We start from the raw sequence: 56,387 nt of genomic DNA, 5'->3' as shown, positions 1-56,387 counted from the left end.
TGCGATGGAGATCGTTCGGGGAATGGACCATGGTGATCTGCCGGTGGGGCGCGTGACCGATTACGTCGTTCTCGAAACGCTGAACTGGATTCACAACCGCAGTCGCCACAAGAAGGCACGCGAAACGTACGCTCGGCTGAACGAATCTGCCGGGTTCGAGATACACCACACTGCACAGAAAGACTTCACGCGAGCGCTCGAACTGTTCGAGACGTACGACGGGCTCTCATTCGGCGACGCATCGATCGCCGCGTACATGGAACGCGAAGGGGTCGAGTACGTGTACTCGTTCGACGACGATTTCGATGCCGTCGAAGGGATCAGTCGGTTGGAAACGCCCGATAACCCGTTCAATTGAACGCCATCTGGCGGCAGTTAAATACGAATACTGAGCATCGGAGCGACTGTTTCTTCTATAGTAACAACTGCAACGAGGTACACACCGATCGCCGAGCTCACGGGTCACTGGGTTCCCCGTTCGCTTTTCCGCGGTTCTCGCTCGTTTCACTCGCTCCGAACCGCGCTCGCTCCGAACCGCGCACGCTCCGAACCGCGCTTTTCGTCTGGCGAGCAGGTGTGCAAGACCTGCAATGGCTACTATAGATCACAACGCCAATCGATCACTCGAGTGCGTCGTAGACGAGCACGCTCGCGGCGACGCCGGCCGAGCCGACGACGACGAACGCCGCGGCGGGGCCGACAGCTGGGACCTGTGAGAGAACGACCGCCGCCGCGCCCAGTCCCGCAACGATCAGGCCGATACCGACCTCGTGGCCGGCGGTCGCCCGCCAACTCTCGCGTATCGCGGCGCGAACCGACCGATCCTCGAGAACGAGAACGGGTAGTCCGACGAACAGCCTGATCGTGAGGACGACGCCCGGAACGACGAGCGCCAGCAGGCCGGCGCCGACCGCCCCCGCCGCGGCCAGGAGAAACGCGAACGCACGGAGGCTCGTCGCGCCCCCTCGAGAGAGGTCGGTGAGAAGCGACGCCGACCGGCCGTCGACGCCGGAAAGCCGATAGACGCTCGTCGCACAGGAGAACGCGACCGCCCATCCGAGGGCGAGGATGCCCGTGGACGCGGCCGCGGCGACGAGCGGCGTACGCGGCCGGAAGACGTACCGCCCGTCGAACAGCGAGGGTGTGAGTTGGGAGAAGACGGCGACGAACTGCGGGCGATACGCCTCGAACAGTTCGGCGAACCCGACGAACACGACGGCGAGACCGACGAAGAGTGCGATCACCGACGGGCGCGTTCGAAGGGCCGTGACAATCGAGCGCGGCGCGTCGAAGACGTAATCGGGTCGAAGATCCGTTTTGGAGGGCATGAGGGCGAGCTACTACGTCCCCGTTACTGCTCAAAGAATTGTTGTAAATCTGTTGTTCGGAACTGTCGCGGCCGTCGAAATGTCTCGAGAGCGACTCGAGGCGCTGATCGACGAGCTCTGGCAAGTACTCAGCCGGCTCGAGTCCATCCTCCGTTGCTCGAAATCGTCGTTTCGAGGGTTACTCGTCGCAACCACCAACCGCATCGCCGTCACTCGAGTTCGCGTTCCTCGAGTACATCCACCTCGAGGTCGTCGAACAACGCCTCGACGTGACTCTCGACTTCGTCGCGAATCTCCTCGACCCGCTCTTCGTCCTCGCCGTGGGGGTCGGTTAGGTCCCAGTCGCGGACGTCCGTCTCGGCGTCGAGTTCGAGCGTCGAACAGCCCATCGTGGCGACGACGTCACAGGTCTCGAGAGTCTCTTCGGAGACGGCCTGGGGGACGCGACTCGAGAGGTCGATTCCCGCGTCGGCCATAACCTCGACGACGACGTCGTGGACGGCGTCGGCGGGTCTCGTTCCGCCGGAAACGATCTCGACCTCGAGGTCTCGGTTCGTCCGCTCGCGCTCGGCGAACGCGGTCGCCATCTGACTTCGTCCGGCGTTCTGGACGCAAACGAAGGCGACCCGGGCGTCGGCATCGGATTCGGGGCTGGCATCGGATTCACTGTCTGAGTCCATACTCGAGTCGAGTCGTGATCGGGACCTAACTGCTCGTATGTTCGACCGTGTGTCAAACGTTCACATTGGTAGTCCGGAGTTTCCTCGAGACGTCACACCCGCCACTGCGGTCGACGCCGAGGGATGAACCACCGCCTACTTCAACCGTTCTCCGCAGTGAGGACAGTACTCGTACTCCGCCTCGTCGTCGGTCTGCTCCATAAACCCCGCCGCGAGGATCGACGCCGGCAGTGCGAACAGCCCGATGCCCAACAGGGCGATGAGTCCGGTCAGGAACTGTCCCAGGGGGGTGATTGGCGTGACGTCGCCGTAGCCGACGGTCGTCAACGTGATGAACCCCCAGTAAAACGAGGCGGGGATCGACGAGAAAACCTCCGGCTGGTGTGGGTGCTCGACGTAGTACATCACACTCGAGGCCAGCGTCAACAGCATCAGGTTCGCAAACAGCGCGAGAACGAGCTTCTCCTTTTTCTCGTAGAACACCAATCCGAACGATCGCATGGCCGTCGAGTACCGCGCGAGTTTTAACAGTCGGAACAGACGCACCAGTCGGAGCGCACGGAGGAATCGAAGATCGGCCTGGATACCCGCCGCTGACAGGTAAAACGGAAGAATCGCGATCAGATCCACGACGAGCAGGGGCTTACTCGCGAATCGGACCCGCCCGGAGATCGGTCCTTCGAACGACGGGTCGTCGACGGCGGCCCACACGCGCCCGAGGTACTCGACGGTGAAGACGGCGACCGAGAACAGTTCGAAGTAGTGGAAAACCGGGGCGTACGCGGCTGCGACGGCATCGACCGTCTCGAGGATGACGGCCGCGACGTTGGCGGTGATGAGCACCATGATGAACCAGTCGGTGTAGTAACCGACCGTCCCCCCTAACTCCGGTTCGAACAGCTTCCGTGTTCGGCGACGGGCATCTGTATACCGACCGGCACTCATAGGAACGGTATTTCAGCACAGAATTATTATTGTTCTGGTAAGTGTGCGCCGTTTTATCCATCGTCATTTGCCCCGATAACTGTGTCGGCGCTTCGAACGCATACTTCGGATTCGAGGGAAGCACCCACGGTTTCGCGACGTCTCGGGGTCTGTTCACTCGATAAGACGTGTGGGTGGCAAACACTGTCCGAATTTCTCACGAGAACGAACGAGATCGCCCACTCATTCGGCGGCTGAAACCGTTATCTGACGATCGTCACCGGAACCGGCGAGCGCCGGGCGACGTTCTCGGCGACGCTCCCGAGGAGGATTCGGCTCGCACCGGTTCGTCCGTGGCTCCCGATGACGACGTGGTCGACGTCGTGTTCCTCGACGTAGTCGACGATCGAACGCGAGACGCTACCGATCACCTGTTCGGTCCCGATATCGTGATCGAACGCCGCGGCCTGCTCGGTCGCCCGCTCCAAGATCCCCTCGGCACGGTTCTCGTGGTGTTTCTGGATCTCCTCGTAGTTCGCCATCGCGCCGCCCTCGATGCCGGTGGCCGCGTAGAAGTCGCTCGGGTCGATGACGTGGATCGCGGTGATCTCAGCGTCGGGGTACTCCCGACAGGCGAACTCGAGTGCGTCGGTCGATCGGTCGGAGTCGTCGACGGGAACGAGGACGTGATGTGTCATGATCTGCGCTACGACGACTCGAGTCATAAGTCCCCGCCACGATAGCGGCCGCTGGCAATTCTCGAAAGAGTGAAAATCGATCGGTGTGGCCCGCGGACGATTACTTCGCGCGGCCCTGGCCGCCGGTGTTCGACGGTCGGACCTTCTCTGCGCCCTTACCGCGGGTGTTCAGGCCACGGTTGGCCGTACCCGCGTTCGTCAGACCGCGGAACGCGCGGTTCTGGTGGGCGTCGTCGCAGATCCAGTTCAGGTCGTCGTCGTTTTCGATCGCCGGGTGATTCGGATCGACGAGGATCACTTCGAACCACTTCTGGGAGCCGTCTTCACCGACCCAGTAGCTGTTCAGCACGCGGAGGTTGGGGTACTTCCGGGAGACCCGTTCCTCACCGATGCGCTGGATGTTCTTGCGTCGACCGATGCGGTTGACACCCTGGCGCTTCGAGCGTCGACCTGCCTTGTGTCGCTGCTTGCGTGCCGTCCCCTTGCGGACGGAGACGCGAGCGACGACGATTCCTTGTTTGGCCTTGTAGCCGAGTTCGCGCGCCTTGTCGAGTCGCGTCGGGCGATCGATCCGTTCGATCGCGCCCTGTTTGCGCCACTCCTGTTTGCGTTGCCACTGTAGTTCCCCGAGTTTACCGTCGCCGGGGTCCTTCCATGCCTCCTTGATGTGGGAGTAGAAGCTCTTTGCCATGCGTATCACCGCGGGCGTTTCCTGGTTCAATCCCGACCGGGGCCGAGCCCCGCGGATCACATCCCGACCTGCGGCAAAGCCGTGCAGGCGCCCGCTGATGCCCGCGAACCAGCGAGTCGGTCGTTTCTACCCAGCGTTCGGGTATAAGGGCTTCGAACCTCGCGTTCCGCTCGAGCCGGGACCAACGTATTTGTCGTCGGGGGGTGTACACCGTGGCATGAAATTCGTTATCGTGGGGTACGGACGAGTCGGTTCGCGAACGGCGCGCATCCTCGTCGAAGAGGGCCACGACGCGGTCGTCCTCGACGACGACCCCGACCGGGTCGAACGCGCCGAGAGGGCCGGGTTCGACGCCCGCCACGGCGACGGATCGGACGAGGAGGTGCTCGTCGACGCGGGCATCGAGGATGCCGACGCGATCGGCGCGTTCACGCCCGATCTCAACGTCAACTTCGCGGCCTGCATGGTCGGAAAACACTACGGTTGTCGGACGGTGCTTCGGATCGACGAGGACTATCGCGAAGACATCTACGAGAAGTACGCCGAGGACGTCGACGAGATCATCTACCCCGAACGCCTGGGCGCCGCGGGCGCAAAAACCGCGATGCTCGGCGGCGACTTCGACGTCGTCACCGATCTCGCAGCGAACCTCCAGCTGACGGTTCTCGACGTTCGCGACGGCTCGCCCGCAGTTGGCAAGCGAGTGAGCGAACTCGATCTCCCCGATTCGGTCCGAATCTACGCCCACGGACGCGAACGCGAATCGCTGACGATCCCGCTTCCCGGCACCCAACTCGAGGCCGGCGACGAGGTCGCGATCATCGCCGAAACGGACTCACTCGAGGACGTTCGTTCGGCGCTGTTGCCGGCCAACGGCTGAGACGGATGCCGTCAAAAAGCGTCGACACGCCGAGAGACGAGTAGACGGACAACAGCCGATCAGAACAGCGGTCCGTCCGAACGCAGTTCTCCCGAGTCGCCGATCTTCCGAGTGACGAATCGACGGCCGACGGTTTCACCGAGCGGTCGAAGAATGGATACGGCGACGAGTTCGAGTTCGAAAGGGTCGGTCACGGGACGTCTCGAGTCGAGACCGCCAGTCGCGTGACCGGCCGTCAGACCGTTCCGTTCGACGGGACCCGTTCGCCAGCAATCCGGGCGGCAACCACGAACCGATCGCCGACGAACGCCGACGTCGGCGTCCGAGCGGCGTCGTCACTCGATCACCAGCGGGGGTGAACGGGAGTGATCGCAAACGGCGCGCGACGGGGGGATGGGGGTGATAACACGGTGCGCGCCGGCTGAACCGAGACACCGAGAGGTCATAAAACCGCGTCAGACTCTCGTCATTCGATCGTCTGACGGCGTCACTGCGGGTCGTCCGACGGCGTTACTCGTCCCCGTCCGGTCGGAAGACGAGGACGTTCTGGTGGACCATCGAGGGGACGAACGAGAACGGGTAGCCGTAGACGTGGAGATCCTTCGTGGGGTCATACCAGACGAGATTCGCCGCGAGCGTCACCGGCGCGGCGGACTCGATCGCCCGCGCCAGATCGGCCGAGAGGAACTCGTAGGACTGCTCGCGGTACATGTCGCCGATGAAGACGACCAGGTGGCCGTCCGGGGCGACCGCGTCGGTAAAGCGATCGAACTTCTCGGCCATCTCCGCGAGCCACTCGGCTTTCGTCTGCGTTTCCGCGGACGCACTCTCGAGGCCCCCACCCTCGCCCGTCAGGTCGGTATCCTCCCCGCTCGAGCCGTCGTCGAACGATCCCAACTTGCTCTCGCGGGTCGCCCGCTCGTTGCGGGTTTGCTCGAGTTCGTCCATGTGCCAGTAGGGGACGTCGGTCAACAGGAGCTCGACCGAGTCGTCGGGGACGTCCGCGATCAGGTCGGCGCAGTCGCCGTGGCGCAGCTCCTGGGGGGCGAGCACCGGCTCTCCGCGCTCGCGGCGCTCGTCGTTCTCGCGCTCGAGGACTTCCTCGTAGATCTCGATCCATCGTTCGGTGCGCTCGAAGCCAATCGCCTCGCGGAGGCCGGTCCCCTCGTGCTCGCAGAAACTCGCCCCAAGGAGAGTGCCGCCGACGCCCGCGAACGGGTCGAGGACGGTGTCGCCCGCTTTGCTGAATCGGCCGATCAACTCGGCGCAGAGGCGCGGGGGTTTCTGCCCGCCGTGTTCGCTCCGAAGGTCGTGCTGGACGGCCGGGGGGTAGCCCTGGGCGATCACTGACTTCGTCGCGTACTTCCACTCCCTGCCAGTAAGGTCGTTGACCCGGTTCCGCTCGTCGTAGATCCCCCGACCCTCGACGTAGCGCTGGTGGTCCGCGAGGTCGTCCGTGTCGATCACCTCGCCGTCCTCGACGGGAAGGGATTCTTCGCGTGCGCGGTCCGGATCGAACTCGCCGTCGTCGTCCGTGAACAGGCGACTCTGTCGATGACGCTCCCCGTCGTCTGCCATGTGCCTCGAGTGGTTACCGGGACCGCTTAACAGTTGTTGAAGATCGCCCCGGAGTCGAGTGAGTCGAGAGAGCCGATCTCTCGTCGTCACGGACTCGAGGATCTTCTGAACGACTCGAGTCTGTCATCGAACGCCTCTCGTAAATTCGATACAGTAACAACTGCAACGATTTACACACCGATCGCACAGCCATCGTGCGATCGGGTGTGCATTGACTTGCAGTGGCTACTATAGAAACTGCGTGCAACATCCAGAGCGTGTATGCAGCACACGCCAATTTGAACCTCTCCGATCGACTGTTAACATTCCCAAGGGCAAAATTATTAAAGGAGACATCATAAGATCATATGAAAATAAATGGCCTTTTCATTTGATACCACTTACAAAAATTTAGACTCGAACCTCTACTCGAGAGTAACGCGCAAAAGTATCGCTAATCCCGAAATTCTGGTTTGCAATGACGGGCTATGTGCTGATCTTGGATTGGATACAGCGAAGCTCGATGCTGAAATTCTCGCAGGCCAGGAGCTCCTGGAAGAACCAATCGCCCAAGCATATGCAGGCCACCAGTTTGGCAGTTTTACCGTCCTGGGCGATGGGAGAGCGATGATACTCGGCGAACATGTACACGATGGTAATAGATACGATATTCAACTGAAAGGGTCCGGTCGAACGCCGTACTCCGGAAGAGGCGACGGCAACGCAACTGTCAGCTCGATGCTCAGAGAGTATCTGTATTCGTATGCGATGCAGAATCTACAGATCAAAACATCGAGGAGTCTGGCAGTCGTCGAAACTGACGAAGCGATCCGACGACGACGGACGGAACCTGGAGCCATTCTCGTCCGGGTGATGAACAGCCACATTCGATACGGGACCTTCCAGTACGTTGCAGGCCGAGCAGCCGATGAGCTACAGCGATTCACTGACTACGTTATTGACAGACACTACCCACAGCTAACTGCAACGGATCGTCCATACATCGATTTCTTCGATGCTGTCATGCAGTCGTCGATCGAGATGGTTGTCGACTGGCTGCGTGTCGGATTCATCCACGGCGTGATGAATACGGACAACATGAGTGTCGATGGAGAAACATTTGATTACGGACCCTGTGCCTTCATGAATTACTATGATGAGGAGACTGTCTTCAGCTCAATCGACAAGCACGGGCGATATGCATTCGGAAACCAACGACCAATCTTGCGGTGGAATCTCGAACGGTTCGCAGAGGCACTCCAACCGCTGTGTACACAATCAGCGCTCACGTATGATGAACTCAAAGTCAAACTAGACGAATTTGAGGATCGATTTGATGCGCAATACGACACGATGATGCGGAAGAAACTGGGGATCAACTCAGATGGCGAAGAAGAACTCGTCGATGAATTCCTGGGGTGGCTTCGTAAATCGAACGCAGACTATACCAATACGTTCCTCGAATTAGAGACGCCTGGTACGTTTGATGACCCGGTGTTTACAACTGCAGAATTCGAACAGCTTCGGGATAAATTGGCTGCTGTCGGCCTAGATGAGGAGTTGATGCAAGAATCCAATCCGCGGTATATCCCCCGAAACTACCTGGTCGAAGAGGCATTGGATGAGTATCTCGAAACTGGAGATCTGTCCAAATTCGAGGAGTTATTGACCGTATTGGAAAACCCCTACACATCGACGGATATGGGTTCACAATTCCAGCAACCACCGCCACGAGAATTCGATGCAGAGTATACAACGTACTGTAATACGTGAGCTGTCGTAAGCGGTTCCATCACCTCGAGACCATCGCAAACTGTCAGTAAGGCTGGCCGATCCGTAGCTCCGCAAGGAGTATGAGTTTCCGCTTGGGTTGGAGTATTCACTATCGGTCAGGCTGGGACGCTATCATCGGGCGAACGGTGGTCGCTGTCGGCGAACTGCTGGGCATTGCCGATTGAGAGAACAGCGTTCGCAAATGCATGACACGCGCTCTGTATTCATCACGATCATTTGGAGGGATGCGCTGGTTGGTAGGACACCTATCGGCCGATAACTACGATTACTGAATGATCTGTACCTGAGAGAGTGAACTGAATCCTCGAGAGTCCGTCTATGACACGCTACGACTACGTTACGACGATCGACCGTCCGTCCCTGCCTCTAGAACAGTCGAACCAACCGGTCAGTATCCTAACGTTCTTTACGGATGATTGCGTACCCAACGAATGCGCACGAAAGTGCGCCGAGCCGGAGTTCAAGCGTCCAACAAGCACTCCGGCTCGTACACGAGCCCCCGCATAGCGGGAGCAATCCATCATTGACGTTGGCGAAATAAAGACCTGCCGACGTCCCGCCGGACCAGAAGCGATTGCGTTCGGTTTTCTCGCTGGGTTGTATTCCGCCGCGTCGGGGCCTACAGACGGAGAAAGTCATGGCCTCGAGAATAACCATCCACTGCGATTGCGGAACCGACCTCCGCGCGACGACGACCGACGGACCGATCACGTGTCCGGACTGCGAGTCGACGTTCGCCGCGAGAATTATCCAGCTTCCCGACGATCACGATGCATCCAGCACTCGCTACGGCACTCGATCGAATCGCGGCCCGTGAAGACCTCGACCGAGCGGCGTTGCCGCCGCTGTACGAGGTCGTCGATCCCGGCGCTCTTACAGCGGTCCTCGAGTCCAACGCGGACGTCACCGTCCGCTTTGCGTACGCCGGCTACCTGATCGTGATCGACACCGGGCCGCTCGAGGTGGCGGTGATCGACGGGGATCGGTGACGGCTCCTCGAATTCCACCGCCTCGCTCCTTCGAACACCACTCTGAACGGCGCCTGGATTGGGGGGATATACTAAAAGAACGCACCTTTGTGGGAAGCTGTTGATACAGTCTGGTTGTCGCTGTGGAATCGAAGAGACCACGCACGCCGCGTATAGTCGTGTTTTTTATCAGTGTATCTTTATATTTTCACCCCGTTGTGTTGGATATGCCTCCTGCTCAGGAGTGGGTAATTTTCGCGACACTCGGCGCCGTGACCCTTGGGTTGGTCGTCCTGCTGTTCGTTGCCGGCGGTCCGTTTGGATGGTTCACGGCGGTCTTTATGATCATCGGCTTTTTATTGCTCGCAAGTTGGAGTGGGTTCTTCCAGAGCGACGAGTTGGTCGAGAAAGTGAACTGTCCTGACTGTGGGGCCCGAAATCGGACAGATCGGATGCGATGTTCTCACTGTGGCGTCCTGTTGGATCATTCTGCGCGCGAGGATGACGAGTAGCTGACGAAGAAGCCTCGAGCGGACACCTTCGCGGATCGATGACGCCTCGAAGTCCATCCATGGGCGTTTTGATTTTTTGATCTCCAGCAGTCGCGGAACGCGGTAACACCGACGTTAGCGGGGTCATTTGTACCCTCGAGCACGTACGGGCGGTATGAACATGCTCGTCGACGGCGAGTGGCGAACCGACGCGGGCGAGTACACCGATGACGACGGCTCCTTCCAGCGCCAGGAGACGACGTTCCGGGGTCGGATTCGGGACGATCCCGACGCCGAGTTCCAGCCCGAGGCCGGCCGCTACCACCTCTACGTCTCGTATGCGTGTCCGTGGGCACATCGGACGCTCGTCGTTCGGGCGCTGAAGGGACTCGAGGACGCGATTTCGGTGTCGGTCGTCGACCCCTACCGCGCCGAGGACGGCTGGCAGTTCACCCCCGAAAAAGAGGGCTGTACGCGCGATCACGTTCACGACGCTGACTACCTGTATGAACTGTACGTGGAGGCCGACCCGAATACGACGGGGCGCGTGACGGTGCCGGTGCTGTGGGACACCCACGAGAACACCATCGTCAACAACGAGTCCAGAGAGATCATGCGGATGCTCGACACCGAGTTCGACGAGTACGCGACGCGGGACGTGGACCTCTACCCCGAGGGATATCGGGAGGAAGTCGACCGGATCATCGACAAAATCTACGAACCCGTAAACAACGGCGTCTACCGCGCCGGTTTCGCGACCGACCAGAAACCGTACGACGAGGCCGTCGACGATCTCTTTGCGGCGCTCGATCACTGGGATTCGGTGCTCGCAGACCAGCGCTACCTCGCCGGGGATCGACTCACCGAAGCCGACGTCGCGATGTTCACGACGCTCGTCCGGTTCGATAACGTCTATCACACCCACTTCATGTGTAACGTCCAGTACGTCCGCGAGTACGACAACCTCTGGCCGTACCTGCGGGATCTGTACCAGACCGGTGTTCCCGACCGAGGTGAGAAGACGTCCGGCGTCGCCGAGACGGTGAACATGAGCCACATCAAAGAACACTACTACACGACCCACCCGGACGTCACCCCCAACCGAATCGTCGCTCGAGGCCCCGACCTTGCGTTCGACGCCCCACACGGTCGGGACGAACTCCCGGGTGACCCGCCGTCGGAACTCGTCGCGGCCGGAACGGATCGTTGAGCCGGTCTACGTCGCCCGTAGGCCGGAACGACCACCGAACGACTCGCAGTAATACGACGGGTTCCCACCGGAGCGTACGTGATTCACGCCCGTTGAGCAAACCGAAGGTTTGCGATGCCCATCAGAACGCAAGCGTTCTGCGGACGTCCCCAGAAATCGAAGATTTCTGGTGTGCGAACGAGACGCGTGCGTCTCGTCAACGTCCCCGGAGCTCGACGAGTTCCGGTGTGCGCGCAAGACCTGTGGTCTTGCGAACGCCGTGAACGGCAGAGGACTCTCTCGCTGTTGAAAGGTTGTTGTCAAAATAGCGGACGGCGATCCGTTTCATACCGATTACTGTAACGGTTTACCGGTACACCCGCAGGATGGGGCGTGATTGCGCCGGAAACGACTGACAGTAAACCGTCTCAGTCCTCGTCCTCGTCGTCCGTTTCCGGTTCCGGCGGCGAGGGGCGCAGTCGGTTCGGATCGTTTCGCCACGTCTCGTATCTCGACTCGACCTCGTCGTCCGCGACAAACGCCCGCCAGAGAAGCCACGCGAGGACGATGATGGGGAGCACCGGCAACATGACGATCGCGATGATCGCCGCCATGATGTACCCGAACGTCGACATCTGGAGGTTCGAGACGTAGCCGGTCGACTCGGACACCTTGGTAGACATACCAGACGGTTCGAACGACCCGATATTCGGTCTTTCGATACAGGGAGCGCACGTACCGGGACGGACGACCGTACCGATAGACCGGTGGGACTGCTCTCCGGGCCACGGCCCCGCTGGAACTGAGACGGTCGATCGTACGACCGACGACAGACCGCATCAGCCGGTCTCGAGGCCAGATCGTCCGCTCGCCTCGTCCTCGAGCACTGCCCGTGAGTCGTCTCTCGGTCGGTAGCCGAGGGCGAGCATCGTCTCGGTGAGCGAGAGGAATCGGTCGGCGTTGTCCGAGATACCGTGTGCGGTAAGTGGCGTCTTCGGGAGCGAGTGCGTCGCGGCCGCCTCGATGACGCGCCGACAGTCCTCGGGGCTGAGCCACATCGCGCGAGCGTACCGCTCGCCGGCACCGTCGCGATCCGCACACTCCTCGCGGAGTTCGTCGCGGGTGAGCAACCAGCCGATCCGGAGGGAAACGACGTCGAGTCCGTGTCGCTTCGCGTAGTACGACCCCATCGCCTCGCCGACGACCTTCGTAACCCCGTAGTAGGTGTCCGGATCCGGCGGATCGTCCGGCCGAACGACGTCCGGATTGCCGACCGTCGACTCCGGGCGGATCGACGAGACGGCGTTGTCCATGTTGACCGCGTGATTCGAACTCGAGAAGACCACTCGCTCGAGGTCGTTCTCGACCGCGGCCGCGTACACGTTGTACAACCCTTCGACGTTCGGTCCCGAAACTGCGTCCCACTCGGCTCGCGGGTCGGGGTTTGCCGCCAGGTGGATCACCACGTCCTGGCCCTCGAGAGCGTCGAAGACGGCCCCACGATCGGTGATCTCGATCGGCGTCGTCTCGAGGTCCTCGGTCTCGCTGTGGGAGAACAGTGTAAGTTTCTCCTCGCGTCCGGAGAACGCCTCGATCGCTTCCCTGCCCACGGTTCCGGACGCGCCGGTGATCGCGACGTTCGTCATAGACGCTCGACACCGCTCGAGGGGAAATACGTCGGGCCGGCACGTTCTTGCCTCGCGCTCCACTGCGAGCTACGGCTGGACGACTAGCTTGCCGACGCTCTCTCGCTCCCGCATCGCGGCGAACGCGTCGGCCGTCTCCTCGAGCGCGTACGTTTCATCGATTTCGGGCTCGAGGTCGCCGGCGGCTACAAGGTCGACGAGTCGTCGCAACTCCTCTTGAGTCCCCATCGTCGAGCCGACGATTCGCTTGTGCTCGAGGAACAGATCGGGAACGTCGATCGCCGACGTGTCACCGGCGGTGCGTCCGCAGACGACCATCGTCCCGCCGCGGCGCATGACCCGCTGGCCGAGTTCGGTGTACTCGCCGCCGAGGTGGTTGATCACCGCGTCCGGGGTGCCAATTTCCGACACGCGCTCGCGGACGTCGTCGACGGCGGTCGACTGGATCCCGTGATCGAGTCCGAGCTCACGCACGCGTTCGAGTTTCGACTCCGAAGAGGAGGTGCCGACCGTCCGCGCGCCGAGGACGGCCGCGAGTTGGACGGTCGCGACGCCGACACCACCGGTCGCACCCGGAACGAAGACGAGGTCGCCGGGGCCGACGTCGGCCAGTCGGAGCATGTGGAACGCGGTCGTGTAGGCGGTGGGAATCGCGGCGGCGTCGGTCGTCGACACCCCGTCCGGAAGTGCAACGAGTCGGTCGGCCTCGACGCGGGCGGCCTCCGCGAGACCGCCGTGGTACAGCGAGAAGTTCGCACACAGGTTCTCGGGTCCCTCGCGGCAGAACCGACACTGCCCGCAGGTTTCGTTCGGACAGAGGACCACCCGGTCGCCCGGTTCGACGCTCGAGACTTCTTCACCGACGTCGCGGACGGTGCCGGCGACGTCGAGTCCAGTAATGAACGGCAGGTCGTTCGCGTCGACCATGGCCGAATCACCCTCGAGGATCCACAGATCGTGGCGGTTGATCGCACAGGCGTCGACGTCGACGACGGCCTCGCCGGTGTCCGGATTCGGAGCTTCGCGCTCGATCACGTCCACCCCGTCCGGGCCGATCAGGTCGGTGAATACTGCGCCACGCATCGGGGACACCACGACCGCCGGAGGGAAGTATCTGCCCACCGGACTGATCCGAGCTCTGGACCGCGGCCAACGCCCCGACGATCGCCAGGAAATCCGAACGATCGGGCGATACAGGCATACGATCTCGGCGCGTGAGCGACTAGCATGAACCAGGTCGAGGTGTTCGAGGAGATCGACGCGCCGCCGGAGGCCGTCTGGGAGGTCCTTCTCGAGTTCGACAGCTATCCCGAGTGGAACCCGTTCATCCGGTCGGTCGAAGGGGTACCCGCGGAGGGAGAACAGCTCCGAATTCGGATCGAACTTCCCGATTCACGGGGAATGACGTTCCGACCGGAGGTCGTCGCCGTCGAGGAAAACCGACGGCTCGCCTGGATGGGACGGCTGGTCGTTCCCTTCGCCTTCGACGGCTACCACGAGTTTCGCCTCGAGCCGATCGACGACGGCGAGCGAACGAGGCTCCTCCAGCGGGAGACGTTCAGAGGAGCACTCGTCCCGCTTCTGTTCGACGGCGCGCGGATCGAACGCGGATTCGCCGCGATGAACCAAGGGGTCAAAGAGCGGGCCGAACGTCGCGTCGGCGTGCCGAACTGACCGCCTCGGTTCAGACGGATTGCTGTCGCGATCTACCGGTGAGACCGTCGCCCGGATCGCGGTCTCACCGGAACTGATCGACAGCAAACCGGCACAGTCGGTCAGTCGTCCATCTCAGTCGATCAGTCACACCAGTTCTAGGAGCGTCTCGAGCGACTCGATCTCGTATCGCGGCTCGTGGCCGGCGAGGTCGTAGCCGATCCGGTGGTCCCGCCTGATGAACGCGGCGTCGATCCCGGCCGCGTCGGCCGCGACGACGTCGACCCGACTATCTCCGACGTACAGCGGGTTGTTCACGCCGAGCTCGTCGATCGCCAACTCGAGGTAGTACGGCGTCGGTTTCTTCCGGTCGATCCCCTCGATCGTCGGTTCGCGCCCGTACCAGACCTCGACTGGTTCGAGCGCGCAGTTGTCGAGAATGTTCCCGATCGTCTCGTGTTGGTTGTTGCTGACGATTCCGGTCGGAACGGAAAACGACTCGAGGGCGGTCACGTCCTCGTAGACGCGCTTTCGTCCGGCTTCGATCTCGGCGAGCTGGGCGTCGATCGCGGCCTGCTCCCGTGCGCTCCACAGTGTGGCGGGGTCGACTCCGTGGTGGTCCGCGATCCGTCGGAGCGAGGGACGGTCGGGGCTGAGAAGCGTTCGAACCTGTTCGTCCGACGGGCTCGAGACGTCGACGCGTTCGAAGGCGTCACGAATCGCCTCGATCAGGACGTCCCGGTCGGTCGGCGTCGTCAGTACCCCATCGTTGTCGAATACGACCGCGTCGTAGCTGGGATCCATTCGGCGTACCGCCCACGTTGGAAACGAACGGATATCGTCGTTGTGACCGCGGAATCCACTGCCACATCTCGCTCCACCGGGGTCGGACTCCGTTACCCGACGTGTCGGAGTCGCGTCCGGGGGTTCAAGTACGGGCAGGCGACCAGAGTCGGTGATGTCCGAGCAGGCAGGTGTTCGAGCGCGTTCGATCGTCGAGGACCGCAAATCACGAGCGTGAGTGCGATGGGACACAGAGCACTCGTCGCCTACCGGCGACCCGACCGTCTGTACGACGTTCGCTACAGCCACTGGGGCGGCGAGGACCTCTCGCTTGCCGATCGAATCACCGAAGAGACGCCGCTCGCGGAGGGGGTCGTCGACGCCACCGTTCTCGCGGGATCCGTCGCGCGCGATCGGATCCTCGCGGACCTCCTCGACCCCTGCGTACACGAGGCGCTCTACCTCGTCACGCCCGACGACGGCTACGCGGTCGACGTCTATCGCGTCTGCTGGCTCGAGTGGGGGGACGGCCGAGACGACGGCCGCGGGGCGATCGTCCGGGTGAACCCGGCTCGCGACGGCGAGATCAGGGTCTGGTTTCGCGCCGTCAAGACGACGCTCGGCGACGCGATCGAGATGGGAGCGCTCTCCCGGCGGGCGGCACAGGCCTACCTCGAGTCCCGAATCTGCGAGGACGAAAACGGGATCGTCTACACGTTCAGAAACGACGATCAGTACCGGAGAGAGTCCACGTACACACCCCGGCCGGACGTCTGGCTCGAGGACGACACCGCTCTCGAGGACGACGATCGGAGCGAGGACGGGGGCCGTAGCGAGGGCGGTGGACGTAGCGAGGACGCCGGCGATCGAAACGGCGAGAATCGAGACCGGGACCGCGGTCGAGAGCGGGGTGAGGATCGAAAGTGAGCGACGACAGGGGGACGAACCGGTTTCACTCGTTCCAGCGGGCGTCCGCGAGCGTCCGCTGGACGACCTCGTTTCCGACGGCCTCCGCGAGCGTCTCGAAGCCGACGCGTTCGCTCCGGTCGGTCGCGTTCGCGACCAGTCTCGAGACGATGAACTCGGGCGTCGACCGGCCGACGGTGTCGAACCGCGGCTGGTAGTCGACGAGCAACTCGAGATCGGGGTTCAGCCCCTCCGCGAAGATGCCGTCGACGCGGGCCGCGGGCGGGAGTGGCTCCAGATCGTCGGCGAGGTGGGTGACGAACACCCCGAGCGCGTCGCGGTCGACGGTCAGCGTCACGAGCCCGTGGAGCAGGTCGGCCGCGCTCCCGGGTTCGGTGATCGCCTCGAACTCGTCGACCAGCATCAGCGTCCGACCGTTCGAGGAAAGTGGCGGCACGACCGAACGAAGCGTCGACTCGAGGACGCCCGCGTTGAAACTCGCGTGACGGCGATGGAAGACCAGCGAATCGGGGGGCGTCACTTCGGCGCGTTCGGCCGGCACCGGCAGTCCCATCGTCGCCAGCAGGACGACCTGACACAGCGTCTCGAGTAACGTCGTCTTCCCGCCGCTGTTTGCCCCCGTCAGGACGGCGACGCGCTCGCGACCGGGGACGCCGGGATCGTCCTCCTCCCCGGAGCCGGATCCGAGACCGCCCGGAACGTCGACGACGTCGTGGTCGCCCAGTGCGTACGTGATCGGCTGGACGTCCGCCCCGTCGCGCGTCGCAAGCGAGAGGTTTCGTGCCCCGACTACCGAGACGGCGGCATCGTCTCCGTCGACGAACGTCGGGCGCGTACAGTCGTAGGCGAGAGCGAACCTGGCGAGCGAGAGGTGGAGTGCGATCTCGTCGACCGCTTCGACGGCCCGATCGACGGCCTCGCGTGACTCCTCGAGGGCCGTCTCGAGTTCGGCCGCGACGGCTTCCTCGCGTTCGTCGATCGCGGCGGTGAGATCGCTCCGAAGCGTTCGCAAGGTGGAGCCGACGAAGTCGGTCGCGTCGGCGGCGTCGGTCGCCATCGCATCACGAACCCGATCGATCGTCACGTTCGTCTCGCCGAGCAAGTGGTCCTCGAACGCCTCGCGGAACTGATCGACGTCCCGGACGCCTTCGGAGCGAAGGTCGTCGATCAGCTCCAACGCGTTGGCGTCCATATCCTCGACGGCACCGAGTGCGTCCCGGAGCCGGTCGAGTTCCTCGTCCGCCCCCTCGGCGATGCGCCCGCGGTTTCCGTCGAGCGCCGCCAGCGCCTCGGCCGCGGCCTCGAGACGGTCGCGCTCGAGGTCGGCGATCGCCGCGAACGGGCCGGAATCGACCCCCGCCTCGAGCAGTGTGATCGCCGCCTCGACGGCGGCCAGTTCGCTCCCGTCGCGTTCGTCGTAGCGGTCGTACGCCGACAGGACCGATTCCCGATCCTCCTCGGGGAGCTCGCGCCAGGCGTCCCGCGCGGCAAGGACGTCCTCGAGCCGTCGCTCCATCTCTACGTGGTCGACTAACGGCGTGAGAACGCGGATCCGATCGGCCGCACGGTGAGTCACCGCGTGGTCGACCGCCAGATCGAGCAGTTCCTTGTACGCCGAGCGCGCGTCGCTCGTCGCCAGCGTCTCCATGCCGTCGCCGCCGGTCGCCCGCCGCAGGATGCGGGTCGCCCGACCGCGTGCGAGACCGGCGTCCGCGAGTGCACGAACGTCGCCGCTCTCGATCGCCCGGATCGCCCGCTCCCGGCCGAGTTCTTCGACCAACGTCTCACGCGTCTTCGGGCCGACACCCCAGTACTCCTCGAGTCGCATACCCGAGGTGTTCGAGCCGATACTCTTGAACGCTGTGTCACGTCACGCGAGGACGAGGTGTGCGAATCGCAATCCAAAGTAAAAGTGTGCACAAACGTGGATATCATTTACGCTCGAGGACAGGATTCGAGGCACAAACACGGGGATTTTTATCGGTTCGGCGCCCTACGAACTTCCATGACTGATGGGCGGGGCGAAACTCCCCGGCGAACAGGGATGACCGAAAAGTGTGGCGTCGTCGGCGTCTCACTGGGCGGTCGCGACGCGGCACGACCGTTGTACTACGCACTCTACGCGCTCCAGCACCGCGGCCAGGAGTCCGCCGGGATCGTCACCCACGACGGTTTCCAGCAACACAGCCACGTGGAGATGGGGCTGGTCGGCGAAGCGTTCGACGAGGATGATCTGGACATCCTCAACGGATCGACGGGGATCGGTCACGTCCGCTACCCGACCGCGGGCTCGGTCGACACCTCCTGTGCACAGCCCTTCTCCGTCTCGTTCAAAAGCGGCTCGCTCGGCCTAAGCCACAACGGCAACCTCGTCAACGCCGACGAGATTCGCGACGAGCTCGCCGCCGTCGGCCACGCCTTTACCAGCGACGGCGACACCGAGGTCATCGCACACGACCTCGCGCGCAACCTCCTCGAAGAAGACCTCGTACGCGCGGTCAAGCGAACGATGAACCGCATCCACGGCTCCTATTCGCTGACGATCAGCCACGACGACACCGTTCTCGGCGTGCGCGATCCACAGGGGAACCGGCCGCTCTGTATCGGGAAACTCGAGGACGGCTACATCCTCGCCTCCGAGTCGGCGGCGATCGATACCCTGGACGGCGAACTCGTCCGGGACGTTCGGCCCGGTGAGCTCGTCGTTCTCCAGGAAGATGGCCAAGGGTTCGACTCCTACCAGCTCGTCGAGAGCGAACACACGGCTCACTGTTTCTTCGAGCACGTCTACTTCGCCCGCCCGGACAGCATCATCGACGACACGCTCGTCTACGAAGCGCGGCGAAATCTGGGTCGGAAGCTGTGGGAGGAAAACGGCGTCGAGACCGACGTCGTGATGCCGGTTCCGGACTCGGGACGGGCGTTCGCCTCGGGCTATGCGGACGCCGCGGGTGAGACGACCGCCGACGGAGCACCCCGCGACGAGAACGACGAGGGCGTCGAGTTCGCCGAGGGGCTGATGAAAAACCGCTACGTCGGCCGGACGTTCATTATGCCGACCCAGGACGAACGCGAGCGCGCGGTTCGACTGAAACTCAACCCTATCAAATCGACGGTCGAAGGCAAGACCGTCACGCTGATCGACGACTCGATCGTCCGCGGAACGACCTCGACCCAACTCGTCGGACTGCTCAAAGACTGTGGGGCCGAGGAGGTCCACATGCGCATCGGCGCACCGGAGATCGTCGCTCCCTGTTATATGGGTATCGACATGGCCACGCGAGAGGAGCTGATCGCCTCCGATAAGACCGTCGCCGAAATCAGAGAGACGATCGACGCCGACAGCCTCGCGTACCTCTCGACGGACGCCGTCGCCGAGGTCCTCGGGAAAGAGCGGATCGACCTCTGTCTGGGCTGTGTCACCGGGAGCTATCCCTACGACATCGACGGCGAGGAGACCGACCGCGACGTCAGTCGACCCGAACTCGGCGGACAGACGATGATCGCCGACGACTGATCGACGTTCCCCAGCACTGTTAGGGCCCCTGCGGTCTCGAGTCGCCAGTCGAACGAGCCAGAAACCCGTCAGTACTGATGACCTCGATGTTTTAACCCTGTGGCCGAAACGAGTTGCAATGACCGGATCGGGCGAGCATACGGACAAGCCGATCGACATACTGCTGGTCGAGCCGAATCCAGGGGACACTCGGCTCTTTACCGAATCGTTCGACGAAGCGAAACTCACGAACACCATCCACACCGTCTGTGACGGCGAGACGGCACTCGAGTTCCTCCACCGTCGCGGCGAGTACGCAGGCGAGCCACGCCCCGACCTCGTCTTGCTCGAGCCTCAGCTTCCCGGGAAAGACGGTTCCGATATCCTCTCCGAGATGGACGACGAGCCGGTACTCAGCGACGTCCCGGTCGTCGTCCTCACGAGTTCGGACACCGGTGAAGAGATCGTCAAATCTCGGGGACTCGAGGCGGACCACTACGTCCAGAAGCCGGTCGAGCCGGAAAACTTCCTCGAGTTCGTCCAGGAGATCGAGGACTTCTGGCTATCGATCGTTCAACAATCGTCTCCGGACGGCCGAGACGAACCGGGACAGTAGTCGGTGACACGATTTCCCCGCCGTCAGAATTCGATAATAAAACGGATCGGAATCGATCCCGTTTCGAATGCAGGAAGTTAAGTAACAGGCACACCCACGCATAATCATGAGTCTGGGACAGCGTGTCTCGAGCGACCATCAGCTCGCGCGGCTCCTCCAGATCGGAGTCGTCTTAGAGGAGGTCGTCGAGTCGCGCGCCGCCCACCACCTCGACTCTCTTCCGCCCGAAAAGCGCGAGGAAGTCGACGAAGAGGTGCGGGAGTTGCTCGTCGAGGCCGCCGACGAGTCGGCCGACCACCGAGAGCGACTCGAGGCGCTGATCGACGAGCTCGACGCCGAAACCGTCGCCTACGAAGAGATCAACGCGTTAGTCGACGCACAGTACGGCCCGCCAGAGGACACCGACGGCGTGCTCTACGACCAGCTGTGCAACGAGGAGACGGCGTACAAGTTCTACGACGACCTGATCGACGCGATCGAGGCGTCCGACACCGAATTCGCGCTCGAGCGCGACCGACTGCTCGAGACGCTGTACGACATTCGCGAGGAAGAAAAAGACGGCGTCGAGGAGGTAACCGAGATCATGGAGCACCGGGCATGATCGGGGCACAGGCCGGAACGAACACCGACACCGACGGAGGGATGCGATGAACACTGCAGACCAGTACCTCAAGGCAATCTACCTCGCACAACGCATGGAAGAGGGGCCCGCCTCGACCGGAACGCTCGCGGACATACTCGACGTCAGTCCGGCGAGCGTCAACGAGATGATCGGCAAACTCGAGGATCGCGGCCTCGTCGAGCACGAAAAGTACAAGGGGGCGAGCCTAACCGACGACGGACTCGAACGCGCACACCACGCCTTACAGACGTACTGTATCATCGAACGGTTTCTCGTGAACGTCCTCGAGGTCGAGGATTTTCGCGCGGAAGCTCGGACGCTCGAGAGCGTCATCGACGACACCGTCGCCGACCGTCTCGACACGATCATCGACCGACCCGAGGAGTGTCCGGACTGTTTCGACCCCGAACACGACTGCTGTGCCCACCTCGAAGCCTGCGGACCCGTAAACTAACGCGGACTGCGATACTGATTTTCGCTGCGACCACAGGACAAGGCAGGGATAGGTCGGTAGTGACGAACGGCGGTCCGTACGATACTGTCGACTATCGTCACTCCGCTCCGGATAGCCGTCGATCGCCGAACCGGACGTACCGCCAGCCGACGAGCGCCGCAGCGACGAGAACGGCGGCCGCGGAGAGGCTCAATCCGATCGGGAGCGTCCACACGTCTCCGTCCCAATCGCCCTCGAAGACCGCCGCGTAGTACTCCGCCGCCGACTCGCCGTGGAGGACGACCAACACCTCGCGATTGTTCTCGAAGGCGTTCTCGTTCCAGTTCGCACTTCCCACGACGGCCGCCTCGCGGTCGACGATCACCCCTTTCGCGTGGATCTTCTCGAATCGGTCGGTTCGGCCGACGACCTTCGCCTCGAGTGCGAGTCCCTCGTCGGCCGCGATCGATTCGAGGTCGTCCGCAAGCGCCGCGTTCTCGTCCTCGTGGTACCAGGTCGAATCGAGGAGGATTCGGACGTCGACGCCGCGCCGCGCGGCCTCGAGTGTCGCCTCGAGGACGGAGACGTCCGCGGCGATACTCGCCTGTTTGATCAGGATCTCCTCGTCCGCGTCGGCGATCAGGTCCTCGAGTCGATCCGCCGCGTTGTCGGGGGCGACCAGCAGTTCGACCGAGTCGACGGGAACGGTTTCGGCGTCGTGGTTCGTCTCGAACGCGGGTTCCGGATCGTCCCCGCGAACGCCGTCGTCCTCGACGAACGTGGCGGTCGACCGGAACTGCTCGCTCGAGCGGGTGTCCCACCCCTCGTGGTCGGCCCGGAACGTCGCCGCGAGCGCGTCCGCGAGGTCGACATCCTCGAGGCGAACGCCCCAGCCGCGACTCGACTCGCCTCCCGTTCCCGAGGGTTTCCAGTTCTCGCTGGTCACCAACACGTGATCGTCGGCGACCGCGTACTTCGGGTGGTGAAACCGGTAGCGAGCACCCTCGCCACCGATCGCGCGGACGTCGATACCGGCGTCCTCGAGTTGGACCAACACGGGTTTGCTCGCGGCGGGCGTCCCGCCGACTGGCCCCGACTCTACCAGTACTGCAACGTCGACGCCGCGGTCTGAGGCATCGACCAGCGCGTCCGTGACGTCAGTCGACGTGATGGTGTAGCCCGCGAGCAAGAGCCGATCGTCCGCCTCGCGGATCGTCTCGAGGGGAACCTCGGGTGAGTCGGGGAGGACGAAGGCCGTCGCGTCTGTGGGATCGGCGCGAACGACGGGGAAACAGGTGCCGTCTCGTGGGTGCCATCGGCCGTCGGCTGGACGAACGACGTTGCCGTCGCTCGCGTGATCGGCGTGGCCGCTCGCTCGAACGTCTCCCTCGTCATCGCTCGCGTGGCTGTTTCCGGTGTCTGCGTCGTCGCGATACCAGCGTTCGGCGATCGGCGCGTCCTCGTAGGCCACCGCGTCGACCGCCTCCGTGCCGTTTCGCAGTTCGAGTTCGTCGCCGTCGACCGCGAGCCTGACAGTGCCTTCGAGTTCGCGCACCGGATAGTCGGTCAACTCCGCGGTCGTTTCCGCGTCGGTACTGAAGGCGACGCGACCGTCGATCGTCTCGTTCGGAATCCTCGCCGTCGTGTGACCGTCCGTAACCGTCCAGTTCTCGAGGCGGGTTTCCGCGGACACCTCGAGGACGAGAAACTCACCGGCGTTGCCGTGGGTCGTCGGGTTCGGGTAGAGTTCGACGATACGCACCTCGTGGTCGCCACGTTCGACATCGACCGACGCCGCCGGTTCGTCCTCGGTATCGAACTGAGAGGGCGGAGCGCACTCGAGTCCGCTGGCGGTCTCGACCACGGGACTTGGCGCGTGAGCGGCCGCCGGCTGGGAAGCCGACGGCTGGGCGGTCGCCGCGAGTCCGGTTCCAGCGAGCGCACTCGTTGAACCGGCTAACAGGAGAAGCGACGCGGCGAGAGCAACCCAAAGGGCGATGCGTCGGACGGCCATTGCCCCGTCTGGCCGCCCGATCGTACGTAAAGGTCAGGTCGAAGGCGATTCGAGCCGCCGGTCAGGCCGCCGGCTCGAGGTCGGCGCGCTCGGCTTCGGACTGGACGAGGTACGCGCGGTCGTCGGCGTACTCCGCGACGACCTCGAGGGCGTCGCGAGTGCCGATCCGGTTGAGCGCCCACGCGGCGCTGGCCCGGACGCGGTCCTCCTCGTCCTCGGCCAGCACGTCGCCGAGCGGCTCGATCGCGCGGGTGTCACCGATCAGGCCGAGCGCACGGGCGGCCCAGCTTCGGACGTCCGGGTTGTCCTCCGCGAGCTGGTTCGCGATCGGCTGGACGGCCTCCTCGGCTCCGATCTCACCGAGTGCGCGAAACGCCGGCTTCTGGAGGTCCGGGTTGCTGTCGACGTAATCGAGTAGAGTATCGACGACGTCGTCGTCCGCGATGCCGATCTTGCCGAGAATGCGCATCGCCGCCTGGTTGCGCCGGTTGGCCTGGGCGAGCATCGGCTCCGTGGCTTCCGCCGGTCCCAGCCGTTCGAGGGCCTCGAGACAGTGTTCCTCCATGAAATCCGAGTCGAGGCTGTCGTAGGCCAGCAGGATGTAGTCGACGTTGCCGCGTTTCTCGTGGACTTTGAGCGCGTGCCACTCCGGCGGGAAGTCCTTGACGTGATCGAGCACCTGGTAAAATCCTTCGCGGCGAAGCTGTTCGCGAACCTCGAGGTCGGTCCACTCGGTCGCATCGTCGACGTCCGACTCGAGGTCGTCCGTCGCCTCGAGCAATCCGGCGATCGTCTCCGCGTCGTCGTCGGCGTCGAGGTCGGCGTCCCCGACGGCCGTCGTCGCGTCCTCGAGTGCGTCCGCGAGTCCCTCCGGAACGTTACTTTCCTCCTCGCCACCCTCGCCGAGTTCGGCGCCGCTCGCGGGCACGAGGTCGTCGGGCGTCGAGAGGTCGCTTTCGAGCAGATCGTCGACGTCCGCGAGGAAGGAATCGACGGCCGCGATCAGCTCTTCGTCGCCCTCGAGACTCCATCGGGTGCCCGTGATCGTCCCGCTGACGCCGTCGATCTCGCCGACGACGTCCTCGGCGTAGGGACCGCGCTGGTCTTCGAGGTCGGACTCGAGATCCGAGAGATCGGACTCGATCTCGTCGTACCGATCCTGTAGCTCCTCCTCCCTGGCCGGTTCGTCGTCCTCGTCTTCGTCGTCCTCGCCGTTTTCCGTCTCGGGCGGATCGGGAATCTCGACCGTTTCGAGGTTCTCGCCGAATGCATCCAGGTCGGCCTCGACGACGTCGAGGTCGTCTTCGGTCTCGGCCGCCTCGAGGTCCTCACCGAGGTCCGCGAGGTCGGACTCGAACGCCTCGAGATCGTCCTCGATGGCGTCGAGATCGGGGGCCGACGCGTCCGTCTCGACTTCCTCGTCTGCGTCGCCTTCGGTTTCGGGGTCGTCACTCATGCGTACACCCTCCTCGAGAGACGACGCTCACGCGTGACAGCGTTCATACGCTACGGTCGTGCCAGGATCGCCCTAAGCGTTTCCATGCACGTCCGTCCCCGCGGGCTGGAGTTCCTCGCGCCAGTAGAACCACGGACTGAGCGTCATGTACGCGATACCGAGGATCAAAAGCGCGAAGGGAAACGACCGGTTGGCAAAGCCCGGGATCAGAATGGCGAGTACGTGGACGACGCCCATGATCCCCGCGTCTCGAACGAGCAGATCCGGGTACTGGATCCGCGAGACCATCAGGTAACAGAACGCGCCCGTGATCGCGAGGACGAGCCACGGGCCGGCGACGTTCGCGAGGATCGCCGCGCCCAGAATCGTCGCCGCGAGCGTCGTCTGGATCCCCTCGGTGTAATCGCCGGCGACGTCGTAGGCGGTGTACATCCCCAACCGGGTAACCGCCGTGGCGACGAACAGCGTACAGACGGAGAGGACGAGCGCCAACTCAACCGTCATCGAGTCGAATCCGATGCCGAGGCCGTCGGTGACGACGACGAACGCGAGCGCCGCTGGCGCAACGGCGAAGGAGGCGACGTCGGCCAGCGAGTCGAGGTAGGGGCCGGCCTCGGTGCCGCCGTACCGTCGGGCGAGGATGCCGTCTAACCCGTCGGCGACCGCCGCCAGCAGGATGAGACGAGCGGCGAGATCGATGTCGACGAAGGCGACGACGACCGCGACGAATCCGAGGGCGGCGTTGGCGATCGTCACTGCGTCGGCGACTCCCAGTCTGCCGACGAACCGCGGAAGCATGTTCGCCGATTCAGCGGGCGGGTACCTTACGTGTTTTCGTTTCACGACGGACTGGCGAACGGAACGCACTCGGACGATCGCGACGAGCGAACGGAGTCGCCGCCGGCCGACAGCAACGCGTTCGTCGGCAGGACGGTTCCAGCGCTCCGAGAACGAACCGGGGTGGTTATATGCGGACTCTCCCAACCGGCGAGTATGAACCGGCGCGCCTACCTCGCGTCCGTGGGAACCGTCGCCTCCGTGGGGCTTGCGGGTTGTACCTCCGTTCTCGGTATCTTCGAGGACGACCCCTGTAGCGGCGACGGCTGTGACGTCGGAATGACGCGCAACGAGTTCGTTCCCGAGGAGTACGAGGTCCGCGCCGGCGAGACCGTCGTCTGGAAGAACACCAGCGGCGCAGACCACACGGTGACGGCCCTCGAGAACACCCTCCCCGAGGGCGCGGCGTACTTTGCGACCGGCGACTACGACGACGAGCGGACCGCTCGAGACGCCTGGCACGAGTACCGCGGCGGTCGACTCGGCACCCGCGAGACCTACGAGCACACGTTCGAGGTGCCGGGAACGTACGACTACATCTGCGAGCCGCACCTCCGGGGTGGCATGGTCGGGACGATTATCGTGACCGAGTGATCCGCCGACTACGCTCACTCGAGCGTGTCATTTCATCAGTCGATACGACAGGCAAAGACAGTACTGTCCCATTGTGCATCACCGACCTGCGGTGGCGCGCGCTGTCGAGCGGTCGAGTGACGACGAGACCGCTCGACGATACTGTGCGAGGTCTTCGTGAGCGCAGCGAACGAAGGCGTGAAACGTCTTCCTATGGATGAGCGACCGGAGGGCGCGAATCGGTTGGGGAGGACGCGGCTACTCCCCGTTGCCACGAAAGCAGAACGCTTCCTGGAGAACGCTCTCGAGCACACCGGTCGATACACCTGTCGACTGATCGGTAGATCCAATCAGCGTGTGTTGAAACAACCATTCGCGGAATTTTCGATAACACGCTTCTCGAGCACTACTGTCGAAGCCGAATGCGTTGTGAATCGCGCTTCACAGAACGACTATTCAACGGCCGCGAGTAGCTGATTTCGTGAACGCAACGATAATCGGCTCCCAGATGGGAGACGAGGGAAAGGGCGGTATCGTCGACGTCTTCGGCGACGGCGCTGACGTCGTCGTCCGGTATCAGGGTGGGGACAACGCGGGTCACACCGTCGCCGAGGACGGAACCGAGTACGCGCTCCGATTGCTCCCCAGCGGCGTCGTCCGCGGGAAAACCGGCGTGCTCGGAAACGGCTGTGTCGTGAGCCTCGAGACGCTGTTCGACGAGATCGACACGCTTCGGGAACGCGGCCTCGAGCCCGACGTTCGCGTCTCGAGTCGGGCTCACGTCGTCCTCCCGTATCACCGAGTTCTGGACCAGCTATCGGAGACCGCGAGAAGCGAGACGACCGACGCGGTCGGCACGACCGGCAACGGCATCGGACCCGCCTACGAGGACAAGGCGAGTCGCCGGGGGATTCGGATCGCGGACCTGCTCGCACCCGAGGTCCTCCGGGAACGCCTCGAGTACGCGGTGGCTCTGAAGCGCCGACTCGTGGACGAACCGTCGGCGACCGGGTCGGGGAACGCCTTCGACGTGGATCACCTGTTCGAGACGCTCCGAGAGTACGGCAAGCGACTCGAGGCGAATGGGATGATCGTCGACACCGGCGAGTTCCTCACCGAGCGTTCGCGCGAGGGAGAGACGATCCTCTTCGAGAGCGCTCAGGGAACCCACATCGACGTCGACCACGGCACGTACCCGTTCGTCACGTCGTCGAACCCGACCGCTGGGGGTGCGATCGTCGGCACCGGCGTTTCGCCGTCGGTCGTCGCCGACGGCCACGTGATCGGCGTCGTGAAATCCTACCTCACTCGAGTCGGGAACGGGCCGCTCCCGACGGAGTTCGAGGAGGACGTCGCCGACGACTTTCGAGAAACGGTCGGCGGCTTCGGAACCGTCACCGGCCGACCGCGCCGGATCGGCTGGCTCGACCTCCCGATGGTTCGCGCGTCGGCGCGAGTAAACGGATTCACCGGCATCGCGCTGAACCACGTCGACGCCCTCGCCGGACTCGAGGAGCTTCGCGTCTGCACGGCCTACGAACTCGAGGGCGAAACCCTGCGAACACCGCCGTCGACCGTCGAGGCGTGGAACCGGTGCAGTCCGCAGTACGAACGCTTCGAAACGTGGTCCGACCGCGACTGGCGCGCAATCGCCGACCAGGGGTACGACGCCCTGCCGGAAGCCGCTCGAACCTTCGTCGAGTTCGTAAGCGCCGACCTCGAGTGCCCGGTGTTCGCGGTGGGCGTCGGCCCGGACCGCGAAGAGACGATCGTGCTCCGGAATCCGTTCGACCCGACGGATCGAGAACAGGACGATCGGAACACCGGCCGCGACCACCCGGTTTCATCGTAACCGAGACGATATGTTCGGTCGGAACGAACGACGCACTCGAACGAGCATCGCAGAGTCACGACCCATCCCCCGGCCAACGACGGCCGAAATCGACCGATGACGGACGACCCACTCGATACGGACGCCGCGTTCTCGCTTCTGGCCGACGAGACGCGCGTCCGCATTCTCGAGGAACTCGGCGCCGCGACCGCCTCGCCGGAGACCGGCATTCCGCGCCTTTCTTACGCCGATCTCAAATCCCGCGTCGGCGTTCGCGACTCCGGACGATTCAACTACCACCTGACGAAGCTGGTGGGTAACTACGTCGCGAAAGAGGACGAGGGGTACCGGCTCCGGTGGCCCGGTCTGGTGCTCTACCGGACGATCGTCGCCGGTCACCTCACCGACGAGGTGGAGCCGGCCGTCGACCGCTTTGCGGTCGGCACCGACTGTCATCGCTGTGGCGACTCGCTCGAGGCTCACTCCTACGAGACGCTCTTTCGAGTCCGGTGTCGCGCCTGCGATGCAACGTACACCGATGTCTACGTCCCGACCCACGGGCTCGTCGACCGCGACCAAGCTGGGATTCTCGCGGCCGTCCACCGGCGAAGCCGGACGATACTCGACTCGATGGTCTCCGGCCAGTGTCCGTGGTGTGCACGTGACGTCACCCCCGAGATCCACGAGCGCGACGGCTCGCTCCCGTCGCTTCACGACGCTCGAGACCTCGATCCGTACGCCGTCTACCACTGCACTGACTGCACCGGCTTCCAGTACGTTCCGGTCTCACGATGCCTGCTCTATCACCCCGCGACCGTCGCCTTCTACCACGACCACGGGCTGGACCTCACCGAGATTCCGGCCTGGGAACTCCCCTGGGCCGTCACCGACGACGCGACGACCGTCCTCGCATCCGACCCCTGGCGGTTTCGCGTCCGGATCGAACTCGAGGACGAGGCGTTCGTCGCCGAGCTAAACGACGATCTCGAGGTCGTGGATACGACTCGAGAGCCGATCCGTACGCCCTCGGACGGCGGCGAGTGAGTGTGCCGAGAACCTGATCGGGCCGGGACCTGAACCGGATTCTCAGGAGTGGGAGACGAATCAGATGACTCGGCCGTCGGCCTCTCCGTTCGGAGTAGTTCCGACGGCTCGGCGTTCGTGCGGCTATTTCGAGTCACTGGACCAGCCGTCAAATCAGCTGTAGTGACGGTTATCGATAAGAATCTATCAGGACGACCGTCACGATAGACTTTTCACCACTCGATTCTACCACCTAGTTGTATGAGCGACTTCGAGCAGTTCAGTGACGTCGGCGAAGCGGATGTAACGCGTGCAATCGGACAGGAGTGGACCGAGGAGTTCATGGACTTCTCGGATTCGGACGTCATCATCGTCGGCGGAGGTCCCTCGGGCCTGACCGCCGCGAAAGAACTCGCCGAGCGCGGCGTGAAGGTGATGGTCGTCGAGAAAAACAACTACCTCGGCGGCGGCTTCTGGCTCGGCGGCTTCCTGATGAACAAAGTGACGGTCCGAGATCCCGCTCAGAAGGTCCTCGACGAACTCGACGTCTCCTACAAGCAGTCCCAGGACAGTGAGGGGCTGTACGTCGCGAACGGTCCCGAGGCCTGTTCCGGACTCATCAAAGCCGCCTGTGACGCCGGCGCAAAGATGCAGAACATGACCGAGTTCACGGACATCGTCATCCGCGAGGACCACCGCGTCTCGGGAATCGTCATGAACTGGACGCCGGTCCACGCCCTGCCGCGTGAGATCACCTGCGTCGACCCGATCGCCGTCGAGGCCGACCTCGTCATCGACGCGACGGGCCACGACGCGATGGCGATCACCAAACTCGACGAGCGCGGCGTCCTCGACGCGCCCGGCATTCAGGACGCCAAAGAGCGCGGACAGGTCATGGACCAGACCGATTCGGACACCTACGGCGCGCCCGGCCACGACTCGCCCGGCCACGACTCGATGTGGGTCGGCAAGAGCGAGGACGCCGTCGTCGAACACACTGGCCTCGTCCACGACGGCCTGATCGCGACCGGGATGGCCACCGCGACGACCTACGGCCTGCCGCGGATGGGTCCAACCTTCGGTGCCATGCTCGTCTCGGGCAAGCGCGCCGCCCAGGTCGCTCTCGACGAACTCGAGGTCGACGCCCCCGAGGTCGAACTGACCTCGCGCGCCCAGCCCGCAGACGACTGATCGTCCGGGAGCCACCGAATTCCATGTTTTCGTTTCGTCTCGAGTCTCCACCTCGAGTCTCGACTGACGTCGGCCGACATCACCGGACCGCGGTGTGAATCAGTGACTCGCAGAACGACCGCCGTACCAGCGGGTACGTCCACCGGTTTCGTCGATCGGCGTCCGTCCCGCGTCGTACACCGCGAGAGGAACTCGGACGGCGGCTCAGACGGGATCACTCGGACGGCGAGTCAGACGGGACCGGTGCCGACGAACCTCGACCGACAGTGACATTTCGGTCGATTGAGAACCGGTGTGCAATGGCGTATCGACTGCCGAATCGAACCTGTCTTTCGTCGATTCGAGGGGTGGACAAACACGAATGATTCCCGCAGAGATCGAGATCGACCGAACGCTCCCGTCAGGGGGAACGGTCAAACACGCACTCGGGACCTACGCCGAGCAAGCCGTCGGAGCGGACGCCGAGATCACGCGCTTTCACCGCGTGTTCTATCCCGTCTTCCGCGTCGAGTACGAGTACGAACGGTCGGGACGAATTCCGTGGGGAACGGACACCGTCAGCGAGGTCACGCTGGTCGACGGGTTGTGGGCCGACAACCACGCCCCCCTCCAGACGTACCGAGCCGAAACGGACTCCCTCGAGACGGCCTCGCTCGCCGCGTACGACTTCGGGACGGACCGGCCGGGCCTCGGCCGATCGGTGTTGCTCGACTTTCAGGTTCCGACCCAACGAGCGACCGCACTGCTCCCGAATCGACTCGAGGAGATCGCCGAATCTGAGGCGTTTGCCGATCCGGCGTCGATCACGTCGTCGTTCGAGGATCAGTTGACCGAAACGTTCGGCCTTCCCGACGATCTCGAGCCCGAGACCTTCCGTGGGGTCGCCGACGTGACGCGCCTGTATCTCCCCTTCTGGATCTGTGAGGTGTACCGACCGGACGGTCGCGACCTCATCGGTGCCGTACGAAGCGTTGAGGACGCTCGCAACGACGGAACGTCACGCCACGACTGGCTCTCCGCGTTCTTCCGAGAGGACAACAGTCGCCTCGCACGCTACGCACACACCTCGATCCGCCGAGCGATCGATCCGCCGGAACCGACGGAAAGCCAGGATTCGAACGCCGCCGGAAACGAGTCGGGCGAACCCGACGCTTCGGGGTCCGCCGAACGCGTCTCCGAGACCGATGCGGGCGAGAGATCCGACCCCTCGAGTGCGCCGAACGAGCGCGGGGCGGACGAACCGTCCGACTCCGCCGGAACCGCGGAGCCGACGGGTTCCCAACCGGAGTCGAACGAACCGATCCAGCCCGAAGACGCCGAACTCGACGCCGCGACGCTCGTCGATCCGAGCCCGGACCGGTGTTTCGGCGACGTCGGCGGGATGGTCGAACTCGAGCGGACGCTCCGTCGGACGGTAATCGACCCCGTGAAGCAACCGGAGACGTACCGTCAGTACGGACTCGATCCCGTCTCGGGCGTCCTCTTACACGGCCCGCCGGGCTGTGGAAAGACCTACGTCGCAGGCGCGCTCGCCGGCGAACTCGAGTACGCCTTCCTCGAGGTGTCGCCGGCCGACCTCTCGAGTAAGTACATGGGGAAGCCGGCCGAGAACGTCCAGGACGCGTTCGCGATCGCCGAGGCCAACGCACCCTGTGTCCTCTTTCTCGACGAGATCGACGCGATCGCGAGCGCCCGCGAAGACCAATCGAGTACGAGCGAACGCGGCATGGTCAACCAGCTTCTCACCGAACTCGAGGACGTCTCCGAGGACGTACTGGTACTCGCCGCGACGAACCTCCTCTCGGACGTCGACGACGCGATCGTCCGAACGGGACGGTTCGACGAACACGTCGAGGTTCCGCCGCCGGACGTCCCCGCACGTCGGGAGATTCTGCGGATTCACCTCGAGGGGCGCCCGCTTGCGGACGGTCTCGATCTCGACTCCGTCGTCGACCGAACCGCAGGGTACGCGGCGAGCGACCTCGAGTACATCGCGACCGACGCGGCCCGACGTGCGCTTCGAAGCGGCGAGGCGATCGAAACCGATCACGTCATCGCCGCCGCCGAAGACGTCGACTCGAGCGTTCCGGACTGGGCTGGTTCCGCGCTTGGTGATGGGAAGACGCTCACCCAGCCGGACGACGTCGATCTGAGCGCACGATCGCTCGTGACGCCGAGTGTCGACCGGGAGTTTGGCGACGTCGGCGGGATGGGCGGGCTCAAGGACCGCCTCGAGGAGACGGTGATCGATCCACTCGAGAACGCAGGCCAGTACGCCGAGTACGGCCTGGGGGTGACCACCGGCGTCATGCTGTACGGTCCGCCGGGCTGTGGGAAAACCCACATCGCGGGTGCGCTTGCGGGCGAACTCGACTTCGCGTTCCTCGACGTGACGCCCGCTGATTTGACGAGCAAGTGGATGGGTAAACCCGCGCGGAACGTCGCCGATCTCTTCGAGATCGCCCGGCAGAACGCCCCGTGTCTGGTCTTTCTCGACGAGATCGACGGGGTCGCCGGCGATCGCGGCGGGAGCGAGGGAACCAGCCAGCGCCAGATGGTCAATCAACTGCTGACCGAACTCGACGGACTCGAGGACGAGGACGTCGTCGTCGTCGCCGCGACGAACCTCCTCTCAGACGTCGACGACGCCATCCTGCGCTCGGGCCGGTTCGACGAACGGATCGAGGTACCGCCGCCAGACGCTACTGCCCGTCGGGAGATCCTCGAAGTTCACCTCCGGGACCGACCCGTCGCGGACGACTGTCGCTGGGGCGACGTCGTCGAGTACACAGACGGCTACGCGGCGAGCGATCTCGCCTTGCTCGCGGACAACGCCGCCAGAGCGGCGATGCAAGCCGGCGACCGGGTTCGCGAGCGACACCTCCTCGAGGCGGTTTCGGAGACGGACTCGAGTATCGACGACTGGACCGGACCCGGCGGACGACACGCGTAGTGCGGACGGTCCGCCCGTGGCCAAATAACTCCTTAACGTACACACTGGTCGATTCGCACTCGATCGAGGTGTCCGACCGCAAGGGTTTCACCCAGTGGTACGACTAGGTAGTACATGGTCGATCGAGTGTTCATCTATCGCGCCCCGTCGACGGTCGCCGACGTCGAACGGATCAGAGACTGGCTCGAGAAACGCGTCGACGCCGAGGTCATCGTTCGAGACCGCTTCCTCGAGAGACACCAAAGCGAGGAGCTTCCGGAACGATTCGCCGAGGCGAGGGTAACGTCGCCGTACGACCGTACGACCGGGAACACGATGCTGGGAACGATCCGGTACGAAGAACGAGCGCTCGAGGATCCCGAGCGCGAAGGCGGCGTCCTCTACGACGGCATCCAGATTCAGCGGGCGTTCAACGCCGCGCTTCCGGTCGAGGAACGCGACCTCGAGACGCTCCACGTTCCGATCCTCGATCGTGCGATCGGAACGTGGGGCGACCACGACGGGCGCTGGCACAAGCGAGTGAACGTCCTCGGCCAGCCCGCGTTGATCTCCGTCCCTGGACTGTACGAGGCGCCCGCAAAGCCCGAGGAGTACTACAAGGAAAAGCAACGTCATGCGTTGCTGTCCGGCGATACGCCGCCGCGGGAGGTCCTCGAGAACCAGGTCGACGGCGAGTTCCTGATCGAGAACGATCCGCGAACGACCGACGCCCTGAAGGGGTACGTCCTTCAGGCGTATCACTACCTCGAGACTGGGGAGGCGTTCTGTGACCGAGAGGAATGTCGGCTCTTCAACGCCCACTACCACGAGGATCTGATCGACGCACAGTTACGCGAACCGTCGTTCTGTTCCGAACACGCGCGTCACTACGGGGCGCACTGACCGATCGGAAACCTCGTTTTCAGCGGTCAAATCCAGTGTTGAGTGGAGACGAATGGGACTCGAGTCGCAGCTGTTGAGTTGGGACGACACGAAACGTTCTCGGTTCAATTGCTGTCCAGAATCTACGTGGAAAAGAACATATAGTAAACTACAGCGATTCATGCGCTGATCGCCGAAAGATCCGACGATCAGGTATCAATGGCGTGCAGCGACTACGATAGTCCGTATAAGATACCTAATTACCAGAGAGTTACGATTATTTATTTGGCTTTGGTGAATGCTAGACGGCGGCGACCGTTGGTGAGAAACTCCGTCGCTCGAGGTGTCAGACTGGTACAAATCTAACTGTACGTCGAGGGGTTTGGCAGTGACGAAGCAGATGGATGCCCTCACAGTGCCCTCAGAACACTAGATCCCGGAGCTATATGGCGATTCACCAGGACCATTTATTTCAAATATCTATTCGAGTACGACTGGCGGTAAGCTACCTATTTCGTCTCACCGCTCAGACGAGTTCACGTCGGTCAAACCACCAGGCGGCGACGGCCAGGATGCTGATCGTCCAACACGCTAACACGATGAATCCGAACCATGGTTCTGCTACAAAGCTGAATCCACCCCTTGCTAGCTCGTCCGCGTTAGGTCGATGGTCTAATACGACACCGAGTGTGATCCCGTATGCTACGCTTGGCTCAAACACTTCGTAGAGAGAATACCAATCGGGAATCTCTTCGGGAATAATGCTTCTAGTAGTCCCGTAGAGAAGTAGCCTTCCGAGAGAATCCCAGAAGACACCGAGCAGTACGAGAATTCCTAATGCGCCAACAGCCGCTCGTGTTGTCGAGCGAACCAACGCAGATAGTCCAACGCCGATACTGACATAGACGCACCCGAAGAGGATTGTGACGAGTGTGAATCCGAGGTATCCAGCAACTGGTGCTGTTCCAGTAAGTGCGTAAAATGTCCCGATACCGATAGTAAATCCGATGACAATTGCGACCGACAACACGACGGTTCGCCCAAGGACCTTCCCAAGAAGGACTTCACGTCTGGTAAACGGAAGACCGAGGAGAAATCGCAGACTCCCGTGTTCGCGTTCTCGCGAGATCGCACTATAGCTAAGGAGAAGTGCGATAACCGGCACAAGGAGATGTGCCGAAGGTTGGAGTACGACAACTAATTCGGGAACGCCGTCTCCACTCTCGGCCTCGAGCTGTTCGAATACTGCAGCCAGTGCACCCATCCCGCTCGTAAAGATCGCGAAGACGATTGTTGCACCGATTAGTCCACGTGACCGGATCGCATCGTGGAAGTCCTTTTTCGCGACAGTGAGGACGTTCATCGTGATTCCTCCGTCGTATAGGCCATGAAAACGTCCTCGAGGGAGGGTTCGTCTGTTTCGAAGGACTCAACTGTTACACCGTTCGCTTCGATCGTTCGGAGAACGGCTGGTTTCGATCCGTCAGTACAGCCGACAACGGCAGTATTGCTGTCGACTAAAACTGTCGATACCCCTTCGATCGCCTTTAGGTTGGCTTGGAAGGCCGAGGGGTCCGAGATAGGGTCGACGAGTGTGATTTCAAGCTGCGTTTGAGAAGACGTAGACTTACGAAGATTATCGACGGTATCCTCCGTTACCACCGTTCCGTCTCGAAGAATGGCAACGCGGTCACAAACCGCCTCCACCTGTCCGAGAATATGTGATGAGAAAAACACAGTGGCTCCTCGGTCACGTTCCTCACGAATGATCTCGCGCATATCGTGGGCTCCAGTCGGGTCAAGACCAGTTGTGGGTTCATCCAAGAGTAACAAATCAGGTTGCCCAGCCAATGCTGTAGCGAATGCGAGTCGTTGGAGCATCCCCTTCGAGTAGCCACCAACTTTCTTCGTAGCTGCATCAGCAAGGCCAACCCGATCAAGCAACTCGTCGGGATCGTCGTCTGCGCTTTTCGCTTCAACAGCAAACTGCACGTGCTGACGGCCAGATAAGCGATCATAGAGAGAGATGCCTTCTGGGAGAACTCCGGTTCGATTTCGGATGGTAACACTGTCGTCCTGAGCGTCGAGGTCGAATACTCGAACCTCACCCGAGGTAGGACGAATGAAATTTAGAAGAATATTGATCGATGTCGATTTTCCAGCACCATTGGGGCCAAGGAATCCATACACTTCACCCTCGTTAACGGTAAGAGAGAGGTCCTCTAAGGCAATCTCAGACCCGTAGTGTTTCGTCACTGAATCGAATGTAATTGCGGCCATGTGAATCACTCGTACTGCAAACGTGCGTCTTTTCGGCGGATGGGCGCTGCTACGCGATTACTGCTGATCTGTCCGTTTTCGTCGCCAAATTTCGGTTGAGCGTTTTGGCATCTCATAGCCAATTTCCCGAAATCTGGAGAGATACATAACCCCCATTGTAGGTTTCGCGGATGCTAACTGCATAACGACCCTGCCGATCCCAATTTAGTGTCCACGAAGTGGGCACAGTTCCGAATATCCCAATCGACACGATGTGAAATTGGTGTGTGAGTAAACCCGTTCGACACGTCACTGCTATCGTCGCCATTGTCCGTCATTGCAGTCCTGATCGCCAGACGTTTCAGCGATCAGGTGTCCAGTGGTGACTGTAACTGACGGGACTAGTCTCGAACAAAATCTCGAGCGAACGGGTATTCCCACGCGTTTCCGAATATTGCCATAATTGTTGCTACGACTGAGAAACCCACTGTGAGTAGTTTCACAGCTATTAGCAACGAGATTCCAATAAGGAACGTTATTGATTTAAGCGGTTCTGGGAGAAGTAAGATATCTATCACTTCATCGCCTATCGTCATTGCGTCGCCTCCGAGAAAGAACATCCCAACAGCAAGGATAGCGAGGAGCAGTGCTGAAATGTACCAGTTGAGTGCATTTCGAGCGTTTGTACGCGTATACTTGTTATTGGCGACGAAATACACAATCGCAGCGGCAATGCCACCAGTAAAGAATGCTAATGGATGAACGAGAATTCCCATCAGTGGTCGTTCTTCGAGCAATTTTGGGCCGTGATTTGGCGTGGAGGGTTCTTCGATCATTGTTGATTGTTTGAATTGTGAGCCGTTGTATGGTGATTTACGAGGTCGGAAACACGTCAAAGGGGCCGTATTTAAACCGAAGCCATCGAACAGTCCGTTCAACAACGAGTACTAAAAGACAGACGAGGAATAGATCGATTGCAGTATCCCACAGGGCGAAACTACTATCGATGTCACCAAAACCGATACCAGCGATTGTCAGAATACCGCCGAAGGCGAACAAGACGAGTGTCCACTGGAATCCAGCGAGTACGAGTGTTCGAATCCCGGCGGTATCCTGCATCGTGAGAAAGCTACGCGTGGAGAGGCGGTCTAACGAGGTATCGCTCGAGAGGGCTTCCTTTCCGTCTGGAGACAACGGCCAATCCGATTCGGGATGGTTGATGTAGTAGAGCGTGATTGACTCGGGGTACGTCTCGGTCGCAACGACGTCGATCTCTTGCAACTCGTTCAATCGATTGCGGACAGTAGCTTTTCCGACATCCGGTTTGATACGTGCTTGGATCTGGCGGACCGAAAAGAAAGGACGATCTGCCTCGACCATTGTTTCAACAACGTGCTCTTGTGTCAGTTTGTTGTTGATGTTTCGATCGATCCGTTCGTCGATCCATGGGGGTATATCAGGCACGGCACTTCGGGGATGAGAAACTGGGTGAGAATAAATCCTCCCACCAATTTTGCGGCCGCGTAACGGCGATTAGCGCCCGTGAAATCGAGGGGAGAAACACCAAAACCGCTATTTTGCGGTTCGTATCTACGAAAATTGGACGGGTGTTTACGGCAGTAGTAATCCAACCGAATTCCTGCGATGCAACGCAGAACATACCTGACCGCCGCTGGCACAGGTGTATCGGCCCTCCTTGCAGGATGCGTGAGCAACTTCTCCGCTACGTTGAACGACAATTTCGACAATCCCCAAACAGAAGGGGAACCGGACGAGGAGAGTTACGATAACGAATCAGAGAACGATCCAGTCGATGTGATTGACGCACATCTTACTGCCCATGTTGATCAGGATGAAAAACGGTTGGTCGAAACAGTCCACGACGAGAGTCCGTTACAGGAGTTGTTCACCGATGACGAAGCGGAACTCGAGGAAATCGACTCCGCTGAACGGAGACGTACCGAAACGGTCACTAGAGATGTATCCACAGCGGATGTCTGGACGTTAGAACACGCGGAGGCACTCTTCGAAGAAGACGAGATCAGTGACCTTCTTGACGATGAAAACGCACGCCTCATCGAGGTAGAGATAGGACAATCTGAGACCACGGAGGAAGATACGTGGTTTCTCGTAACCGAAGGTGCCGAGTGGAAAGTCTTCTGGATAGGTAATCAGCGAGAAATCCCTGACGATCCTGAAGAGGCATTCGAGGACGAGATTACTGACGACGAGAATGCGGTCGTCGAAACGATCGAATATGACCTGGATCTCGACGAGAAAGACGAGGTAGGGTCACGGCAGGATTATGCTCGCGTCTACTTTACCGACACTCCAGAAATCGATGCTGACCGTGTCGAAGTAGAAACAACAATCGGTGGATATGACGGTCAAATCGAGGGATCCTGGACAGACTCATGGTTACTGATCAACCTCCATTCGGATGGCGACCAGATCGTCGTAACGATAATTGAAGACGGGGCTGAAGAAGTCGTGCATCGGGAACACTACGAACCATGAATCTCCCCTGATCACTATCTAATTGGCAGGCCTGCCGACCTCCGCAGTTCAGCCAGCCGACGTGTTGTGCAGATAGGGACAATATGCAGATTCGACAGCACCCACTCACCGGCTTGAGACGGATTGTCGTCGTTCTGTACCGGTGGTCGCTCGGACGGGGTCGGCCATCGCCGGTAAAATGCTAAAACAATCCGTATGAGCGGTCTCGCGTCCCCCTGCTCACGAGTGAATTCCTCGCTTCTTTCAGAACGGGATACGAATTATCGTAGCCACTGCACGTCTTTACACACCTGATCGCCAGGCGAAAAGCGCGGTTCGAGGAGCGTGATTCGGAGTGAGCGCGATTCGGAGTGAACGGAGTGAGCGCGATTCGGAGTGAACGGAGTGAACGAGAATCGCGGAACGGCGAACGGGGAGGAACGACCCGCGAGCTGTGCGGTCAGTGTGTCAATCGGTGCAGTCGTTACTATAGTTGCCACAAACTCGAGTTCCGCGAAGAACGCGAGTGCTCGATAGCGCGGTGACCGGCGTCGATGAGCCAAGCCGTCGTGATAGATAGCGTCGCCACAGCGACAGCACCGACCCCGGCCGCATAGCCGGCGACGGCGTTCGGGTGATCACTTTGAGAACCGTATGGTTCCGTATGCAGTCGAGAGGTATCCGCTGTTGGGACCTGAATACCGGCTGATTGAACGCAAGACTGCTGAAACAGCAATATCACTCAACAGCCGAGGTAGTGGATTCCATATATCGGAATATGGTTCATCGGTCGAATTCCGCTACCGTCTCGAACGAATCGTCGACGATCGACTCGAGAATCTGGTCCGCGCGGACGTCGTCCGGAAGCTGATGGGGATACTTTCGTCGGAAGTACCCGAGAATATTCTCCAGATCACGTCGGAGGAACTCCTCGGCGTTCTCGTGGTCGGTCGGGACGGCCTGGGGCCAGTCGAAGATCGTCACACCCCCCTCGCTCACGAAGACGTTGTACTCGCTCATATCCGCGTGGACGTACCCCAGTTCGTGTGCGCGCGCGACCTCCGTCAACAACAGGTCGAGGACGCCCACGATCTGTTCGTCCTCGAGTCGGGTTCGCGAGAGCTCGACGCCGTCCATCTTCTCCATGACGATGGCGTGTCGGTTCTGGTCGATCGGTTGGGGAACCGCTACGTCGGGATAGAGTTCCTCGAGGGTCTCGTACTCTCGTTCGGCGGCTTTCCGGGCGGTGTACATCCAGGAGACGTGCTCGTTGTCCGACGCGTAGTCGCGTTCTTTGTGGACCTCCCGAAAGTTCGTATACCCCTCGCGGTGGTATTTCAGCGCGTGGGGTTTGTACGAGCGCACTTCGTAGACGTCGCTTTCCTTGCCGACGCCGAGTGGCGACCCGAACTCGGAGATCGTCTCGCGTTCGGCAAAGGCCCGCAACGCGAGTGCGTCGTACCCCTCGAACTGGAGCGTATACCCCTCGTACTGGATGGTCTTCTTCTCGATCAGGCCTCGTTTGAGACAGCGCTCGAGTCGGTAATCGACCTCCTCGCCGGTCAAACTGGAGAACTTCGGTAGTTTCTCCCGTTGGACCCACTCGGAGAATCGCATTCCCTGCTCGACGCCCGACAGGAGATAGAAGTCCTCCGCCTCGAGTTCCGGAAGAAGTCCGGCAACATTCCGCACCATGCCCGCAGTAGCCGGCGTGAACGTAAAAACGTCGTGACGCGGGCCGGCGGTACATCGATCGGCAGAAATCCCGGAGAACCCAACGGAACGGCCTCTCGGACCCGAAGCAGACACATAAACCGTATACTGGGATATCAAATTATATTGTGGCATCAAATCGGCGTCTGGGTCGTCACTATCGAGAATCGGTGTTAGAACGGCGTTGCATCCGCTCGACACCGGTCGTAAACGGCCTCGAGCCACGTCCGTGCCTCGGATCGACCGGATTCGACGTAAACGGTCGGCAGGCCCGTCGCAGGGTCGTGGCCGACGATGGTAACCATCTCGTCGTCGTCGATGGAAAACGAGAACGGAATCGACGCGTCGTCAGCGACGAGAATGGAGACTGCGTCGCTCGCAGTGACCTCACGGAACTCGTCGCCACCGATCGTCTCGTGTGCTTCCAGAGCGCTGGCGGCGAAGATGCGCTCGATGTGATCTACGGACTCGAGTGAGGAGTTCGCACGTTGCATCGCCTCGAGGGCGGTCACGCTGGTGATCGTGCCGCGGGACGTCGTCGTCTCCTCGAGCCGTTCGATCACACGGTCGACCACACGATAGGGATTGGACGCGTCCGAGACGACGAGCGTCGCGTCCTCCAACAGATGGGCATGGTCTACGAGTTCCGGATCGTCGACGAGGGCAATCAGGGGCTCGAGGTGATCGATAGCCTCGACGGCGGCGACGTACGTCTCACCTGCTGCCGACAATGTCGCACCCTTGCTCGTCGTTCGATATCCCGCGGCGGTCTGTTCGAGTAATCCCTGCTCTTCCAGAGCCACGGTCGCCCGGTAAACGGTCGTCCTCGACAGGGAGGTGTGCTCGGCGAGTTGCTTTCGCGAAAGCGACGTTTCACGGCAGGCGTCGAGAACTGGCATTCGCCGGAGTGCAGAGATAGCCCGTTCGAGATCCGACGTATCCATGCCCCACGTCACCGCTCGATCCGTATAACGTTTCACCTCGGGTTCAGCTGTTCGTCGGTGAACAGCTTGTTCGACACAAACATATCAGTTCATAGATAGATATAAGTACGGATTCTCGGAAGTAGACGGCGTGATCACGGTACCAGTACGGAACGGTCCATTTGGACGGAACGAACGGGGGACGACGGAGCGGGCGGCGGGTAGTTGTGCGGCCCACCGAGGGCCCGTGATCGAGGCGAACAGGGTCGATCGATGAATTTCCGTCGATTGCTCAAGATAGGCGTAATGATCGCCCTCCTGGTGGTGCTGTTCGCCGGAGCGGCGACCGCGGACGGCCCGGCCGGAATGGAAGGTGAAGGAACCGCGAGCGATCCGTACGAAGTTACGAACGTGACGCAACTGCAGGCGATGAACGAGGAGAAAGACGCCCACTACGTGCTGACCGAAGACATCAACGCGAGCGAAACGAGCGACTGGAACGGCGGTGACGGATTCGAACCGATCGGCGTGAGTCTCGATTGGTTCGAAGGAACGTTCGACGGCAACGGGCACACGATCAGTAACCTCGAGATCGATCGCGAGGGTGAGGACAACGTCGGTCTGTTCGGCCTGGCTGCGGATGCAACCATCGAGAACGTCGGAGTCGTCGATGCGGACGTCACCGGCGGCGAAAACGTCGGCGGCCTCATCGGCGCCAACGTCGGCGAAGTCTCCGACTCGTACGCAACCGGCGACGTCAGCGGCGATCAGAACGTGGGCGGACTCGTCGGACACAGCGAAGAGAGTGTCATGGGTAACAACGTCGAAATTACCGGGTCGTACGCGACTGCTTCCGTCACCGGCGATTATTACGCGGGTGGGCTCGTCGGACGGAATGCAGTCGAAATTGTCGATTCACACGCGACTGGAATCGTTTCCGGAAAACAAAGCGCTGGCCAGATCGGTGGACTCGTCGGACGAAACGACGGTACTGTCTCCGGCTCGTACGCGACCGGTCCCGTGACCGGAAATCAGTACGTGGGCGGGCTCACCGGACGGAACGACGGCACGGTTTCCAGTTCGTATTCGACCGGCGACGTTACCGGAGACATGAGGTACGTGGGTGGGTTCGTCGGCCGTAACGACGGTACGATCTCCGAGTCGTACACGACCGGCGGCGTTACCGGTAGCACGGTATATCAGTGGGGCGGGTTCGGCGGCGACAACGACGGCACGATCACCGGATCGTACTGGAATACCGAGACGAGTGGAACCAATACCGGCATCGGAGAGGACGACGACACCGGCGTCACCGGCCTCGAGACCGATCAAATGCAGGGGTTCGCGCCGCTCGAGACGATGGACGCGATCTTCGACGGCTCGGGGACGTGGACGATCGCCGAGGGATACCCCGTGTTGGCACGCCAGGACGTCGACGAACCGGTCGTCGACGCGATCGACGCCGCCAACGCACAAACACAGGCCGGCGAGGGCGCCACGCTCGAGGTCACGGCTGAAAGCGACGGGACCAGTGCGGGGATGGGGGTGGCCGTGACTGTCGTGGACGGCGGCGGTCTCGACGGTCTCGACGCCGACGAGACCGCGGTAACCGACGGGAACGGAACCGCGACGTTCGCGTTCAACGATACCGGCGCCGGCGAGTACGACCTTGAGTTCGCATGGGACGAAAACGACGACGTCACCGACAGCGCAGGCGTTACGATCGAACCGGCATCCGTCGATACCGTCGATCTCAGTCCCGACCACGGAGGGACGATCGAGGCCGGCGAGACGCTCGAGTTCAGCGCGACCGCGACCGACGAGTACGGGAACGTCGTCGCGGACGAAACGGACGTCACGTGGGAAAACGCCAGCCAGGATGGTGCGTTCGAAGAGACGAGCGCAGGATCCTACGACGTGAGGGCCGAACGAGACGGCGTCACGTCGGAGACGGTGACGATGACGGTGGAGCCGAGTGACGCCGACTCGATCGCACTCTCGCCGTCGGATGCTCGATCGGTCGAAGCAAACGAGACGCTCGAGTTCGAGGCGGCCGCAGTGGACGCGTACGGTAACGTGGTCGAGGACGACGACGACGCGTTCACCTGGGAGTACGCCGCAAGCGACGGTACCTTCACGGAGACCGACGCGGGATCCTACGACGTGACGGCCGCGTTGGGTGGCGTCACCTCGACGATTACGACGGTGACGGTGGAGCCAGCTTCGGTCGACTCGGTCGTCCTCTCGCCGTCGGAGACTCGATCGCTCGAGGCGGGTGAACGCCTCGAGTTCGACGCGATCGCTTCCGACGAGTACGACAACCCCATCACGGTCGATAGCGCCGATTTTACCTGGGAGAACGCCAGCCAGGATGGTACGTTCGAGGAGACGAGCCCAGGAACCTACGACGTGACGGCCACCTACGGGGGGAGTACCTCGGATTCGGTGACGCTCGAGGTGTCGACCGCGACGGTCGATTCGATCGATATTTCGACTGCCGATGGGACCGAGGTAACCGCCGGCGAAACTGTCGAGTTCGACGCCGCCGCATTCGACGAGTACGAAAACCTCGTCACCGAGGGGACCGACGAGTTCGAGTGGAAGAACGCGGATGGTGGGCGATTCGAGAACGCGACTGCCGGTAGCTACGAGGTGAGCGCCGTCTACGAGAACGTCACCTCGAGTGTCACGACCGTCACCGTCGAACCGGCCGAAACCGATTCGGTGGTCGTTTCGACCGCCGACGAGACAGCGATCACCGCCGGCGAAACCGTCGAGTTCGACGCGGTCGCCTCCGACGAGTACGGCAACGCAATTACGGACGAGGCCAGCGAGTTTGCGTGGATCGCCACAGAAGGGGGGACGTTCGACCGAACGACTCCCGGAAGCTACGAGGTGAGTGCCGCCTACGAGGGTATCGACTCGAACGCAATCACGGTCGACGTCTCGCCTGCCGTAGTCGATTCGGTGGAGGTCTCGACCGCCGACGAGACAATAATTGACGCCGGACAGACCCCCGAATTCACCGCGACCGCGACCGATCAGTACGGGAACCTCGTCACGGACGGCGTTGCTGAGTTTACCTGGGAGAACGCCGGAGACGATGGCACGTTCGAGGGGACGAGCGCAGGGTCGTACGACGTCACGGCCGAATTCGGCGGTGTGACGTCGGAGGCAGTGACCGTAACGGTCGAAGCAGGGAATGTCGACTCGATCGAAATCACACCCCGAGAGAATCGGGCGATCGAGGCCGGCGAGACGCTCGACTTCGACGCCACTGCAGTGGATGCGTACGGAAACGTGGTCGAAGACGACGACGACGCGTTCGCCTGGGAGTACGCCGCGAGCGATGGATCCTTCACGGAGACGGAGGCGGGATCGTACGACGTAAGGGCCGGACTGGCCGGCGTCACGTCGGAGACGGTGACGGTGTCGGTCGGATCGAACGATATCGACTCCGTCAGTCTCACACCGACAGAAAATCAAACGATCGAGGCCGGCGAGACGTTCGAGTTCGATGCGATCGCGGTGGATGGGTACGGCAACGTGGTCGAGGACGACGACGAGGCGTTCACTTGGAACGGTACCCCAAGCGATGGGACGTTCGCGGAGACGGGCACGGGATCGTACGACGTGACGGCCGAGCTGGGCGGTATCTCATCGGAGACGGTGACAGTAACGGTCGAAGCGGGCGCCGTGACAGCTATCGAAATCAGATCCGAAGAAAACCGCACGGCCGAGGCCGGTGAAATCGTCGAACTACGGGCGGTCGCGACGGATGCGTACGGTAACGTGGTCGAGGACGGCGACGAGGCGTTCACCTGGCAGAACGCCACGAACGGCACCGTCGGAAAGACGAGCGCAGGATCGTACGACGTAACGGCCGAACGAGACGACATCAGATCGGAGACCGTGACGGTGACGGTCGAGCCGAGTGCCGTCGATTCGATCGAGCTCGTTCCTCGAGAAAACCAAACGGTCGAGACCGACGAGTCGATCGACTTCGACGCGACTGCAGTGGATCGGTACGGCAACGTGGTCGAGGACGACGACGCCGAGTTCACCTGGGAGAACGCCACCGATGATGGATCGTTCGCGAACTCGACCGAAGGAACCTATGCGGTGTTTGCTACGCTCGACGAAACGTCGTCCGCGACGAGGATCGTAACGGTCCGAAGGTCTTCGACTTCGTCCTCGTCCGCTTCCCCTCTACCGACGCCACCTCGATCAGTAAACGATCCAGCCGAAATCGAAATTATCGACGCCGAGAGTCACTGGACCGGCCCGATAGACGACGAACGCATCGACCGAGTACGAATCGTCGTCGAAAACGTCGGTGGGTCCGACGGCGACGACGACGTCGAACTCGTGATCGACGGAGCGACCGTCGCGGCCACGTCCATCGTCGACCTCGGAAGCGGCGAAAACGAGACCGTCGAATTCACCGATATCGACGTGGGCGGGTTCCCGCCCGGCGAGCATCCCTACACCGTCGAAACCGGCGACGACGTCTTCGAAGGAACGCTCGAGATTCCCGAACCCGAGACGCGGACGCTCGAGGTGAGAATCGTCGACGCCGGCAACTCGTCGCCGATCCCCGAGGCAGACGTCACCGTCGACGGCGAGTCGCTTCCGACGGACGCCGACGGATCTGCCGTCGAAGGCCTGGAGAGGGGAACGTACGTCGTAAACGCGGCCGCACCGGGGTACGAGGACGCCGAGGAACGGGTTACGATCGACGGCGATGACCGAGAACTGCGGATCGCACTCGAACCGAGTTCCTCCGCGGGCGACGACGATGTTCCCGGATTCGGCGTCTTCGCAGTCCTGGCGGTGCTGACAGCACTACTCGTGTTCGGCGCTCGTCGTGGGGATCGGTAAGGGTCGATTCATCGGCTGGACACGCTTTCGCCGCGCCACGTCGCGTTGAAGTGTTTCCCGAGGATCTCCCACCGGGCGTACTATAGTAACAACTGCACCGATGTACACACTGATCGCCGAGCTCACGGGTCACTGGGTTCCCCGCTCGCTATTCCGCGGTTCTCACTCATGGTTCGAAAATCGAAGATTTTCGTCATCACGAACGACCGCTGGTCGTTCGAACGACTTCGCTCGCTCACGGGTCGTTCCTCCCCGTTCGCATTGACGCGGTTCTCGCTCATGGTTCGAAAATCGAAGATTTTCGTCATCACGAACGACCGCTGGTCGTTCGAACGACTCCGTTCGCTCACGGGTCGTTCCTCCCCGTTCGCATTGACGCGGTTCTCGCTCACTCCGTTCGCTCCGAACCGCGCTCGCTCCGAACCGCGCACGCTCCGAACCGCGCTTTTCGTCTGGCGATCAGGTGTGCAATGACTTGCAGTGGCTACTATAGGGGGCGTCGCAACCACTAACACGATCGCCGACGACCAACCGCGTATGACGGATCTCGCCGACCGACGATGGCGCCTCGTCGTGGACGAAGCTCGCGACGGCGCCACGCAGATGGCACTCGAGGAAGTCGCCGCCCGGACGGCGCTGGCCGAGGACCTTCGGACGGTCAGGGTTTACTCGTGGGAACCGAGTACGCTCTCGCTCGGCTACCGCCAGGAGGCCGACACCGTCGACTGGGAGTACTGCGAACGGGAGGGGATCGACGTCACCCGACGACAGACCGGCGGCGGCGGGATCTACCACGATCGGTACGCTGACATCTCCTATACGATCGTCGCACCGGCCGACGAGGTGCCCGGTGACCTGATGGAGTGTTACGCGCTGTTTTGCGAGCCGATCCTCGAGGCGTTCGAGCGACTGGGGGTCGACGCCGACTTCGCGGCGAACGCGCAGGCGGCGATCTACGAGCCCTCCTGTTACCTCCGAGACATACATCCGGCCCACGACGTCGTCGCACCGGCGAGCGCGGACGGTGATCCGGAGCCCAAGAAGATCAGCGGCAACGCCCAGTACCGCCAGCGGGACGTCGTCATCCAGCACGGATCGCTCTCCTACGACCTCGAGCCGGAGCGACACGTGGGCGTCTTCGACGCCGACCTGAAACCCGAGACGTTCATCGATCGGGTGACGAGCATTCGCGAACAGGCCGGCGTCGGCCGGGGCGAAGCCGTCTCGACGATCGGCGGCGCACTCGGCGACTGGTGTGAGGCGGACGAAGATACCTGGCGCGAAGGCGAACTCGAGGCCGCCGCGGACCTCGCGGCGACGAAGTACGGGTCGGACGACTGGATCCACGACCGGGACGTCCGCGAGCAAGAGCAGAGCCGGCCGTGACCGCTCGACGCACGACTGCGAAATGCCGACGTGGCGAGAGACGTGGGGCGCTTGCGGCGTGACTCGAGACCGTGCAATCGGTACCCATCGAGCGACGCGGCGGCGCTCCGTTATATCTATCACGAACCGGTACTGACGGGAATCCATGACCATGAAGGTCGGCGCACACGTCTCGATCTCCGGCTCGCGCGTCTCGTCCGACGACGAAACCCCGCCGTACGACGACATTCGGAACGCGGTTCACCGTCAGCTCGCGTTCGGCGGCAACTGCGGGCAAGTGTTCACCACCTCGCCGCAGGTCTGGGCCCAGCCAGAGATCAGCGACGAGGCCGCCGAAGGCTTCCAGGAGGAGAGCACCGAGGAACTCGAGGGGCCGTGGGTGATCCACTCGTCGTACCTCGTCAACCTCTGTACACCAAAGGAAGACCTCCGGCGAAAGTCCACGGAGAGCATGCAGGCGGAACTCGACGCCGCCGAGGCGCTCGACGTCCCGTACGTCAACGTCCATCTGGGGGCACACACCGGCGCGGGCGTCGAGGGCGGACTCGACAACGCCGCCAACGTCATCGACAGCCTCGACGTTCCCGACGGGGTCGAGATCCTGATCGAGTCCGACGCGGGGAGCGGCACCAAACTCGGCGGCGAGTTCGAACACCTCGCGGGAATCATCGATCGCACCGAGACGGAGATCGGCATCTGTATCGACACCGCCCACACGCTCGTCGCGGGCAACGACCTGACGACGCCCGAAGCGGTCGACGAGACCGTCGAGCGATTCGACGACGTCGTCGGCCTCGAGTACCTCGAGTACATCCACCTCAACGACTCGAAACACGACGTCGGAACCCACAAGGACGAACACGCCCACGTCGGCGAGGGCTACATCGGTGAGGACGGCATGAAGGCGATCGTCAACCATCCTGACTTGCGGGACCTGCCGTTCGCACTCGAGACGCCAACCGAGGACGGTCGCGGCTTCGCCTGGAACATCGAGAAGGTCAAAGAGCTACGCGAATCATAAACGACTCGAGCGCCACCTCAATCCGCACGCCGGTCGACGCCGCCTCCCGAAAATCGACCCGTTTTTACTCGAGACGTGCGTATCGTCGTCCGTGCGCGAATTCTCCGAGGACTACCTCAGTCGAACCCGTGAGGGCATGTGGGACGACTCACGGGAGGCGCTCGAGGCGCTGGCGCTCGACTCGCGCGACCGTATCCTCGACGTCGGCTGTGGCACCGGCGAGTTGAGCCGCGTGCTCGCCGACGAGACGCCGGACGCAACCGAGGTGGTCGGCTGTGACGCCGATCCGTCCTTGCTCGCGGTCGCGAGCGCCGAGGTCGATCCCGTTCCCGTCGCCGCCGGTGACGCCCTCCGCCTCCCGTTTCCCGACGATAGCTTCGATCTGGTCGTCTGTCAGGCGCTACTGATCAACCTGCCCGATCCCACGGCGGCGATAGCGGAGTTTGCTCGCGTCTCGTCGGATCTCGTCGCCGCCGTCGAACCGGACAACGGTGCCGTCGAGATCGACTCGAGCGTCGGCGCCGAGGACGCACTCGAGCGGCGGGCTCGGTGGGCCTACCTCGACGGCGTCGGAACCGACGTCTCACTCGGCGCCGACGCGCGAAACGCCTTCGAGGAGGCCGATCTCGAGGTGCTCGCAACCCGCCAGTACGACCACGTCCGGACGATCGAACCGCCGTACTCCGAGGGAGCCCTGACCGCGGCCCGCAGGAAGGCAACGGGCGCCGGGCTGGCCGACGACCGGGAGACGATGCTCGAGGGCGAGTTGACCGAGACGGAGTACGACGACCTCCGGAGCGCGTGGCGGGCGATGGGCCGGGACGTGATCGATCAGATGGGGACACGGGAGTACCACCGCGAGGAGACGGTCCCGTTTTTCGTCACCGTCGGCCGCGTTCGGAGTACCGATACCCAGTTCGACTGATACCGACTGAACCAGTTCGCCGATACCAATAGAACCAGTTCGATCCACGATCCAACTTCGACGGCCAACGAGGTTCGACCGGTCCAACAACAGTTGCGGGAATAGCCGCGAGGCGACTCGATTTCGTTCGGATCGCGCAAAAAACGGGGGTCCCTACTGCACGTCGTAGCCGTGGTCTTGGAGCAATTCGGGGAGGCGGTCGCGATGGTCGCCCTGTAGTTCGATCGTATCCTCGGAGACCGTGCCACCGACTGCCAGTGATGACTTGAGAGATGATGCGAGCGATTCTATCTTCGATTCCGGGATATCAAGCCCTGAAACCAGTGTGACGGCTTTTCCGTACCGCCGTTCATCAACAGTAATCGATACCTGTTGCTGGGCTTTGTCGAGCGCATCGTGGCCGTCAAGTTCATCCAGCAACTCGTCCAGGGAGTCATCCTCTCTCACGATATTAACATTAGATTCCGAATTAATATACTTTTGTGCTGGCAGTATCGGGCGCTATCGAACAACATCTCCGGGCCCTCTTTGTCCACGAATCCGGAGCGTTCTTGGATTACGCGCCACCCCCAGTGTTGAAACGGCTGATCGAAGATGCGAAAAAGGGCCACCAACAACGACCGTATCCACGAGAGTCACTCGCTACCGCCACTCAATCGAGGTGTGAGTCGTAGCTAACTGTGAGGCCTATTACGAGTCGAATGCACGCGTCGGAACCGTCTTACACAGCACCACGACCCGGTCGTGAGACGCGTACCCCGCCGCCAGCTCAGACCACGTCGCCGCGAACCGTCGTCCCCTCCTGTTCGGCGCGCCAGGCGTGGAGTTCCCGTGCGGCCTCAGTCGCCTCCTCGTCGTCCATGCCGAGCATCTCGAGGGCGGCAGAGAGCGTCGGCAAGGCGAGTTCGCTCTCACGAAGCTTCCGGAACGCCTCCTCGCTTCGGGTGCCCTCGACCCAGAGACAGACCCCGCGCGGATCGAGCAATCGGGTGTAATCCTCGCGCAGTTTCGCCCCCCGCAGGCGCTGGGTGACGTTGTGCTCGAAGGGGGCGTTACAGACCTCGAGATGGACCGGCTCGTCGGCCTCGAGCAAGTGAGCCGCGAGACACTTCTCGGGTGCCGCGTGGCCGTTCGCGTTCGCCCGGAGATACTCGGGGTACGCCGTGGCCCAGTCGGCCCGGACCGACTTCCCGACGCCCTCGATGCCGTGAGAGTCCCGGAACGCGGCGTCGGGATTTTCGTCCGTCCCGCTCGAGTCGTCCCCGCCGCCGACGCCCCCGCCACCGGCGGCCGCGCTGTCGTCTCGGACGAGAATGTCCTTCGTGAGGTAGACGTCGAGCCGTTCGATGGGATCGAGGCCGAGCGCGACGTCGCCGAACGCCCACACCTCGCGGACGGGCACGGGCATCCGGTCGTTCTCGACGACGTCGACGATCTCTTCGAGCCGGTCGACCGCGTCGGTGCGGCCAAGTTCGCTCATTAGCCGAACTGGGGGCTCGAGGCGCAAAACCGTTTCTCAGCGCGGCGGCGAACGGAGACGGCCGTCACGTGCCGTGCTCACGCCGCCTTCGAACCGTCGGACGTCACGTACACCGTCTTCCGGACGGTCGCGTGAACGGTGCCGTCGGCGTCGACGAGGTCGACCGTGTAGTGGCGGTCGAGCGCTTCTGTACCATTGGCCTCGAGTTCGGCACGAATTGCGGCGATCTCCTCGTCGGTGATCGTAAACCGTGCGTACAGCGTGTCTCGACCCGGTTTCTTGAACCGAATCTCCGCTTCCTTGTCCCAGACGACGTACTCGTCTCCGAGCGATTTCATCAGCATCATCATGTGAAACGGATCCACGGCCGCGTAGATACTGCCGCCGAAGGTCGTCCCCACGTAGTTCCGAGTGCGCCAGTTCAACGGCAGCTTCACCCGGATCTCCTGCCAGTCGGGCGCGACGTACGTGACGCGACCACCGGTTCGGCGGTACGCCGGAAACAGGTTGAAGCCGATCCGATAGAGCCGAGAACGCAGGGACGAGAGCATACGCACGTTACGGCTACTCACCCCGAAAGTGTTGGTAAACGGAACGTCGGTGGACGGGCGTTTCCGACGAACGGGTTCACCGACGTCGCTCGCCAGGGGGCCCCGGCGCCACGTTGTCTTCTGTCAAGAGACCAGGTTTTTATCGGTTCCCAACGAACGGAACACTATGAGACACCGCGTGTTCAACGAGGACGGCGAGGAAGAACTCGTCTTCGTCATGGGCTGGGGCAACCGCTGGACCCACGAGAACGTCAGCTGGCTGATCGGGAAGCTGACCGACGCCGGCTATCGGGTCCACGCGTTCGAGCTCCCGACGAACATCGAGGACTTCAAAGCCGACTGGCTCGAGCCGGTCGCCGAGTACGTCCTCGATCTCGAGGAGTACCAGTTGCTCGCACACAGTGCGGGCGCGCTGGTCGCACAGGCCCTAGACGGCGCGGACAACCACGTTTACCTGAGTCCGTGGTGGGGGTACGGCGACGACTATCCCGACCGACTGCTCGAGGCCGTCTCGAACGTGCCGACGACGCTTCCCTGCCTCCCGGTCGGCGAGATGGACGAGTACACGCTCGGCGAGTTGGCGACCGATCACCAGATCGCGACGACGCCCCGATGGGTCTCGCCCGCGTTCGTCCGGGAGACCCGCCACGCCCAGCGGGAACTGCTCGCCATCGACCACGACGCCGTCGTCTTCTGTTCGCTTCGCGATCCCGTGATCGACCATCGACCGATCGGCGAACGCGTCCCCGCCGAACACGTCGTTCTCTACGACGGCGGCCACGAACTGTTCTCCTCGCCGAGCAGGGATCGGTACGTCGACCTCCTCCTCGACTCGCTCGAGGGCGGCGCGACGATCGTCGAGGAGCAAGCCCGGGTTCCCGTCTGAGGAGCATACACCCCCGGGATCGAAAAACGGCCGGCTCGGCGTTCGGAGAACCGACGGGAAACGACCGCCAACCCACGGGAAGACGAAACGGTGATCCGTTCCGGTCGACAAGGACCCGTCGATGGAGTGTAACCGGTGTGACGGGGAGGCGATCATGCACGCCGCCTACTCCGGCGCCCACCTCTGTGCCGATCACTTTCGCGAGTCCGTCGAGAAACGGGTCCGCCGCCGGGTTCGACGCGACGATCTGGTCCCCCACGACGCAACGCCCGACGATCCGCAAACGTGGGTGATCGGCCTCTCGGGCGGGAAAGACAGCGTCGTGCTCACGCAAATCCTCCACGATACGTTCGTCGACGACCCACGCATCGAACTCGTCGGCCTGACGATCCACGAGGGAATCGAAGGCTACCGCGATAAGAGCCTCGAGGCCTGCGTCGAACTCGCCGACGACCTCGAAATCCGCCACGAGGTCGTCAGCTACGAGGAGGAGTTCGGCATTCAGATGGACGAGGTCGTCGAGGACGATCCCGAGAACATGGCCGCCTGCGCCTACTGTGGCGTCTTCCGTCGGGACCTCCTCTCGCGGTACGCCGAGAAACTCGAGGCCGACCTGCTGTTGACCGGTCACAACTTAGACGACGAAGCCCAGACCGCACTGATGAACTTCCTCGAGGGCGACGTCGCCCAGATCGCGAAACACTTCGACGCCAGCCTCGGACCACTGTCGGAACGCGAAGAAACCAACGAGTTCGTCCCGCGAGCGAAGCCGCTTCGTGACGTTCCCGAAAAGGAAGTCGCCCTCTACGCACACGTCGAGGACCTCCCCGCCCACATCACCGAGTGTCCACACGCGAGCGAGGCTTACCGCGGCGAGATCCAGCAACTACTCTACGACCTCGAGGAGAACCACCCCGGGACGCGACACTCGATCCTCTCGGGATACGAGGAACTCGGGTCGATCGTCGCAGACGAGTTCAGCGGCGAGGACGGCGCCGACCTCCGGGAGTGCACCGAGTGCGGTTCGACGACCACCCGCGAAGTCTGTCGGAAGTGCTCGTTGCTCGAGGCACTCGTCTGATACGGACGGTCATTCCGTGTCGGACACCCGATCCGTTCGTCGAGGACAACCGTGAATCACCGTCGGTTCGATCGTGTACGACGTGTCTTACACGACAGTCACGGAATTAGCGTCCGACCAGTCGTCGGACTCGCTATCCGAATCCGAGCAAGCGAGCGGCGCCGAGCAGACCCCACGCCGCCGCGAGCAACAGCGCAATGTACAGTCCGTTGCCGAAGCCGGAGACGATCAGAAACCGTCGGACAGGGTACGCGCTTACTCCCGCGACCACGGTCATCAGGCCGCGAATTCCGGGGATCGCGTTCGTCGCACAGATCGCCCATCCGCCGTACGCGTCGAACTGGCGTTCGACAAAACCGAGCCGACGGTCACTGATACGTCCCTGTACGACAGCCGGAAGCCGCTCGAGGTAGGGCACCGTCCGACGGAGGCCGAACAGTTCCGGTGACTCCTCGTTGAATCCGCGATAGAGCGTCCACTGGCCGACGGTCGCGGCGACGACGCAACCGAGGACTGTCGCCGTCGTCGCCGTCCGTCCCGGGTCGGCCACCGTCACGTAGCCGACGAAGACCACCGGCGGCTGGAGGAGTTTTCCGACGACGAGCCCCTCGAGGTAGAAGAGGACGACGAGCACCGGGACGCCGATCGATACCGCGAGCGTCACGAGTTCCATCCATCACCACCGCGCGGGGTCCCGGGAAGTCGTCCGAACCGATTCCCGGCGAGACGGCCGTAGCCACGTCGCATAGTTCAACCATACGACTAATCGCGTATGGCTCCTGCGATACGTGGTTCCAAACCGGAGAGATCCCACGAATCGCGATCGTCGCGACTCGAGTAGGTCTCTCGAACGTTTACACCGTTTCGAGAGCATCGTCACTCCCGGTTGAACCGGCACGAAAAATCGATCGTCACGACGTGAACGCCGTCGGACGAAGCCGCACGTCGACGATTACCGGATAACGTCGACGCCGTTCTGTTTCTCGAGTTCCTCGCGGCCACCGTCGCTCTGGGCGCCGAATCCGGAACCGGAGTCGACGTTGTTGCTCGCGTCGAAGTCGGTCTCGTTCAGCCCTTCGATGCTCGCGCGGGACTTGTCGGCCTGTTTCTGGGTCGTCGGGCCGAGAACCTGGGCACTCTGGACGCCAGTCATGATCGCCATGACGCGGACTTTGCCTTTGTAGTTCTCCTGGATACGCGCGCCCCAGATGACGTTCGCCGACGCCTCGAGGCGTTCGGTGATGTTGTCCGCGATCCCTTCGGCCTCCTTCAGGGTGAGGTCGGGTCCGCCGGTAATGTGGACGAGTCCACCGGACGCACCGCGATAGTCGACGTCCAACAGCGGGTGGTTCATCGCGTCTTTGACGACCTCGTCGGTCTTGTTCTTGTCCTGTGTCTCCCCGACGAGCATCACCGCGACGCCGCCCTGGTTCATGATCGTAGACATGTCCGCGTAGTCTAAGTTGATCAGGCTCGGCTGGGTGATCGTCTCCGAGATTCCTTTAACGGTCTCGGCGATGATCTGATCCATCACCGAGAACGCCTTGCCGATCGGGAGGTTCGGGACGTAATCGAGCAGTCGATTGTTGTCCAGTACGATGATCGAGTCGGCCTGTTCGCGCAGTTTCTCGAGGCCTTCCTCGGCTTTTACGGTTCGTGCGCGCTCGACGTTGAACGGCGTCGAGACCATACCGACGACGATCGCGCCCTGCTCTTTGGCGATCTTCGAGACGACGGGCGCGGCGCCGGTACCGGTCCCGCCGCCCATGCCCGCAGTCACGAAGACGAGGTCCGCATCCCCAAGGACCTCTTTGACCGTACTCTGGGCCATCTCGGTCGCGCGTTCGCCCATCGACGGGTCGCCGCCAGCGCCGAGGCCGTTCGTCAGCGACTTGCCGACGAGAATCTTCGTGTCGGCCTCGATCATCTTGAGGTGCTGTTTGTCCGTGTTGACCGCCACGGTGTCGGCGCCGTCGACGCCGATGTTGTACAGCCGGTTGATGGTGTTGTTTCCGGCACCGCCACAGCCGACGATGACGATCCGCGGGTCGCCGAACTCGTCGCCGTCCATGTCGGCGTCCATCTCGCGGGCTTCCTGTTCTGCGTTCTCGAGTGCGTCCTGAACGATATCCTGCATGTTTACACCTTCGCCCACGTTCGTTTACCGGCCTGTTCGGTCTGTCCTTCGTACTGTTCGTTGATCATCTCTCGGACGGCCGACCGAATCGCCTCGCTTCGGTTCGGAAACTCACCCGAGTCGACGAGCTGTTCTACCTCCTCGATCTGCTGTTTCGGAATTCGCAGTGTCACACGCTCCATGGTTGTATTCCCCAGTGGGTAAGACGGCGCGCGCCCCTGTCAGACGCGCCGTGTCTTACGTCGGAGGCGCCCTATCGCGGGCGTTTTCGGCATATGCCGACCCTTGTAAGACAACCGTCTTACGCGAGTAAACGGAATACCAGCATAGATAATAAAACTATCGTCAGACACGACCATCCGTGTCTTACGAAAGTCACACGTTCCGACCGTCGGACTCGAGAACGTTCGCCGCGGGCGTCCGTCGACCACAGCTCGGACAGAACGCCCAGTCGGATCGGAGTTCGTCACCGCACTCACAGAACGAGCGGTGTGTGGCCTTCTCACCGCAGTTCGGACAGTATACGTGGTCTG

At 62.2% G+C, this 56,387-nt stretch carries 54 protein-coding genes and 1 pseudogene (2 of these 55 cut by a window edge); 27 read left to right on the top strand and 28 right to left on the bottom strand.

What is annotated here, in order from left to right; genetic code table 11:
• Positions 1–358 carry the 3' portion of a type II toxin-antitoxin system VapC family toxin gene (locus tag AB7C87_RS19525; RefSeq protein WP_369731172.1) on the top strand. It extends 71 nt beyond the left edge of the window, so only the last 358 of its 429 coding nucleotides appear in the window; its start codon lies off the left edge, out of view; it ends in the stop codon at positions 356–358.
• 262 nt (positions 359–620) lie between these two features.
• Here the strand turns inward: AB7C87_RS19525 and AB7C87_RS19520 are convergent, their stop codons facing one another.
• From AB7C87_RS19520 to AB7C87_RS19500, 5 genes are all read right to left on the bottom strand, one after another.
• Entirely contained in the window at positions 621–1,328 is a 708-nt protein-coding gene (locus AB7C87_RS19520; RefSeq protein ID WP_369731171.1) for a hypothetical protein, read from the bottom strand.
• A gap of 209 nt (positions 1,329–1,537) precedes the next feature.
• Positions 1,538–2,008: an arsenate-mycothiol transferase ArsC gene (locus AB7C87_RS19515; protein ID WP_369731170.1), complete on the bottom strand. Its 471-nt coding sequence runs from the start codon at positions 2,006–2,008 to the stop codon at positions 1,538–1,540.
• 135 nt (positions 2,009–2,143) lie between these two features.
• Complete coding sequence (locus AB7C87_RS19510) at positions 2,144–2,953, bottom strand: ion transporter (RefSeq protein ID WP_369731169.1); 810 nt, start codon at positions 2,951–2,953, stop codon at positions 2,144–2,146.
• Between the two features lie 242 nt (positions 2,954–3,195).
• Entirely contained in the window at positions 3,196–3,630 is a 435-nt protein-coding gene (locus tag AB7C87_RS19505; RefSeq protein WP_369731168.1) for a universal stress protein, read from the bottom strand.
• 100 nt (positions 3,631–3,730) lie between these two features.
• Complete coding sequence (locus AB7C87_RS19500; RefSeq protein WP_369731167.1) at positions 3,731–4,321, bottom strand: 50S ribosomal protein L15e; 591 nt, start codon at positions 4,319–4,321, stop codon at positions 3,731–3,733.
• A gap of 217 nt (positions 4,322–4,538) precedes the next feature.
• On the opposite strand from AB7C87_RS19500, the gene AB7C87_RS19495 reads away from it, so the two are divergent.
• Positions 4,539–5,201 (top strand): potassium channel family protein, encoded by a 663-nt coding sequence (locus tag AB7C87_RS19495; protein ID WP_369731166.1) that lies wholly within the window; start codon positions 4,539–4,541, stop codon positions 5,199–5,201.
• A gap of 59 nt (positions 5,202–5,260) precedes the next feature.
• Here AB7C87_RS19495 and AB7C87_RS19490 read toward each other — a convergent pair whose 3' ends face one another.
• Both AB7C87_RS19490 and AB7C87_RS19485 read right to left on the bottom strand, forming a co-directional pair.
• Entirely contained in the window at positions 5,261–5,395 is a 135-nt protein-coding gene (locus AB7C87_RS19490) for a hypothetical protein (protein WP_369731165.1), read from the bottom strand.
• A gap of 316 nt (positions 5,396–5,711) precedes the next feature.
• A complete protein-coding gene (locus tag AB7C87_RS19485; protein WP_369731164.1) occupies positions 5,712–6,779 on the bottom strand; it encodes a DNA methyltransferase in 1,068 nt (355 codons plus the stop codon).
• A gap of 357 nt (positions 6,780–7,136) precedes the next feature.
• Here AB7C87_RS19485 and AB7C87_RS19480 point away from each other — a divergent pair, with 357 nt between their 5' ends.
• The 5 genes from AB7C87_RS19480 (at position 7,137) to AB7C87_RS19460 (ending at position 11,221) form a co-directional block, all read left to right on the top strand.
• Positions 7,137–8,531: a protein adenylyltransferase SelO gene (locus AB7C87_RS19480; protein WP_369731163.1), complete on the top strand. Its 1,395-nt coding sequence runs from the start codon at positions 7,137–7,139 to the stop codon at positions 8,529–8,531.
• Between the two features lie 658 nt (positions 8,532–9,189).
• Entirely contained in the window at positions 9,190–9,369 is a 180-nt protein-coding gene (locus AB7C87_RS19475) for a hypothetical protein (RefSeq protein WP_369731162.1), read from the top strand.
• The gene (locus tag AB7C87_RS19470) at positions 9,323–9,541 is read left to right on the top strand and encodes a HalOD1 output domain-containing protein (RefSeq protein ID WP_369731161.1); all 219 of its coding nucleotides are present in this window, start codon (positions 9,323–9,325) and stop codon (positions 9,539–9,541) included. Before AB7C87_RS19475 ends, AB7C87_RS19470 begins: the two co-directional genes overlap by 47 nt.
• A 206-nt stretch (positions 9,542–9,747) precedes the next feature.
• Positions 9,748–10,032 carry a zinc ribbon domain-containing protein gene (locus AB7C87_RS19465; protein ID WP_369731160.1) on the top strand — a complete coding sequence of 95 codons (285 nt, stop codon included), beginning with the start codon at positions 9,748–9,750 and terminating at the stop codon, positions 10,030–10,032.
• A gap of 154 nt (positions 10,033–10,186) precedes the next feature.
• The gene (locus AB7C87_RS19460) at positions 10,187–11,221 is read left to right on the top strand and encodes a glutathione S-transferase family protein (RefSeq protein ID WP_369731159.1); all 1,035 of its coding nucleotides are present in this window, start codon (positions 10,187–10,189) and stop codon (positions 11,219–11,221) included.
• A 407-nt stretch (positions 11,222–11,628) separates the two neighbouring features.
• Here the strand turns inward: AB7C87_RS19460 and AB7C87_RS19455 are convergent, their stop codons facing one another.
• From AB7C87_RS19455 to AB7C87_RS19445, 3 genes are all read right to left on the bottom strand, one after another.
• Entirely contained in the window at positions 11,629–11,883 is a 255-nt protein-coding gene (locus AB7C87_RS19455; protein ID WP_369731158.1) for a DUF7535 family protein, read from the bottom strand.
• A gap of 156 nt (positions 11,884–12,039) precedes the next feature.
• Positions 12,040–12,846 carry an NAD-dependent epimerase/dehydratase family protein gene (locus tag AB7C87_RS19450; RefSeq protein WP_369731157.1) on the bottom strand — a complete coding sequence of 269 codons (807 nt, stop codon included), beginning with the start codon at positions 12,844–12,846 and terminating at the stop codon, positions 12,040–12,042.
• Positions 12,847–12,915: 69 nt separating this feature from the next.
• The gene (locus AB7C87_RS19445; protein WP_369731156.1) at positions 12,916–13,929 is read right to left on the bottom strand and encodes a zinc-binding dehydrogenase; all 1,014 of its coding nucleotides are present in this window, start codon (positions 13,927–13,929) and stop codon (positions 12,916–12,918) included.
• Positions 13,930–14,073: 144 nt separating this feature from the next.
• Between AB7C87_RS19445 and AB7C87_RS19440 the strand changes: the two genes are divergently transcribed.
• Positions 14,074–14,520 (top strand): SRPBCC family protein, encoded by a 447-nt coding sequence (locus tag AB7C87_RS19440; RefSeq protein ID WP_369731155.1) that lies wholly within the window; start codon positions 14,074–14,076, stop codon positions 14,518–14,520.
• A gap of 126 nt (positions 14,521–14,646) precedes the next feature.
• On the opposite strand, the gene AB7C87_RS19435 is transcribed toward AB7C87_RS19440, so the two are convergent.
• Positions 14,647–15,303: an HAD family hydrolase gene (locus AB7C87_RS19435; protein WP_369731154.1), complete on the bottom strand. Its 657-nt coding sequence runs from the start codon at positions 15,301–15,303 to the stop codon at positions 14,647–14,649.
• Positions 15,304–15,525: 222 nt separating this feature from the next.
• Here AB7C87_RS19435 and AB7C87_RS19430 point away from each other — a divergent pair, with 222 nt between their 5' ends.
• Complete coding sequence (locus tag AB7C87_RS19430) at positions 15,526–16,209, top strand: DUF6735 family protein (protein ID WP_369731153.1); 684 nt, start codon at positions 15,526–15,528, stop codon at positions 16,207–16,209.
• 25 nt (positions 16,210–16,234) lie between these two features.
• Here AB7C87_RS19430 and AB7C87_RS19425 read toward each other — a convergent pair whose 3' ends face one another.
• The gene (locus tag AB7C87_RS19425; RefSeq protein WP_369731152.1) at positions 16,235–18,037 is read right to left on the bottom strand and encodes a DNA mismatch repair protein; all 1,803 of its coding nucleotides are present in this window, start codon (positions 18,035–18,037) and stop codon (positions 16,235–16,237) included.
• Between the two features lie 216 nt (positions 18,038–18,253).
• On the opposite strand from AB7C87_RS19425, the gene purF reads away from it, so the two are divergent.
• From purF to AB7C87_RS19405, 4 genes are all read left to right on the top strand, one after another.
• Positions 18,254–19,726: an amidophosphoribosyltransferase gene (gene purF, locus AB7C87_RS19420; RefSeq protein WP_369731211.1), complete on the top strand. Its 1,473-nt coding sequence runs from the start codon at positions 18,254–18,256 to the stop codon at positions 19,724–19,726.
• Between the two features lie 118 nt (positions 19,727–19,844).
• Positions 19,845–20,321, top strand: a complete 477-nt coding sequence (locus AB7C87_RS19415) for a response regulator (RefSeq protein WP_369731151.1) — start codon at positions 19,845–19,847, stop codon at positions 20,319–20,321.
• Positions 20,322–20,427: 106 nt separating this feature from the next.
• Entirely contained in the window at positions 20,428–20,922 is a 495-nt protein-coding gene (locus AB7C87_RS19410) for a ferritin-like domain-containing protein (RefSeq protein ID WP_369731150.1), read from the top strand.
• 46 nt (positions 20,923–20,968) lie between these two features.
• Positions 20,969–21,397 carry a metal-dependent transcriptional regulator gene (locus AB7C87_RS19405; protein WP_369731149.1) on the top strand — a complete coding sequence of 143 codons (429 nt, stop codon included), beginning with the start codon at positions 20,969–20,971 and terminating at the stop codon, positions 21,395–21,397.
• Positions 21,398–21,494: 97 nt separating this feature from the next.
• Here AB7C87_RS19405 and AB7C87_RS19400 read toward each other — a convergent pair whose 3' ends face one another.
• From AB7C87_RS19400 to AB7C87_RS19390, 3 genes are all read right to left on the bottom strand, one after another.
• On the bottom strand, positions 21,495–23,390 hold the full coding sequence (locus AB7C87_RS19400; protein ID WP_369731148.1) for a phospholipase D-like domain-containing protein: 1,896 nt from the start codon (positions 23,388–23,390) through the stop codon (positions 21,495–21,497).
• A gap of 61 nt (positions 23,391–23,451) precedes the next feature.
• Positions 23,452–24,846 carry a HEAT repeat domain-containing protein gene (locus tag AB7C87_RS19395; RefSeq protein ID WP_369731147.1) on the bottom strand — a complete coding sequence of 465 codons (1,395 nt, stop codon included), beginning with the start codon at positions 24,844–24,846 and terminating at the stop codon, positions 23,452–23,454.
• Positions 24,847–24,918: 72 nt separating this feature from the next.
• Complete coding sequence (locus AB7C87_RS19390; RefSeq protein WP_369731146.1) at positions 24,919–25,644, bottom strand: protein sorting system archaetidylserine synthase; 726 nt, start codon at positions 25,642–25,644, stop codon at positions 24,919–24,921.
• A 195-nt stretch (positions 25,645–25,839) separates the two neighbouring features.
• Between AB7C87_RS19390 and AB7C87_RS19385 the strand changes: the two genes are divergently transcribed.
• From AB7C87_RS19385 to AB7C87_RS19360, 6 genes are all read left to right on the top strand, one after another.
• Positions 25,840–26,277, top strand: a complete 438-nt coding sequence (locus AB7C87_RS19385; protein WP_369731145.1) for a cupredoxin domain-containing protein — start codon at positions 25,840–25,842, stop codon at positions 26,275–26,277.
• 460 nt (positions 26,278–26,737) lie between these two features.
• Positions 26,738–28,108, top strand: a complete 1,371-nt coding sequence (locus tag AB7C87_RS19380) for an adenylosuccinate synthase (RefSeq protein ID WP_369731144.1) — start codon at positions 26,738–26,740, stop codon at positions 28,106–28,108.
• 96 nt (positions 28,109–28,204) lie between these two features.
• Positions 28,205–29,131, top strand: coding sequence for a DUF7351 domain-containing protein (locus AB7C87_RS19375; RefSeq protein WP_369731143.1), 927 nt, complete (start codon positions 28,205–28,207; stop codon positions 29,129–29,131).
• A 240-nt stretch (positions 29,132–29,371) separates the two neighbouring features.
• Positions 29,372–30,301, top strand: coding sequence for a sulfide-dependent adenosine diphosphate thiazole synthase (locus tag AB7C87_RS19370; RefSeq protein ID WP_369731142.1), 930 nt, complete (start codon positions 29,372–29,374; stop codon positions 30,299–30,301).
• A gap of 361 nt (positions 30,302–30,662) precedes the next feature.
• Complete coding sequence (locus AB7C87_RS19365; RefSeq protein ID WP_369731141.1) at positions 30,663–33,254, top strand: AAA family ATPase; 2,592 nt, start codon at positions 30,663–30,665, stop codon at positions 33,252–33,254.
• Positions 33,255–33,368: 114 nt separating this feature from the next.
• Positions 33,369–34,136: a DUF7001 family protein gene (locus AB7C87_RS19360; protein ID WP_369731140.1), complete on the top strand. Its 768-nt coding sequence runs from the start codon at positions 33,369–33,371 to the stop codon at positions 34,134–34,136.
• Positions 34,137–34,641: 505 nt separating this feature from the next.
• On the opposite strand, the gene AB7C87_RS19355 is transcribed toward AB7C87_RS19360, so the two are convergent.
• The 4 genes from AB7C87_RS19355 to AB7C87_RS19340 form a co-directional block, all read right to left on the bottom strand.
• A complete protein-coding gene (locus tag AB7C87_RS19355; RefSeq protein ID WP_369731139.1) occupies positions 34,642–35,478 on the bottom strand; it encodes an ABC transporter permease in 837 nt (278 codons plus the stop codon).
• The gene (locus tag AB7C87_RS19350) at positions 35,475–36,395 is read right to left on the bottom strand and encodes an ABC transporter ATP-binding protein (protein WP_369731138.1); all 921 of its coding nucleotides are present in this window, start codon (positions 36,393–36,395) and stop codon (positions 35,475–35,477) included. The genes AB7C87_RS19355 and AB7C87_RS19350 overlap by 4 nt, the downstream gene beginning before the upstream one ends.
• 380 nt (positions 36,396–36,775) lie before the next feature.
• Positions 36,776–37,210: a magnetosome magnetite crystal formation protein family gene (locus tag AB7C87_RS19345; RefSeq protein ID WP_369731137.1), complete on the bottom strand. Its 435-nt coding sequence runs from the start codon at positions 37,208–37,210 to the stop codon at positions 36,776–36,778.
• Between the two features lie 37 nt (positions 37,211–37,247).
• Positions 37,248–37,838 (bottom strand): hypothetical protein, encoded by a 591-nt coding sequence (locus AB7C87_RS19340; protein ID WP_369731136.1) that lies wholly within the window; start codon positions 37,836–37,838, stop codon positions 37,248–37,250.
• 180 nt (positions 37,839–38,018) lie between these two features.
• Here AB7C87_RS19340 and AB7C87_RS19335 point away from each other — a divergent pair, with 180 nt between their 5' ends.
• Entirely contained in the window at positions 38,019–38,891 is an 873-nt protein-coding gene (locus tag AB7C87_RS19335) for a hypothetical protein (protein ID WP_369731135.1), read from the top strand.
• Between the two features lie 762 nt (positions 38,892–39,653).
• Here the strand turns inward: AB7C87_RS19335 and AB7C87_RS19330 are convergent.
• Both AB7C87_RS19330 and AB7C87_RS19325 read right to left on the bottom strand, forming a co-directional pair.
• Positions 39,654–40,565: a serine/threonine-protein kinase RIO2 gene (locus tag AB7C87_RS19330; RefSeq protein ID WP_369731134.1), complete on the bottom strand. Its 912-nt coding sequence runs from the start codon at positions 40,563–40,565 to the stop codon at positions 39,654–39,656.
• Positions 40,566–40,756: 191 nt separating this feature from the next.
• Positions 40,757–41,527: a helix-turn-helix transcriptional regulator gene (locus tag AB7C87_RS19325; RefSeq protein ID WP_369731133.1), complete on the bottom strand. Its 771-nt coding sequence runs from the start codon at positions 41,525–41,527 to the stop codon at positions 40,757–40,759.
• 285 nt (positions 41,528–41,812) lie between these two features.
• Here AB7C87_RS19325 and AB7C87_RS19320 point away from each other — a divergent pair, with 285 nt between their 5' ends.
• The 4 genes from AB7C87_RS19320 to AB7C87_RS19305 all read left to right on the top strand — a co-directional run bounded on the left by AB7C87_RS19320 (position 41,813) and on the right by AB7C87_RS19305 (position 49,719).
• A complete protein-coding gene (locus AB7C87_RS19320; RefSeq protein ID WP_369731132.1) occupies positions 41,813–46,387 on the top strand; it encodes a GLUG motif-containing protein in 4,575 nt (1,524 codons plus the stop codon).
• A gap of 537 nt (positions 46,388–46,924) precedes the next feature.
• A complete protein-coding gene (locus AB7C87_RS19315) occupies positions 46,925–47,773 on the top strand; it encodes a lipoate--protein ligase family protein (protein WP_369731131.1) in 849 nt (282 codons plus the stop codon).
• A 151-nt stretch (positions 47,774–47,924) separates the two neighbouring features.
• Positions 47,925–48,794: a deoxyribonuclease IV gene (locus AB7C87_RS19310; protein WP_369731210.1), complete on the top strand. Its 870-nt coding sequence runs from the start codon at positions 47,925–47,927 to the stop codon at positions 48,792–48,794.
• A gap of 91 nt (positions 48,795–48,885) precedes the next feature.
• On the top strand, positions 48,886–49,719 hold the full coding sequence (locus tag AB7C87_RS19305; protein ID WP_369731130.1) for a class I SAM-dependent methyltransferase: 834 nt from the start codon (positions 48,886–48,888) through the stop codon (positions 49,717–49,719).
• Positions 49,720–49,872: 153 nt separating this feature from the next.
• On the opposite strand, the gene AB7C87_RS19300 is transcribed toward AB7C87_RS19305, so the two are convergent.
• A complete protein-coding gene (locus tag AB7C87_RS19300; RefSeq protein WP_369731209.1) occupies positions 49,873–50,169 on the bottom strand; it encodes an SUI1 family translation initiation factor in 297 nt (98 codons plus the stop codon).
• Positions 50,170–50,243: 74 nt separating this feature from the next.
• Here AB7C87_RS19300 and AB7C87_RS19295 point away from each other — a divergent pair.
• Positions 50,244–50,393, top strand: a pseudogene (locus tag AB7C87_RS19295) (IS4 family transposase); the annotation flags it as partial.
• A gap of 95 nt (positions 50,394–50,488) precedes the next feature.
• On the opposite strand, the gene AB7C87_RS19290 reads toward AB7C87_RS19295, so the two are convergent.
• Positions 50,489–51,199 (bottom strand): DUF7095 family protein, encoded by a 711-nt coding sequence (locus tag AB7C87_RS19290; protein ID WP_369731129.1) that lies wholly within the window; start codon positions 51,197–51,199, stop codon positions 50,489–50,491.
• Positions 51,200–51,276: 77 nt separating this feature from the next.
• Entirely contained in the window at positions 51,277–51,750 is a 474-nt protein-coding gene (locus AB7C87_RS19285; protein WP_369731128.1) for a DUF4442 domain-containing protein, read from the bottom strand.
• A gap of 166 nt (positions 51,751–51,916) precedes the next feature.
• On the opposite strand from AB7C87_RS19285, the gene AB7C87_RS19280 reads away from it, so the two are divergent.
• Complete coding sequence (locus AB7C87_RS19280; protein ID WP_369731127.1) at positions 51,917–52,636, top strand: alpha/beta fold hydrolase; 720 nt, start codon at positions 51,917–51,919, stop codon at positions 52,634–52,636.
• A 121-nt stretch (positions 52,637–52,757) separates the two neighbouring features.
• Positions 52,758–53,717 (top strand): tRNA 2-thiolation protein NcsA, encoded by a 960-nt coding sequence (ncsA, locus tag AB7C87_RS19275; RefSeq protein WP_369731126.1) that lies wholly within the window; start codon positions 52,758–52,760, stop codon positions 53,715–53,717.
• Positions 53,718–53,850: 133 nt separating this feature from the next.
• Here the strand turns inward: ncsA and AB7C87_RS19270 are convergent, their stop codons facing one another.
• The 4 genes from AB7C87_RS19270 to AB7C87_RS19255 form a co-directional block, all read right to left on the bottom strand.
• Positions 53,851–54,390 (bottom strand): DedA family protein, encoded by a 540-nt coding sequence (locus AB7C87_RS19270; RefSeq protein WP_369731125.1) that lies wholly within the window; start codon positions 54,388–54,390, stop codon positions 53,851–53,853.
• A 279-nt stretch (positions 54,391–54,669) separates the two neighbouring features.
• Positions 54,670–55,854, bottom strand: coding sequence for a cell division protein FtsZ (ftsZ, locus tag AB7C87_RS19265; protein WP_369731124.1), 1,185 nt, complete (start codon positions 55,852–55,854; stop codon positions 54,670–54,672).
• Between the two features lie 2 nt (positions 55,855–55,856).
• A complete protein-coding gene (gene cdrS / locus AB7C87_RS19260; RefSeq protein WP_149080960.1) occupies positions 55,857–56,036 on the bottom strand; it encodes a transcriptional regulator CdrS in 180 nt (59 codons plus the stop codon).
• A 193-nt stretch (positions 56,037–56,229) separates the two neighbouring features.
• Positions 56,230–56,387: the final stretch of a double zinc ribbon domain-containing protein gene (locus tag AB7C87_RS19255; RefSeq protein ID WP_369731123.1), read on the bottom strand. Its footprint extends 421 nt past the window's final position; 158 of the gene's 579 nt are visible here — the last part of the coding sequence; its start codon lies off the right edge, out of view; the stop codon is at positions 56,230–56,232.

Origin of the sequence: Natrarchaeobius versutus (assembly GCF_041205745.1) — an archaeon.
Classification (GTDB): domain Archaea; phylum Halobacteriota; class Halobacteria; order Halobacteriales; family Natrialbaceae; genus Natrarchaeobius; species Natrarchaeobius versutus.
Note: the sequence above shows the minus strand (reverse complement) of the source record. Positions and strands in the feature narration are given on the sequence as shown.

What these genes read in the sequence shown, in the direction of transcription:
- AB7C87_RS19320 (WP_369731132.1), top strand. Translation starts at nt 41,813, where the DNA reads ATGATCGCCCTCCTGGTGGTGCTGTTCGCCGGAGCGGCGACCGCGGAC.
- AB7C87_RS19375 (WP_369731143.1), top strand. Translation starts at nt 28,205, where the DNA reads ATGACGGACGACCCACTCGATACGGACGCCGCGTTCTCGCTTCTGGCC.
- ncsA (WP_369731126.1), top strand. Translation starts at nt 52,758, where the DNA reads ATGGAGTGTAACCGGTGTGACGGGGAGGCGATCATGCACGCCGCCTAC.
- AB7C87_RS19345 (WP_369731137.1), bottom strand. Translation starts at nt 37,210, where the DNA reads ATGATCGAAGAACCCTCCACGCCAAATCACGGCCCAAAATTGCTCGAA.
- AB7C87_RS19385 (WP_369731145.1), top strand. Translation starts at nt 25,840, where the DNA reads ATGAACCGGCGCGCCTACCTCGCGTCCGTGGGAACCGTCGCCTCCGTG.
- AB7C87_RS19355 (WP_369731139.1), bottom strand. Translation starts at nt 35,478, where the DNA reads ATGAACGTCCTCACTGTCGCGAAAAAGGACTTCCACGATGCGATCCGG.
- AB7C87_RS19395 (WP_369731147.1), bottom strand. Translation starts at nt 24,846, where the DNA reads ATGAGTGACGACCCCGAAACCGAAGGCGACGCAGACGAGGAAGTCGAG.
- AB7C87_RS19405 (WP_369731149.1), top strand. Translation starts at nt 20,969, where the DNA reads ATGAACACTGCAGACCAGTACCTCAAGGCAATCTACCTCGCACAACGC.
- AB7C87_RS19470 (WP_369731161.1), top strand. Translation starts at nt 9,323, where the DNA reads ATGCATCCAGCACTCGCTACGGCACTCGATCGAATCGCGGCCCGTGAA.
- AB7C87_RS19280 (WP_369731127.1), top strand. Translation starts at nt 51,917, where the DNA reads ATGAGACACCGCGTGTTCAACGAGGACGGCGAGGAAGAACTCGTCTTC.
- AB7C87_RS19390 (WP_369731146.1), bottom strand. Translation starts at nt 25,644, where the DNA reads ATGCTTCCGCGGTTCGTCGGCAGACTGGGAGTCGCCGACGCAGTGACG.
- AB7C87_RS19325 (WP_369731133.1), bottom strand. Translation starts at nt 41,527, where the DNA reads ATGGATACGTCGGATCTCGAACGGGCTATCTCTGCACTCCGGCGAATG.
- AB7C87_RS19505 (WP_369731168.1), bottom strand. Translation starts at nt 3,630, where the DNA reads ATGACACATCACGTCCTCGTTCCCGTCGACGACTCCGACCGATCGACC.
- AB7C87_RS19430 (WP_369731153.1), top strand. Translation starts at nt 15,526, where the DNA reads ATGGGACACAGAGCACTCGTCGCCTACCGGCGACCCGACCGTCTGTAC.
- AB7C87_RS19475 (WP_369731162.1), top strand. Translation starts at nt 9,190, where the DNA reads ATGGCCTCGAGAATAACCATCCACTGCGATTGCGGAACCGACCTCCGC.
- AB7C87_RS19510 (WP_369731169.1), bottom strand. Translation starts at nt 2,953, where the DNA reads ATGAGTGCCGGTCGGTATACAGATGCCCGTCGCCGAACACGGAAGCTG.
- AB7C87_RS19485 (WP_369731164.1), bottom strand. Translation starts at nt 6,779, where the DNA reads ATGGCAGACGACGGGGAGCGTCATCGACAGAGTCGCCTGTTCACGGAC.
- cdrS (WP_149080960.1), bottom strand. Translation starts at nt 56,036, where the DNA reads ATGGAGCGTGTGACACTGCGAATTCCGAAACAGCAGATCGAGGAGGTA.
- AB7C87_RS19285 (WP_369731128.1), bottom strand. Translation starts at nt 51,750, where the DNA reads ATGCTCTCGTCCCTGCGTTCTCGGCTCTATCGGATCGGCTTCAACCTG.
- AB7C87_RS19330 (WP_369731134.1), bottom strand. Translation starts at nt 40,565, where the DNA reads ATGGTGCGGAATGTTGCCGGACTTCTTCCGGAACTCGAGGCGGAGGAC.
- ftsZ (WP_369731124.1), bottom strand. Translation starts at nt 55,854, where the DNA reads ATGCAGGATATCGTTCAGGACGCACTCGAGAACGCAGAACAGGAAGCC.
- AB7C87_RS19520 (WP_369731171.1), bottom strand. Translation starts at nt 1,328, where the DNA reads ATGCCCTCCAAAACGGATCTTCGACCCGATTACGTCTTCGACGCGCCG.
- AB7C87_RS19415 (WP_369731151.1), top strand. Translation starts at nt 19,845, where the DNA reads ATGACCGGATCGGGCGAGCATACGGACAAGCCGATCGACATACTGCTG.
- AB7C87_RS19370 (WP_369731142.1), top strand. Translation starts at nt 29,372, where the DNA reads ATGAGCGACTTCGAGCAGTTCAGTGACGTCGGCGAAGCGGATGTAACG.
- AB7C87_RS19270 (WP_369731125.1), bottom strand. Translation starts at nt 54,390, where the DNA reads ATGGAACTCGTGACGCTCGCGGTATCGATCGGCGTCCCGGTGCTCGTC.
- AB7C87_RS19515 (WP_369731170.1), bottom strand. Translation starts at nt 2,008, where the DNA reads ATGGACTCAGACAGTGAATCCGATGCCAGCCCCGAATCCGATGCCGAC.
- AB7C87_RS19290 (WP_369731129.1), bottom strand. Translation starts at nt 51,199, where the DNA reads ATGAGCGAACTTGGCCGCACCGACGCGGTCGACCGGCTCGAAGAGATC.
- AB7C87_RS19500 (WP_369731167.1), bottom strand. Translation starts at nt 4,321, where the DNA reads ATGGCAAAGAGCTTCTACTCCCACATCAAGGAGGCATGGAAGGACCCC.
- AB7C87_RS19365 (WP_369731141.1), top strand. Translation starts at nt 30,663, where the DNA reads ATGATTCCCGCAGAGATCGAGATCGACCGAACGCTCCCGTCAGGGGGA.
- AB7C87_RS19455 (WP_369731158.1), bottom strand. Translation starts at nt 11,883, where the DNA reads ATGTCTACCAAGGTGTCCGAGTCGACCGGCTACGTCTCGAACCTCCAG.
- AB7C87_RS19335 (WP_369731135.1), top strand. Translation starts at nt 38,019, where the DNA reads ATGCAACGCAGAACATACCTGACCGCCGCTGGCACAGGTGTATCGGCC.
- AB7C87_RS19440 (WP_369731155.1), top strand. Translation starts at nt 14,074, where the DNA reads ATGAACCAGGTCGAGGTGTTCGAGGAGATCGACGCGCCGCCGGAGGCC.
- AB7C87_RS19495 (WP_369731166.1), top strand. Translation starts at nt 4,539, where the DNA reads ATGAAATTCGTTATCGTGGGGTACGGACGAGTCGGTTCGCGAACGGCG.
- AB7C87_RS19450 (WP_369731157.1), bottom strand. Translation starts at nt 12,846, where the DNA reads ATGACGAACGTCGCGATCACCGGCGCGTCCGGAACCGTGGGCAGGGAA.
- AB7C87_RS19435 (WP_369731154.1), bottom strand. Translation starts at nt 15,303, where the DNA reads ATGGATCCCAGCTACGACGCGGTCGTATTCGACAACGATGGGGTACTG.
- AB7C87_RS19310 (WP_369731210.1), top strand. Translation starts at nt 47,925, where the DNA reads ATGAAGGTCGGCGCACACGTCTCGATCTCCGGCTCGCGCGTCTCGTCC.
- AB7C87_RS19460 (WP_369731159.1), top strand. Translation starts at nt 10,187, where the DNA reads ATGAACATGCTCGTCGACGGCGAGTGGCGAACCGACGCGGGCGAGTAC.
- AB7C87_RS19400 (WP_369731148.1), bottom strand. Translation starts at nt 23,390, where the DNA reads ATGGCCGTCCGACGCATCGCCCTTTGGGTTGCTCTCGCCGCGTCGCTT.
- AB7C87_RS19410 (WP_369731150.1), top strand. Translation starts at nt 20,428, where the DNA reads ATGAGTCTGGGACAGCGTGTCTCGAGCGACCATCAGCTCGCGCGGCTC.
- AB7C87_RS19315 (WP_369731131.1), top strand. Translation starts at nt 46,925, where the DNA reads ATGACGGATCTCGCCGACCGACGATGGCGCCTCGTCGTGGACGAAGCT.
- AB7C87_RS19465 (WP_369731160.1), top strand. Translation starts at nt 9,748, where the DNA reads ATGCCTCCTGCTCAGGAGTGGGTAATTTTCGCGACACTCGGCGCCGTG.
- purF (WP_369731211.1), top strand. Translation starts at nt 18,254, where the DNA reads ATGACCGAAAAGTGTGGCGTCGTCGGCGTCTCACTGGGCGGTCGCGAC.
- AB7C87_RS19360 (WP_369731140.1), top strand. Translation starts at nt 33,369, where the DNA reads ATGGTCGATCGAGTGTTCATCTATCGCGCCCCGTCGACGGTCGCCGAC.
- AB7C87_RS19350 (WP_369731138.1), bottom strand. Translation starts at nt 36,395, where the DNA reads ATGGCCGCAATTACATTCGATTCAGTGACGAAACACTACGGGTCTGAG.
- AB7C87_RS19425 (WP_369731152.1), bottom strand. Translation starts at nt 18,037, where the DNA reads ATGCGACTCGAGGAGTACTGGGGTGTCGGCCCGAAGACGCGTGAGACG.
- AB7C87_RS19445 (WP_369731156.1), bottom strand. Translation starts at nt 13,929, where the DNA reads ATGCGTGGCGCAGTATTCACCGACCTGATCGGCCCGGACGGGGTGGAC.
- AB7C87_RS19480 (WP_369731163.1), top strand. Translation starts at nt 7,137, where the DNA reads ATGGCCTTTTCATTTGATACCACTTACAAAAATTTAGACTCGAACCTC.